The sequence below is a fragment of the Sphingobacterium sp. UT-1RO-CII-1 genome, from assembly GCF_026711005.1.
In the GTDB taxonomy this organism is placed as follows: domain Bacteria; phylum Bacteroidota; class Bacteroidia; order Sphingobacteriales; family Sphingobacteriaceae; genus Sphingobacterium.
Genome location: NZ_JAPPVJ010000001.1, coordinates 1 through 57671, shown reverse-complemented (window position 1 = coordinate 57671; position 57671 = coordinate 1). Strand labels below are relative to the sequence as shown.

Sequence of the window (57671 nt, the reverse complement as noted above, 5' to 3'; positions counted from 1 at the left end):
CAATTGTTTTTGGCCACTCTTCGGCGTCTTTAGTTAATTTGATATTCCAAGTTTGTAGATAATTGCGTTTAGTCGTTATCTGTACACCCATAGGTTCAACATTTACATGCATATTTTTATGATGAAAATCTTTTATTATACCTCGTATAATAGTTGTTTTGTTTTCTTCACTATTTTCTATTTCCCGTCCGATAGCCTCTGCATAGTTTTTTATTCCTAACTGTCGGCAGGCTGTTTCATTAAAAAATATGCTATTGGCAGTGTCCGCTAAAGTGGGGCGATTTCCAGCAAGTAGTTGTATGTCATATACATCAAAATAATCTGGATCCGTGTGCTTAACAGATAAGTTGAGTTGTACCTCACCGGTGTCCGACTTCAAGATAAAGGTATCGCCCCAATGATTATTGCTTAATGGTAAATGACCGAGGGCTATATGTTCTATCTGTGGGTATGCTGCCAAAGCTTGCTTATAAAGAAAAGGATTGGTATCTGCGTTATGGTTTGATTTATAAGGTAAAGGGATTGTTATTACTGCATTTTTGTTGAATCCTAAATCTGTATTCATTACAAAGTCCATCTGTGAAGCAATAATGCTACTACCGATAACAAAAACCTGTGCGATAATAAATTGAAAGATAATAAGTGCTTTACGTAGAGAAAGGCTTCCTAAAGAAAGTTTGCCTGTTCCTTGAGTTTTCATCACGTCAACAACATTTACTCTATTGATGAGGAATGCGGGGTATAGCCCAGCTATTAATGTTAGAAAAATAACAAGGCCGACTAAAAAAGCTAAAGCTGCTAACAAGTTACTATAGTGATCTATGTTAGGCGGCATGAAATCAGCGAACAGCCGTTGAAAGAGTTGAACGAGGGGAAAAGCAAAGATTGATGCCAACAAGCAGATGATTAATGTTTCACGAAGGAAAGTAGCTGTAAGTCGCCCCCCTTTTTCACCTAATGTTTTGCGTACACCAATTTCTTTTGCGCGGTAAGGAAGCTGTGCTGTGCTCAGATTGATGTAGTTTATGCAAGCCAAAAGCAATAGAAAGGTCCCTATACCGATTAGTCCATATAGCATTTGCTTGCTTGCGACATGGTCGCCAGTGCTGTATTGCGTACTGAAATGTTTTTTTGAAAGTGGAAGAAGTTCATACCAAGTCTGATAGTTGTATTTGGTAAAGAACTCTTTACCCATTTCTGCTACTTTCTCGTTAATTCTTGTGAGAAAAGGTGTCGTGTAGTTGCTGTTTAACTTTACAAAAAGGATATTATTTGAATTTGAACTTAGCCAGTTGTCGCTGTTTTGATCTTCAGCAGAGATGGAGACAAATTCTTGTCCCATAAAGCTACTGGGTTTTTCTAAATCAGCGATAATGCCCGAAACTTTGAAAGCATCCTCATCATAATAGATCGTTTGTCCGACGATTTCCTCAGCAGTTAATTTTGAAAAGTAAACTGCTGATCGAGACCGGGTAAGAACTACTTGATTAGGATGTTCAAGCGCCGTTTTAGGGTCGCCGGCCAACCACGTATAAGGAACCATATCGAAGTAAGCACTGTTAGTGCTTTTTACCTCTTGGGGTTCATCAAAAGTTTTTAATTCCTGATTTCTAGATTTTAAATTAACCGTTTCATAATAACGATTATATATCGGTACAACTAATTCGGCTTGTTTGATATTTTCTTTAATATAGGGAGCCAGAGCTAATTGTATACCTCCAAAATCTCCTTCTTTGCCTTCAAAGAAGTTTTTGCTTACAATTTGATAGATATTATCCTTATCAGGATGGGATCTATCAAAACTATATTCATACTGCACAATGTTGAATATAATCCAACAGGCAGAAATGCCGATGGTCAAACCTAGAATATTAAGTCCACTGAATAAGCGGTTTTTCCATAGTTTGCGGAAAGTCAATCGTAAGCCGTTCATATCATTTTTTTTACATTTGTCAGGTAGTTAGACATTTTCTGTAGCCATGATCACTTGCCCGTCCAACATGCGAATAACGCGGTCAGAAAACTTAGCATCATGTTCACTGTGTGTTACCATTACGATAGTTGTTCCTGCCTCATTAAGCTCCGTTAATAGTTGCATCACTTCATTACCATTACTAGAGTCAAGGTTACCTGTAGGCTCATCGGCTAAGATCAGTTTAGGGTTGTTTACTACCGCCCTAGCTACGGCAACACGTTGTTGTTGACCGCCAGATAGCTGCTGCGGAAAGTGATTACGGCGATGCATAATTTGTACTTTTTCCAATACTTCTTCTACACGGCGTTTACGCTCGGCTGCAGGTACATTTGTGTAGATTAGCGGCAGTTCGACGTTCTCAAAAACAGTAAGCTCGTCGATGAGATTAAAGCTTTGAAATACAAAACCTATATTATGTTTGCGGAGGTTAGAGCGGTTACTTTCTTTGAACTTAGCGACTTCTGTACCGTTAAATAAGTAGCTGCCTTCGTCCAAATCGTCCAATAAACCGATAATATTCAATAATGTAGATTTTCCACAGCCTGACGGCCCCATAACGGCTACAAACTCGCCATCCTTCACATGAATGTTGACGTTGTTTAAAGCTACTGTCTCGACTTCCTCGGTGCGGTAGTATTTCTGTAGGTTTGATATTTTAATCATCTGTATGTATGTGTTTATGAGGACCGATTCCCATTATGATAAAGGAGCTCGTTGCACTCGGTTTCTTTGTTTACTTGTTATTTACTGATCTCTTAGTGTTTTTGTTGGGTTGGCAGTAGCCGCTCGTAATGCTTGTGAACTGATTGTCAATATTGCAATAGTAATGGCAATGAATGCTGCAGCAGCAAATACAAACCAACCGATATCAATGCGATAGCTATATGATTGTAACCAATTGTGCATCCACCACCATGCAAAAGGAAACGCAATCAAACAGGAAATACTTATAAGTATAATAAATTCAAAGTTTAACATGCCCACTAAGCGTGAAACAGAAGCTCCTAACACTTTTCGTATACCAATCTCTTTAGCTCTTTGCTCGGCAGAATAGGAGGCTAACCCGAATAAACCTAAACATGAAATAATAATAGATAGAGCAGCAAATACAGAAGCTAATTTTTGTATCATTATTGCCCCAGCAAATTTACTATTGAAAGTTTCGTCTAAAAAGTGATACTCGAATGGGTAGCCTGGGTTATGCGTTTTTATAATCTGTTCAATTTGAACAATGGTTTTTGGAAGATCAATACCCGCTTTGGTTTTGATATTGATAATACCTCTGGTATCATTAAATGGCGCAAAAATAACAGGCTCAGGGCTGGAAGCATAAACGTTATTGTAGACAAAGTCTTTTACTACTCCTACGATAGTATAGGGCTCTTCTCCTCCGAAACGGATTACCTGCCCAGCTACTAAGCCATCGGGCTGTATCATTTTAGCAAAGGTTTCATTGATAACAACCGAACTGCTGTCGCCTAAAAATTGTGGACGAAAATTGCGACCATCATGCATCTGCATAGATAAGCTAGGGATTAAACCCTCATCAGTGCGTAAGATACCGATTAATATATTAGCGTTAGGATCTTTGCCTTCCCAATCAAAGCCTCCGCTGTTGGAATAAATTTCCATAACGTTCATGTCGCTCAAGCCAATTTCCTCTATATTTCCAGTTGCTTTTAATTGCTCTTTGATTACGTTAAAATGTTTTGAGATATCTCCCCTTAAGGGCGTTGTAACAACTTGACTACGATTGAACCCCATATCTCTATTTTTACCGTATTGAATCTGTTGATAGATGAGAATGGTGCAGATAATTAAAATGACAGATGCTGTGTACTGTAATATGACTAAACCTTTACGTATAAAGCCAGCTGTACCAGCTTTTTGTTTTGCACCTTTTAGTGTTTTTAAGGGATTGAATGACGAGAGGTAGAAAGCAGGATAGCTACCCGCTAACAAACCACAAAGTAATACGATGCTGATGATAAAACCGAAATGTAAAGGTTTTAACAGATCAACGGATAATTCTTTATAGGTTAAACTATTGAATGCTCCGATGGAGAGATAAATAAAAACAACGGCTAAGATTGCAGAGCAAAGCGCATAGATAAACGACTCGCCCAAAAACTGCATAATAAGTGATTGCCGACCCGCACCAACAACTTTTCGCATGCCGACTTCTTTTGCTCTCTTTTCAGAGCGAGCGGTAGCAAGATTCATAAAGTTAATGCAGGCAATTAGTAAAATAACAGAAGCAATGATACTAAATAAACGTACGTTTTTTATACCGCCATCTATTTCATTCCCATCTTTATCAAATTGGTTATACATACCCCAGCGTTCCATAGGGTAGAGGAAGTTTTTGGAAAACACAACCTGTCCATCTGTTTTGCGTTCGACAAAATTTAGTAAGGGCACATTGGCACTGCTAAGATCTATATTGGGCTCTAATTGCACCAATGTCATAACAGAATTGCTTCCCCAGTTCTCTAACCAGGTGTTTTCTAATTCGTATTTTTTAAAATTAACTAACCAATCGAAGCGAAAGTTACTGTTGGCCGGGAAGTCTTTGACCACCCCGGATACAATATAGTCTTCTTTATTGTTGATTTTGATAGATTTTCCCAGAGCCGATTCGTTTCCAAATAAACGTTGAGCTGATTTTTCATTAAGTATTATGTTATTTAAGTCTGATAAAGCTGTCTCAGGTTTTCCTGCAATAAACTCGATGGATAAGATATCTAATATATCGGGATCTGCATGGTAGCCACGTTGATAGAGATGTTTGTCATCTACAGCCATAAGAAATTGACTGCTAAAATCTAACCTTGCTGCAGCTTTTATCCCAGGAATTTCTTCTTTAATGGAATTTCTTAAAGGACTTGGAGTAGCTTCAAATACGTAAGTATTATCATCATATTTTTGTTTTGATTTGACGATATAGATATCTTTTTTGTTGGGGAAATGATCGTTTTTTGTTACTTCATTTTCCACCCAAAGGAAGATCAGCGATGCTGCAGCAATGCCTACTGCTAAGCCAAATATATTGAGAAAGCTGTAACCTTTTGTTTTCCAAAGGTTACGAAAAGCAGCTTTAAAATAGTTCTTGAACATAATAATGTATGAGTTAAGAGCTTTAGTTTTTTATACTTAATTCCTGTATTTTATCATAGGTTTCGTAGCTAGATACAATTACCTTGTCGCCAACTTCTAAACCGCCCATGACTTCATAGTATTCAGGGTTCTGACGCCCAAGTTGTATGTCTACTCGGTAGGCTGTGCTTCCGTTTTTATCCAGTTTGAATATCCAGTTTCCACCTGTCTGTTGATAAAAACCACCTTTAGCTAAAAGAAGAGCTTTCGTTTCGTCACTTAATGCTAAACGTATCTGTAAGGTTTGACCACGTCGTACACCTTCAGGCGCTTTGCCAACGAATTCCATATCCACTTGAAAACGCCCGTTAGTGACTTGTGTATAAACCTTTTTGATCTTTAATTGATACGGTTTGCCGCTTAGTGTAAATTCACCGACCTGATCCGTAAAAATGCGGTTGATGTAGTGTTCGTCAATCTCTGCACGAACTTTGAAACCCGTTAATACATCAATCTGGCCAAGGCGTTCTCCTGCATTTTTGTTTTGCCCGATCTCTGCATCGAAAGATGTTAATTGTCCATCTACAGGCGCACGTAAAACTAAGTCGCCTACTTTTTGGCGCATAAGTTCTAAAGCACTTTGTGTCCGCTGGTAGGTCTGTTGATCTTGTAAAGCTTTTTGGCTAGTAGATATAGAGTCCTGGCGAAGTATTTGTTTGGTAAGTACTACTCTTTCTTTTTGGTAATTATAGTCGTTGACAGACTTTTCATATTCCTGTGAACCTATTGCTTTTTCAGCGTAAAGTTTTTTGTTTAAATTGTAAACACGTTCTGCTTCTCGAAAAGCCAATTCTACATCGGCCATATGGTTACGGTTGTTAATGGATACCTGTTCGGCATTTGTACGTGCAATTTGCGATTGTGTTAAGAGGTTAAGGACCGAAGTCTCTTGGTTTACTAAACTTAACTCTTGATCGGTATTGGATAGTTTCATAATAGGGTCTCCCTGTTTTAATATAGCGCCATCTTCGACGAATTTTTCTTCGACACGACCACCGACGGAGGCATCCAAGTAAATACTACTGATAGGGAGAACAGTTCCGTTGATAGGAATGAACTCTTGAAAAGAACCTTCTTTGATCTCGACAATACTGATGCGGTCTGCTTCGACATTCAAACGACTGTTACCGCTAGTGAAATAGTAGCTCGCTCCAATTAATCCCAATATTCCTAGTACGCCAACGAGAGTTAATATGCGTTTGCTATTCCATTTCTTCTGTTTTATCGGTCTATCCATTTAAAATTAAGCATTAACAAGTTAAAAATTATACACTATACGGATTTGCTCCGTATTCAGATTATATACAATCTTATGCCGTTTTTTTAAAACACTGATTATCAAGGGTGTTTTTAAAGTGCGAAAGTGCTGACTGTTCATATTCGGACAGTCGTTTGTTCGTTGTTGAACGTTGTGTTGTTTTTTACTTAAATGTAAGATTAATAAAAAGCAACTAGGATGTAGGTGAGTGACTGATTATTCATGAGCTTTCTAGGATATTGTGCTTTAAATCTTGTGCATAAGCTTGGAGTAAGATATTTTTGAATGTGGAGGCTTTGAGGTTTTGTTGTGTTTGCGTGATTATTATGCAGTAAGTTAATACTACTACATAAGGAGTGGAAAAAATGTTTAAACAGATGATGCACATTTGAAAAATAGAACTAGAGAAATAAATGAGCTGATATTTAATGTTTTATAAGACTTTGATGAGCAAGTAAGGCATAAATTCAGCGGCTTATTATGGTCTCTGTAGCTGGATTGTTCGACTACGTACATCGGGTGTCCGTTTTCGAACAACTGGTTTGCTCGGTGTGTTTTACTGTGTTGTTACTTAGGTTGTTGTGATTTTGGCACGTGCTATGTAAAAGATTGTGTAATTTGAAATAGGATATCAGCTATATGTATAGAATTGTTTTTTTATTGTTTCTAAGTTGTCTTTTTTTGTCATTGTCTGCGCAGGAAAAGAAAAGTTTGTCATTGGCTGATTGTATTGCACTTTCGGTGGAAAACAATCCAGAATTAAAGTTAAATGAATTGTCACTGAAGCGGAATGAAATTCAGTATAAACAAGCTCAATACAATCGCTTACCGAGTTTGAATGCTGGAATTGGACATGGCTATAATGAAGGGCGGAGTATTAATCCTACGACAAACCAATTTGTTACGGCTGGATATTATTCGGGTAATCAATCGCTGGATATGAATTTGCCAATATTTGATGGCTTAAAAATACTGTACGATGTTCGCATGAAAGCACAGGCAAAAGAAGCGGGTAGGTTGGAATTTGATAATGCGGTAAACGAACTTAAATTGGATGTCATTGAGGCATATATTACAGTGTTGACCTCACAGGATATGTTAAAACAAGCAAAAGATGCATTGGCTGTGACGGAAGAAACAGTAAGGCGTATGGAAGTGTTGCAACGTGAAGGTGCAGTGAATCCGGGTGATTATCATGATCTGAAAGGTCAGTTGCAGTCCGATATTAACAGTATGGAAGGCAATAAACAGGTGTTGCATAATAGTAAATTACGTTTGGCCCGCTTGTTAAATATAGAGGTGAACGATTTGCTAGAGTTAGATCGTTTGGTAATGCCAGCAGAGCTGTATGTTTATAACAGTACAGAACTTCTTGAAAGAGCAAAAGAAAGCTTGCCAGGAATGGAAGCTCTGAAATGGCGGATTAAGGAAGCAGAACAAGGGGTTAAAAAAGCTAAAACAGGTTATTATCCCACACTTTCGTTGAGTGCAGGATTATGGTCGAGGTACTCCAGTGAAAGTACAGGAAGTTATTTTAGGCAGATGGATAATTTTTTATCCAAAGGAGTATCGTTAAATTTAAGGATCCCTATTTTCAATCAATTTGCAGTGCGTAGTCAGGTCCGCTTGGCTATGGTTGATGTTGAAGAAACTAAATTAAGACAAATAAGTGAAGAAAATAAATTGCGTGAAGAAACTGCTAGAACAATATTTAATTTACAGACGTTGAAAGAGAATGTGAAAAATCTGCAGCAGCAGGAACTTAGTTATCAGGAGTCTTTTCGTATAGCACAGGTGCATTTTGATGCCGGTAATAGTAATTCAGTTATGCTTTTAACAGCAAAAAATAAATTAGACAATACAAAAAACCAACTTGTAATTAAGCAATATGAGTGGATGTTGCAAAAATATATCAACGATTATTATGCGGGAACACTTGAAATCCGCTAACTTAGTACGTGTGTTGAATAAGCCGATAGCTTGTGTTGGTAGATGAATGATAGTTTGAAATCGGGCTAATACCGCTATAGGAAGGTGCTGGCTGAAAAAAGAAAAGAATGAAGAAAGCTACTGTACTTATTGTTGATGACGATCAAGATCTGCTGACAGCAGTGCGAATTTTGTTGAAACCTAAAGTAAAGCAGGTTATTGTCGATAAAAATCCGGAAAATTTACTTCGTGTATTAGAAACCAATGAGGTTGATCTCGTGCTTTTGGATATGAATTTTAAAAGTGCCATCAATACAGGTAATGAGGGGCTTTTCTGGTTAGGAAAAATTAAAGCTCATTATCCGCATATCCGCGTAGTCATGATTACAGCTTATGGGGCAGTGGATTTAGCTGTCCGTTCCCTGAAAAGTGGCGCATCTGATTTTATAGTTAAACCGTGGCAAAATGAACATTTGCTGCAGACTCTTACTGATGTAATGGAGGAAGGGAAGGCACGTGAAGGCAAGAAGACAAGAAGAGTAGGTGTAGGAAGAGAAGAAGAGTTGGTAGGTAAATCGGCTGTTATGGAAGATTTGCAGTATAAAATAGACAAAGTAGCGCCTACAGAAGCAAATATTCTGATATTGGGCGAAAATGGAACAGGAAAGGATTTGATAGCTAAGGCGTTACACGTGCGTTCATTGCGTTCTGCACAGCCTTATATTAAAGTGGATGTGGGAGCGCTGACAGAGAGTCTTTTTGAAAGTGAGCTTTTTGGTTATAAAAAGGGGGCTTTTACCGATGCAAGAGAGGATAGACAAGGACGTTTTGAGGCTGCAGATAAGGGTACATTGTTTTTGGATGAAATTGGTAATATTAGTTTGCATCAGCAAGCTAAGTTATTAAGTGTTTTGCAAAATAGACAGGTCGTACCTTTGGGGTCACATAATCCTTTACCTATAGATATTCGCTTATTGAGTGCGACGAATGTTCCTCTAAAATCTTTGGCTGATGAAAGTCGTTTTAGGAAGGATTTAATATATAGAATAAATACGGTAGAAATTCAAGTGCCTCCCTTGCGTGAACGAGGTGAGGATGTCATTTTGTTAGCTAATTATTTTCTTGATTTTTATAACCATAAGTACCATAAAAATATAGAGGGGCTTGAAGGAGATGCTTTGCGTAAGTTAAAAGCATATCATTTTCCTGGTAATGTGCGTGAATTACAGTATAGTATGGAGCGAGCTGTGATTATGACAGAAGCCGATAGTATAGGTGCTCATGATATATTATTTTCTCCGATAGAACAAGAGCAAATAAGTTCTGAAGAAGTATACCCATCTAACCAAAGTCTGGAAGAGATGGAACGTAAAGCTATACAGTCGGCTATTGAACGTTATGGTGGGAATATTAGTAAAGCTGCAAAAGAATTAGGGTTAACTCGGGCAGCTCTATATAGAAGGATGGATAAATATAATATCTGATTCATGAATCGTCCCAGTCTACTATTTTTTTTAAAAATTAGTTGTTTGCTGGTAATTACTGTTGTTACCGCTTACCTCTTGTTTGATAAACAATATGCGTATGCTGTATTATTGTTTGTAATGTTAATTGTCTTGGCATATCAATGGTTGAGAGAAGAGAGGAAATTAGTAAATCATGTCTTAGACTTTAGTGAAGCAGTACATTACCGGGATTTTACGCGAAGGTTTGTCGTGAAACATCCTAAAACGACAGAAGGACGTTTATTTGCTGCGTTTAATGAAATAAATGAAGTGTATAAGCAGATTAGTGTCGATAAAGAAATACAACATCAGTATTTAACAAAAGTGATAAATATGCTGGATTCAGCATTGCTGTTTTATAAAGTAGACACCCAGCAGGTTATTTGGATCAACGATTCGTTTAAGCAACTTTTTCAGACCCCTCATTTAGGTAATCTTCGAGGATTACTGAAGCGTCACCCAGAATTATACGAAAAAACCATTGCTATGAAAACCGGTAATCAACAGATTGAAACAGCAGGATCATCGGTAGGCAAAGTGAAATTATTGACACACAGTTCTGAGTTTGAAACTAATGATGGTGTTTTTAGGATTGTGATGTATCAAAACATTAATGAAGCTATTGATGAAACAGAAACTAAAGCCTGGCAAAAACTATTGCGGGTCTTGACACACGAGATTATGAATTCGATTGCGCCTATAAGTTCATTGGCTGAAACTTTGCACGGGCGTTTGGAACAAGGAATTGTGGACGAGGATATAGATGATCTGAAAGTAGGTATTCATACAATTAAGAAACGCAGTGAAGGTTTATTGCAGTTTGCGAAAAGCTATAGACAAATAAATAGAGTCGATCAACCTGAAAGAAAAGATATAGCTTTAAATATGCTTTTTGAAGATGTATATCAATTACTCGAGCCTACTTTGTTGCAGAAGAATATCGATTTAGATATTATTTTGAAGGATCGCCGTTTAATGGTGTATGCAGATCCGAATCTTTTAGAGCAGGTTTTAATTAATTTGCTATTGAATGCTATAGAGGCTGTGAAAGATATTGAAGTTCCTTACATCAGTATTACAGGAATGTTACGGGAAGGAAATGTAGCTATTCGGATACAAGATAATGGTAATGGAATGTCAGAAGAAATACAAGATCAGATATTCACTCCATTTTTTACAACTCGAAAAACAGGAAGTGGAGTTGGTTTAACACTTAGTAAGCAAATAATGTTGTTACATAACGGAAATCTCCTTGTTGAAAGTAAAGAAGGCGAAGGAGCTGCGTTTACATTGCAATTTTAGCAAGATGATAGGTGAATGTTTGCAAAAATTGTGTTTTACTTAGTAAGTTTTTCTATCTTAGAAACCTAGATTATATATCCGATATGTTGAAACATAAAACTTCAGTGCTTTTTGTAGGCACAGAGGGAAAAGATAAACGTACCATACAGATCCCTACCTTGATTTTGCTAAATTGGAAAAAGTATCTTTTGATCGGCACTGTAACTTTTTCCATACTCGCAGCTGTCCTTGTGTTTTTTGCTTACGAGTTTGTTAATGAACATTATTCCACTATCTATAAGGAGAAGTTGGCAAGAGCCAATCAGATTCGAAATGCTATTGATATTGATAGAGCAAAAAAATCATTTGAATCTATTGACAGTAGTTTTCGGAAAATAAATAATTATTTGAAGGATAGAGGATTGAAAGAAATGAAATTAGAAAATGCCGGTGGCCCTTTAGATATCGATGTCAGTGAGATTGATGAGATTGTAGCTTTATATGAAAGAGATTTATTGGTCGCTGAAAATATGATTAAGCACGTGCCTATGGGGAAGCCACATGACGGAGCGCAGACGTCTGGTTTTGGATATCGAAGAAATCCATTTGGTAGTGGCGGATTTGAAAACCATCAAGGGTTAGATTTTAAGGGCAAGGTGGGTAGTGAAGTGCGAAGTACGGCTCATGGTGTTGTTGTATTTGCAGGGTGGAAAGGGGGGTATGGTAATTGTATAATTATTAATCACAAGAATGGCTTTCAAACCCTTTATGGGCACTTGTCAAAAATTCATGTTAAAAATAATGAAGCTGTCAAGTTAGGACAAAAAATCGGAGGACTAGGAAATACTGGGCGGAGTACCGGACCACATTTACATTATGAAATCATCCGTAATGGACAACGAATTAATCCGATCGATTATTTAACATTTTAAGGTTTAATATGTTTAAGAAAAAAGAAAATAATAGTAGTAAAGTGACGAATTTGGATAAATTACCAATAACAACGGTTATTGCGCATGGTATCACTATACATGGTGATATTATTGGAGAAGGTGCTATACGTATCGATGGCAAGATAGAAGGTAATGTGTATTTAGATAAAGGGGTGATATTAGGAGAAAAAGCAGAGGTTACTGGAACTATAAAGAGCAACTCGGTGATTATCTTTGGCAAATTATTGGGCGATTTGGAATGTAAACAATTGCACCTAAAGAGTTCTGGGAGAATTGATGGTGATATGAAAGTCGCTACATTGGAAGTTGAAATGGGAGGGCAGTATAACGGTAGCCTGAAAATGGATACTTTAGCGCTGCAGGCAGGAGAAGAACAAAAGTTGCTTTCTGTGTAAGGGAAGGTAGTTGAAAGTTTAAGTGTTATTTAACATGTTATATTATTGGAGAATGCTTCAGCATTTCTTTGTTTCGAATAGTCGTCACGGTACGCATTCCCCTTTTGTATATAAGTTGGCTGATCAGGTAATTTACAAAAAAAAGGAAGAAATAGAGGGCTCCGTGGATCTGCCCACAAAATTTTCTAAAACGTATTGCTTTTTGCTACAAGATATACTGGCATATTTGGGTGTGCATGAGTTGCAACGAGGAAGGGAAAAGCAAGATGCCGCAGCTTTATTTTTTGAACATGATGAGCTTGATGTGTCAAAGCTAAAACTCGCAATGAAAAAGAAGCAAATTGTGATCATGGATCAACCTCATAAAAATAACAAAGTGCATACCTTGTGGAATCACTTAGTCCAAGATTCTTCTGTTACTGTATCTTTGGATTTATTTTATTTTGGATTACTATTGTATAGAGAAGGACAACGCAAAGAACATTTCTTATTACGCTATCCTTTCTGGAAATACTAAATTTATTGCATTTTATATCAGTATATCAGTGCCCGTGATGTTTAAAAAGCTTCACTGACACTGATGTAAAATCCTGATTGCCTTTGTTCGCCTTTTCTTTTTTCGCCAATGGCATAATCGAATCGTATGCTGCTATTGTGTTCTAAGCTATAAAAATAACGTAAGCCTCCTCCAAAACTATTAATCATGCGAGCTTGATGCTCTTTTGAAAAGGTACTTCCGGTGGCAGCAAAACCTGTGATACCAAAACGAGGCATGAATCTATACCGTAATTCGGATTGCAGCGTTGCGTAGTTTTTGTCCTTATATCGACCAAGATAATAACCTCTCATAGTCATGTCGCCACCTAAGTCTTCATGCATATAGAATGGTGTGTTTTTGCCATAAGTGCCTTTGTAAAGCATTTGAGCTGCTAAAGTAAATTTGTTAGAAAAAGACTTAAAACCTCTAATATCCGCCGCTAGCTGACTACCTGTGAAATTTTCCTTCCCCCATAAGTTAGGTGCGTAAGTATACTTTAATCGAGCATAGTATCCTTTTGTAGTATAGGTGGTGCGGTCTCTATTATCATATAGAGCAGAGGTGCCTATGCTTAAATATTGTCCTCCCGTCTTCCCTTTAAGCGCTGTCTGTTCAAATATACCCCCAGGTTCTATATCGGCAAATTTTAAATGCTCATAACCTAAGTTGCCTCCCACATAAAATTTTGGTGCAATCTTTTTTTCTACGTCAAGTTTTACTCTGAATAACTTTTGGTCTAAACGATCTTCATCTTTTTTCCAAGTGTGCGAGCCTAAACCATAGTAGCTAAAGGGCCAATCACGATAGCGCAATTCAGATATAATATGATAATCATTATTTTTTGTCCACAGATCTGTGATAAGTTTAATGTTTTTCTGTTGTTTAGTCGTCATCGTTCCTACTAATAAAATATTGGAGGTTCGATTATTTATATCTGTTTTATCAAGATAAAAATCGTAAGCACTTGCTAATCCATATTCAAAGCCCGTCTCTTGTGCGTAACCTGCAGCAGGAATGACCATAAAACTACCTCTTCTAGTAGAGTCTTTTTCCGTGGAAAGAAATTTATTTATAGTTCTTTTTATAATATTCTCATCTTTTTCTTGTGCTTTTAAGGAAGATTGTATGAGGCAAGTGGTCGTGAAAAGTAGCCCTATATATAGTTGAAAACTTAATTTCATATGTTTGAATCTAAATGCTGCTATTAAAAATGAGGCGCAAGATGTAAATTATTTCATTGCGTATCAAGTATATGGTTAAAATGTGTTTATTTTTTTGTGAAATATTTTTGAAATTTGGTCTGAGTGACTATCTTTGCATCATCAAAATCACCCACTACAAATGTGGATGACGCAGATAAAAAGTTCTTTAACACGGTTAAAAAAAAGTTTTAAAAAAGATTTGCAAATGTCGAAATAAAATTAGATTTTTGCACTCGCTATCTCGAAGAGATGGTTAGTTCTTAAAAGAGATTTTTTAAAATAAAAATAACGCCTCCTTAGCTCAGCTGGTAGAGCAACTGACTTGTAATCAGTAGGTCATTGGTTCGATTCCGATAGGAGGCTCCAATTGCAAATGTAAATTTGCAGGTTTGGGGGGGTTCCAGAGCGGTCAAATGGGACGGACTGTAAATCCGTTGCTTCGGCTTCGAAGGTTCGAATCCTTCTCCCCCCACATCAACTCGCTTTTTGGTTCTAGTAGGTACTAGAGCCAAAAACGAAAAGCGGAAGTAGCTCAGTTGGTAGAGCGATAGCCTTCCAAGCTATAGGTCGCGAGTTCGAACCTCGTCTTCCGCTCAATTTTTTAATATACGATTTAAGTCTCTGTCTTTATTGGTCTATAATATACTATAAAGAGGGAGGCATTTATCTATAAGTAGGCTTTTTAAAGCCGAAGTAGCTCAGGGGTAGAGCACTTCCTTGGTAAGGAAGAGGTCGTGGGTTCAAATCCCATCTTTGGCTCGTAAAACAAAAAGTTCATTTTTGTATAAAGGATTAATTAAGAAATAATTTATAATTACTAATTCGCATAAACATGGCAAAAGAGAAATTTGACCGTAGTAAACCGCACTTAAACATAGGTACAATCGGTCACGTTGACCACGGTAAAACAACCACAACAGCTGCTATCAGTAAAACATTAGCTGATAAAGGTTTTTCAGAAGCTCGTTCATTTGATTCAATTGACTCTGCTCCTGAAGAGAAAGAGCGTGGAATCACTATTAACACTTCGCATGTGGAATACGAAACTGCTAATCGTCACTATGCGCACGTTGACTGTCCAGGTCACGCTGACTACGTTAAGAACATGGTAACTGGAGCTGCACAGATGGACGGAGCTATCATCGTAGTTGCTGCTACTGATGGACCAATGCCTCAAACTCGTGAGCACATTCTATTAGCTCGTCAGGTTGGTGTTCCAGCGTTAGTTGTTTTCATGAACAAAACTGACTTAGTTGATGACCCAGAGTTGTTAGAACTAGTTGAAATGGAAATCCGTGAATTATTATCATTCTATGACTTCCCTGGAGACGATATCCCTGTAATTAAAGGTTCAGCATTAGGTGCTTTGAACGGAGAAGAGCAGTGGGTTGATAAAATTATGGAATTAATGGATGCTGTGGATAACCACATTCCAATTCCACCACGTTTGACAGATCTTCCTTTCTTGATGCCAGTTGAAGACGTATTCTCGATCACAGGTCGTGGTACTGTTGCAACAGGACGTATTGAAAGAGGAGTAATTAACTCAGGAGATCCAGTTGAGTTGTTAGGTATGGGTGCTGAGAACCTAAAATCTACAGTAACTGGTGTTGAGATGTTCCGTAAAATTTTGGATTACGGTGAAGCTGGTGATAACGTAGGACTATTGTTACGTGGTATTGAGAAAACTGATATCCGTCGTGGTATGGTTATCTGTAAACCAGGATCAGTAACTCCTCACACAGATTTCAAAGCTGAGGTTTACGTTTTATCAAAAGCAGAAGGTGGTCGTCACACTCCATTCTTTAACAAATACCGTCCTCAGTTCTATTTCAGAACAACTGACGTAACAGGAGAGATCTCGTTACCAGAAGGAACTGAAATGGTTATGCCAGGTGATAACGTAACGATTACTGTTAAATTGATTAACGCAATCGCTATGGAAAAAGGTCTACGTTTCGCTATCCGTGAAGGTGGTAGAACAGTAGGTGCTGGTCAGGTAACTGAAATCATTGCTTAATCTATCATTAGATTAACTAAGATATAAAAACAAGCTAATTAGCTGATGCTGATTAGCTTGTTTTTTTCTGTTGTAAGAATATCGGATATAAGTAAAAAAAAGATAAATAATATTTGCTCTAATAGCTTCTAAACGCTATATTTGCATCATCATAAAATCCACGGGTATAGTTCAATGGTTAGAATAGCGGTCTCCAAAACCGTAGATCAGGGTTCGAGTCCTTGTACCCGTGCAAAATAATTTAGGTAAACTAAAATGGCTAAAGTACTTAATTTTTTTAAAGACTCTTATGTAGAGGTTACAACAAAAGTAACTTGGCCTACATGGGCTCAATTACAGAGCTCGGCCGTAGTTGTGCTTGTTGCATCAGTTATTATCGCATTGTTAATCTTTGTGATGGATAAAGCTTCAAGTAATCTACTAGAGCTATTGTATGGAATAACTTCCTAAAATATCAGTATAAATTTTATGGCAGATCAAACGTTAAAATGGTATGTAGTTCGTGCCGTTAGTGGAAAAGAGAAGAAGGTAAAGCAATATATAGAATCCGAAGTTAATCGCTTGGGAATTCAACATTTGGTGCCACAGGTTTTGATACCGATGGAGAAGTATTATCAAATGCGGGATGGGAAAAAGGTCGCTAAAGAGCGTAACTATTATCCCGGCTATGTTTTGATTGAAGCTGCTTTAGATGGAGAGATAGAACACGCTATTAAAGGTTTAAATAGTGTTATCGGATTCTTAGGTGATAAATCAGGGATTGCTATTCCACTACGCCCGGCAGAAGTAAATCGTATATTAGGAAAAGTAGACGAAATGGCCGAGCAGGGAGAAAGTATGAATGTACCATACTATGTGGGGGAAACAGTAAAAGTGAATGACGGGCCTTTTAATGGATTTACTGGAGAAATTGAAGAAGTACACGAAGATAAAAAGAAACTGACGGTGATGGTTAAAGTTTTCGGACGTAAGACTCCTCTAGAACTTAACTATATGCAAGTCGAAAAAGAATAATAGATTTTTTTGAACATCTAAAAAGCCTTTCCTTATGGAGAGGCTTTTTTTTTTAGAGGATAGCCTTTCTGTGGTTTGGTTTTATTATATTTAGCAGATTGATTATAAAAACCTATGTGAGCTTGTGGTGTTTTTTACGAGTAGAGACTGGGTATTAATAAACCTAATATTTTAATAACTTATGGTAAAACCTGCTTTATATTCATTTTTTCGCTTATTTGTTTTGGGGTTTGTATTTCTTTTTACATATCCATTGAAAGGGTATGTTCAAACCGTGCAAGAGCCTATTATTGTTTCTTATGTTACCGCTAATACGAAACCATTGCCAGACGTAAGTTTGATCACACATATTAATTATGCTTTTGGATTGGTTAATGAAGCATTTGATGGAGTGGACGTATCGAATGAGGAACGACTGAAAGAGGTAGTTAAATTAAAAATAAAATCTCCTAATTTGAAAGTTTTGCTTTCAATCGGAGGTTGGGGAGCTGGTCGTTTTAGTGAGATGGCTGCAGATGATAGTTTTAGAACGAGCTTTGCTAAAGATTGTAAGCGTATTGTCGATGAATTTGCATTAGATGGGGTAGATATAGATTGGGAGTATCCGAGTAGTGCGGAGGCTGGGATATCAGCAGGAGTGGACGATGTCGCTAATTTTACTTTATTAATGCGTGATATACGGAAAGAAATAGGAAATGCCAAGCTTCTAACATTGGCTACTATTGCAGATGCTAAGTATGTTAACTTTGTAGATATTAATCCGTATATAGATTTTGTGAATGTAATGATGTATGATGTTAGTAAACCATCACTTCATCATTCGGCACTGAGACGTTCAGTACTTTCTGGACGTGTGACAGCAGAAGAGGCGGTCGAAGCGCACTTGAAAGCCGGTGTTCCTCTAAATAAATTAGTTCTAGGTGTTCCATTTTATGGCCGAGGGGATAAGAAACAAACTTCGGATTATGTTCTTTTCAGAGATATTGATAAGTTTTCAAATTTTGAAGAGCGATGGGATGACATCGCAAAAGTGCCTTATTTGGTAGATAGTAAAGGGGAGTTGGTACTAACTTTTGAAAATGTAAAATCTATAGGTATAAAAGGTGAATATATACGCAAACGTGGATTGCTAGGGGGGATGTATTGGGAGTTTTTTGCAGATAATGATAAACTTGATTTATCGAAAGCTCTGTATAATAGTTTGTACAGGAAATAAACTTATTTTTGATTAATATAGAATATTTCGGCGATAAACTTTTTTTATATAAAAAAACCTATTATCTTTGCACCTCGTTTGGTTGTATCAAATATTGAAACTACTGGCGAAAAATGTAAATGTTACGTTATAATGCTTCCAACTTACTAACAAACATTTAACAATTAAATTCAAAACAAAATGGCAAAAGAAGTCAGTGCGTTAGTAAAATTACAAGTTAAAGGCGGAGCTGCAAATCCATCGCCACCAGTAGGACCTGCTTTAGGTGCGAAAGGTGTGAATATTATGGATTTCTGTAAACAGTTCAACGCCCGTACGCAAGACAAACCAGGACAAGTATTACCTGTTGTCATTACAGTTTATGCCGATAAATCTTTTGATTTTATCATCAAGACTCCACCTGTAGCTGTTCAATTAAAAGATGCTACAAAAGTAAAAAGTGGATCTGGAGAGCCTAACCGTAAAAAAGTTGCTTCTGTTACTTGGGAGCAAGTTGAGGTTATCGCTAAAGATAAAATGCCTGATTTAAATGCATTTACTGTAGAAGCTGCTATGAAGATGGTAGCTGGTACAGCACGTAGTATGGGGATTACCGTGTCAGGTAATGCTCCTTGGAACAATTAATTAACGAAATCAGTTTAAGAAAGTGGCTAGATTAACAAAAAATCAAAAAGCGGCACTATCCAAAATTGAAGCTGGTAGATCGTATACTTTACAAGAAGCATCAGCTTTGGTGAAAGAGATTACGATGACTAAGTTTGACGCTTCCGTGGATATCGACGTTCGTTTAGGCGTAGATCCTCGTAAAGCAAATCAAATGGTTCGTGGTATTGCAACATTACCACATGGTACTGGTAAGACCGTGCGTGTTTTAGTTTTATGTACTCCTGATAAGGAAGAAGAAGCTAAGGCAGCTGGTGCAGACTATGTAGGTCTTGACGATTATATCAGCAAAATAGAAGGTGGTTGGACTGACGTTGATATCATTATTACTATGCCTAGCGTTATGGCTAAAGTTGGTAAATTAGGACGTATTTTAGGTCCTAGAAACTTGATGCCTAACCCGAAAACGGGTACAGTTACTCCTGATGTGGGTAAAGCTGTAACAGACGTTAAAGGCGGTAAGATTGATTTCAAGGTTGATAAAACAGGAATCATCCATACTTCAGTGGGTAAAGCGTCGTTCCCGGCAGAGAAGTTATATGAAAACGCATTAGAGGTATTACAAACTATCTCTCGTTTGAAACCTTCAGCAGCAAAAGGGACATACTTTAAAAGTATTTACATCTCTTCAACAATGAGTCCAGGGATTCATGTGGAGACTAAATCAGTAGCAGGAATTTAATCATGAGAAAAGAAGATAAACAAGAAATTGTTCAAGCTTTGGCCGAGCAGATTAAATCTTACGGTAACTTCTATATTACCGATACTGCTGATTTGTCTGTTGAAAAAGTAAATGGTATCCGTCGCAAATGTTTCGAAAACAATATCGAAATCAAAGTTGTTAAAAACACTTTGATCAAGAAAGCGCTTATCGAAGCAGGTGTTGATACAGAAGAATTAGCAGGAGTACTTAAAGGTGCTTCAACGCTAATGTTCGCTGAGACAGCAAATGCACCAGCGAAATTGATTAAAGAATTACGTAAAGCAGGAGATAAGCCTCTTTTAAAAGCAGCTTACATCCAAGAAACAGCATTCATAGGTGATGATCAACTTAATTCGTTAGTTAATCTTAAATCTAAAGAAGAGCTTATTGCAGACGTTATCGCTTTACTTCAATCTCCTGCGAAGAATGTTATTTCAGCACTTCAATCAGGTGGAAATACTATTTCAGGTTTAGTAAAAGCTTTAGAAGAAAGAGGTTAACGAACGACCTTGTCATTAAAAGTTCGTGTATTAATTAAAAACAATATTTAAGAACATTCAAAAATTCAAAATAAAATGGCAGATTTAAAACAACTTGCTGAACAGTTAGTTAACTTAACGGTAAAAGAAGTTAAAGAATTAGCTGATATCTTAAAAGATGAGTATGGTATCGAGCCTGCTGCTGCTGCTGTTGCAGTTGCTGCTGCTCCTGCTGAAGGTGGTGCTGGTGCTGCTGAAGAGAAAACTTCATTTGACGTTATCTTGAAAGAAGCTGGTGGATCGAAATTAGCAGTAGTTAAATTGGTTAAAGATTTAGCTGGATTAGGCTTGAAAGAAGCTAAAGATCTAGTTGACGGCGCTCCTAAAGAGTTGAAAGCTGGCGTTTCTAAAGACGAAGCTGAAGCGTTGAAAAAACAATTAGAAGAAGCTGGAGCTGTTGTTGAGATCAAGTAGTCTCACATACTAAAGCACCTAAAAGGTTTAGACTCTGTCAATATTTTGCCAGAGTCTATTCCTGTTTATATTACAACACATGTCAAATGGATGCTGACATTTGACAATAAAATGAATACAGCATAGTTGGCTCAGTTTTTTTAAACTAAAAATCTTATTCCCTTGGCAAACAATAATATTCAAAACGAAAGAGTGAATTTTGCTATAAGTAAACGGGTGATAGACTATCCCGATTTCTTAGATGTGCAATTACAATCTTTCATGGAGTTTTTTCAATTAGAAACTACTTCTGACAATCGCCATCAGGAAGGGCTGTTCAAGGTTTTCTCAGAAAACTTCCCTATTTCTGATTCAAGAAACATCTTTGTACTAGAGTTTTTGGATTATTTTATCGATCCACCACGCTATGACATCCAAGAATGTATTGAGCGTGGACTAACTTATAGTGTGCCTTTAAAGGCCAAATTGAAGTTGTCTTGTAATGATGAAGAGCACGAAGACTTCGAGACTATTGTTCAGGATGTTTATTTAGGAACAATTCCTTACATGACTCCAAAAGGTACGTTTGTTATTAACGGCGCCGAGCGTGTAATTGTTTCTCAGCTACATCGTTCTCCTGGTGTGTTTTTCGGTCAGAGTAGACACACAAATGGTACTAAACTTTATTCTGCAAGGGTCATTCCTTTTAAAGGATCTTGGATCGAATTTGCAACAGACGTTAATAACGTGATGTATGCTTATATCGACCGTAAAAAGAAATTCCCAGTTACTACTTTATTACGCGCGATCGGTTATGATTCTGATAAAGATATCTTAGAACTATTCGATCTTGCAGATGAAGTAAAAGTAAGTAAATCTGGACTTAAGAAATACGTGGGACGCCGTTTGGCTGCCAGAGTATTGAAAAAGTGGATCGAAGATTTTGTAGATGAGGACACCGGTGAAGTTGTATCTATCGATCGTAACGAAATTATCTTAGAGAGAGAAACAGTAATAGAGGAAGATCATATTGATTTGATTATCGATGCAGGCGTTAAAGTTCTTATTTTAGTAAAAGAAGAAGCTTCAAATAACGCAGACTACTCTATCATATATAATACATTACAGAAAGATACGTCTAACTCTGAGAAAGAAGCGGTGGAGCATATCTACCGTCAGTTGCGTAACGCTGAACCACCTGATGAGGAAACCGCACGTGGAATTATCGATCGCCTTTTCTTCTCAGATAAACGTTATGATTTAGGTGATGTAGGTCGTTATCGTATTAATCGCAAATTAGGCTTAGATACGACGGACGAAACAAAAGTGTTAACGAGGGCTGATATTATAGCCATTGTTAAGTATTTAATTAACCTAATCAACTCAAGAGCTGAGGTAGATGATATTGACCACCTTTCTAATCGTCGTGTACGTACAGTAGGTGAGCAATTGTATGCTCAGTTTGGTGTTGGGTTGTCCCGTATGGCACGTACAATACGTGAGCGTATGAATATTCGGGACAACGAGGTGTTTACTCCTACCGATTTAATTAATGCACGTACGTTATCGTCTGTAATTAATTCTTTCTTTGGAACAAATCAGTTGTCTCAGTTCATGGATCAAACGAATCCATTGGCAGAGATTACACATAAACGTCGTTTATCAGCTTTAGGCCCAGGTGGTCTTTCGCGTGAACGTGCAGGTTTCGAGGTGCGTGACGTTCACTATACGCACTACGGTCGTTTGTGTACAATTGAAACACCTGAGGGGCCAAATATCGGTCTAATTTCTTCGTTAGCTGTACATGCTAAAATTAATAACTTAGGCTTTATTGAAACACCATACCGTAAAGTTAAAGATGGTAAGGTTGTAGTTGATGAGCCAGTGGTGTACTTATCAGCAGAGGACGAAGATGATAAAACAATTGCTCAGGCAAATGCACAATATGATGATAAAGGAAACTTCCTTGATCCGAAAGTAAAAGCTAGATACGAAGGTGACTTCCCTATTATCGAACCTGAACGTTTGGACTTTATGGACGTTTCTCCTAATCAAATTACATCAATTGCTGCTTCTTTGATTCCTTTCTTGGAGCATGATGACGCCAACCGTGCGTTGATGGGATCGAACATGCAACGTCAGGCAGTGCCTTTGTTGCGTGCAAGTGCTCCTATTGTTGGTACAGGTTTAGAGGCGCGCGTTGCGAAAGACTCTAGAACATTAATCAATGCAGAAGGTGACGGCGTTGTTGAGTATGTAGACGCTAACGAGATTAAAATTCGTTACGAATATACAGATGACGACCGTTTAGTATCATTTGATAATGAAATCAAAACGTATCGTTTGACAAAGTTCAAGAAGACTAACCAGAATACTTGTATCAACTTACAACCAATTGTTAAGAAAGGTGAGAAAGTTGTTAAAGGACAGGTGTTGTGTGAAGGCTATGCAACTGAAAAAGGTGAATTAGCTTTAGGTCGTAACTTGAAAGTAGCATTCATGCCTTGGCAGGGATATAACTTTGAGGATGCTATTGTAATTTCTGAGCGTGTTGTTTCGCAAGACTTGTTTACTTCTTTACATATTGAAGAGTTTGAACTTGAAGTACGTGACACAAAACGCGGTGAAGAAGAATTGACTGCAGATATTCCTAACGTATCAGAAGAAGCTACAAAAGACTTAGATGAAAACGGTATTATCCGTGTTGGGGCTGAGGTAAATGGTGGCGACATTTTGATAGGTAAGATTACGCCGAAAGGTGAGTCAGATCCTTCCCCTGAAGAGAAGTTATTACGTGCAATTTTCGGAGACAAAGCAGGCGACGTAAAAGACGCTTCATTGAAAGCATCACCTTCATTAAAAGGTGTGGTTATTGATACGAAGTTGTTCTCGCGGGCGAAGAAAATGTCTAAGGATGTTGAACGTAAAGCTCTTGATAAACTTGAGGTTGGACATGATAAGGCTGTAAAACAGTTGAAAGAACGTTTGGTAGAGAAATTATTTACAATTGTAAATGGTAAAACGAGCCAAGGTGTTTTCAACGTGTACAGAGAGCTTTTAGTACCGAAAGGAGCTAAGTTCACACTGAAGATCTTAACAGATTTGGATTATGCACATATTAATCCAACAGGTTGGACAACAGATGAGGATAAAAATGAGCTAATTAAATTGACGCTTCATTATTATAATATCAAAATTAATGAAGAGCTAGGTGCTTTCAAACGTGAAAAATTTGCTATTTCAGTGGGTGATGAACTGCCTTCGGGAATTGTTCAGATGGCTAAAGTTTATGTAGCGAAAAAACGTAAGTTGAAAGTAGGAGATAAGATGGCCGGTCGTCACGGTAATAAAGGTATAGTTGCCCGTATTGTACGTGATGAGGATATGCCGTTCTTAGAAGACGGAACGCCTGTTGATATCGTTCTTAACCCACTTGGTGTTCCTTCTCGTATGAACTTGGGACAGATTTACGAAACTGTTTTAGGATGGGCAGGACAAAAGCTAGGTGTTAAATTTGCAACACCGATCTTCGATGGAGCTGAGATGGATGAGGTAGAAGAATGGGTGGCAAAAGCAGGCTTACCGATGTCTGGTAGAACATATCTATATAACGGATTAACAGGTGAGCGTTTTGACCAACCGACGACAGTAGGTGTGATTTACATGTTGAAATTAGGACACATGGTAGATGACAAAATGCACGCACGTTCTATTGGCCCGTACTCATTGATTACTCAGCAACCATTAGGTGGTAAGGCACAATTCGGTGGTCAGCGTTTTGGAGAGATGGAGGTGTGGGCATTAGAAGCATTCGGTGCATCTAATATTCTACAAGAAATCTTAACTGTGAAATCTGATGATGTTATCGGTCGTGCCAAAACTTACGAAGCAATCGTTAAAGGTAATAATCTTCCTACACCATCGGTACCTGAATCATTTAATGTATTGGTACACGAATTGCGCGGCTTAGGTTTAGATATCACATTGGATTAATCAAGCAGAAGCTTAAGAAGTGTCTTGACACTTCTTAAGCTCTTTACATACAGCTTTAACTTTTTGAAAAGTATGTCTTACAAAAAAGATCACAAAATTAAAAGTAATTTTACATCAATTACGATCAGCTTAGCTTCTCCAGAAACTATTCTTGAGCGTTCTAGCGGTGAGGTTACTAAACCAGAGACGATTAACTATCGTACATATAAACCGGAACGCGATGGCTTGTTTTGCGAGCGCATTTTTGGCCCGGTAAAAGACTACGAATGTCACTGTGGTAAATACAAACGTATCCGTTATAAGGGGATTGTTTGTGACCGTTGTGGTGTTGAGGTTACCGAGAAAAAAGTACGTCGTGAGCGTATGGGACATATCAGTTTGGTCGTTCCGGTTGCTCATATATGGTACTTCCGTTCCCTACCTAATAAAATTGGTTATTTGCTAGGTCTTCCGACTAAGCGTTTGGATATGATTATCTATTACGAAAGATATGTTGTAATTCAAGCAGGTGTTAAAGAAGATGATGGCATTAATTATATGGATTTCTTGACGGAAGAAGAGTATCTGGATATCCTTGATACTTTACCGAAAGAAAATCAATATTTAGATGACAATGACCCGCAGAAGTTCATCGCTAAGATGGGAGCTGAGGCTATGGAGGAGTTGTTAAAGCGCATCGACTTAGATCAACTTTCTTACGACCTACGTCATCAAGCTGCAAACGAAACTTCACAACAGCGTAAAAACGAAGCGTTGAAGCGTCTACATGTTGTGGAAGCTTTCCGTGGAGCAAATACACGCGTAGAGAACCGTCCGGAATGGATGATTGTGAAAATTGTTCCTATCATTCCACCTGAATTACGTCCTCTAGTACCTTTAGATGGTGGCCGTTTTGCGACATCTGATTTGAACGACCTTTATCGTCGTGTTATCATCCGTAACAACCGTTTGAAGCGTTTAATTGAGATTAAAGCTCCAGAAGTAATATTGCGTAACGAAAAACGTATGCTTCAAGAAGCGGTGGATTCGTTATTTGATAACTCACGTAAGGTGAATGCAGTGAAAACTGAAGGTAACCGTGCGTTGAAATCACTTTCTGATATCTTAAAAGGTAAGCAAGGTCGTTTCCGTCAAAACTTATTAGGTAAACGTGTTGACTACTCTGCCCGTTCGGTTATTGTAGTTGGACCTCACTTAAAATTGCATGAGTGTGGTATACCTAAGGACATGGCTGCCGAACTTTACAAGCCGTTTATCATCCGTAAGATGATCGAACGTGGTATTGTAAAAACTGTTAAGTCAGCTAAAAAGATTGTTGACCGTAAAGATCCGGTAGTTTGGGATATCTTGGAAAACGTGTTGAAAGGCCACCCGGTGTTGTTAAACCGTGCTCCTACTCTTCACCGTTTAGGTATTCAGGCATTTCAGCCTACATTGATCGAAGGTAAAGCTATTCAGTTACACCCATTAGTGTGTACAGCGTTCAACGCCGACTTTGATGGTGACCAGATGGCCGTGCATTTGCCTTTAGGTAATGCTGCAATTTTGGAAGCGCAAGTGTTAATGTTAGCGTCACACAACATTCTGAATCCGGCGAACGGATCACCAGTTACTGTTCCTTCTCAGGATATGGTTTTAGGTCTTTATTATATTACTAAAGGCCGTAAATCAACACCAGAACATCCAGTTAGAGGTGAAGGAATGACATTTTATTCTCCAGAAGAGGTAATTATTGCCTTGAATGAGAATGAAATAGATTTACATGCTTATATAAAGGTTAAAACTAGAAATAGAAGCAAAGACGGACAGTTCTCAGATTATATAATCGATACAACTGTAGGTCGTGTGATATTTAACCAAATTGTTCCGGAAGAGGTTGGGTTTATCAATGAATTGTTGACGAAGAAATCTTTACGTAATGTAATTGGTGAGATTGTGAAGAACACAGGTATGGCCCGTGCTGCACAATTCTTGGATGATATGAAAGATTTAGGATTCGAGACAGCTTTCAAAGGTGGTCTATCCTTTAACTTACAAGACTTAAATATCCCAGCTGCTAAAGCTGATCTTATTACGCAAGCTACAAATGAAGTGGAAGAAGTTATGGGTAACTATAACATGGGTTTCATTACAAACAACGAGCGTTATAATCAGATTATTGATATTTGGACACGTATCAACAATAAGTTAACATCTCACGTTATGGAGATTTTATCCAGTGATAACGAAGGATTTAACTCTGTTTATATGATGTTGGACTCTGGTGCAAGGGGATCGAAAGAGCAGATTCGTCAGTTATGCGGAATGCGTGGTTTGATGGCCAAGCCTCAGAAATCAGGAACTTCAGGTGGTGAGATTATTGAAAACCCGATTTTATCAAACTTTAAAGAAGGGTTATCCGTACTCGAATACTTTATCTCTACGCACGGTGCACGTAAAGGTCTTGCGGATACGGCTCTTAAAACAGCCGATGCAGGTTATCTAACACGTCGTCTTCATGACGTTGCTCAAGACATGATTGTAGTTGAGCAAGATTGTTCTGGTTTGAGAGGTATCTACAAAACTGCATTGAAAGAAAATGATGATATCGTTGAACCGTTGTATGATCGTATTTTAGGTCGTACACCACTTAATGATGTACATCATCCAGAAACAGGTGAACTTATTGTTGCAGCTAACGAAGATATTACTGAAGAGGTGGCAACAGCTATTGAAGAAGCAGGCATTGAAGGGGTAGATATACGTTCGGTATTGACATGTGAATCTAAGCGTGGAGTTTGTGCATGTTGTTATGGACGTAATTTAGCGTCAGGAAAACGTGTTCAATTAGGTGAAGCTGTAGGGGTAATTGCTGCACAGTCAGTCGGAGAGCCAGGAACACAGTTGACACTTCGTACGTTCCACGTGGGTGGTACAGCTTCCAATATTGCTGCAGACTCTACGGTAATTGCGAAGTATAGTGGTAAGCTTGAGTTTGAGAACATTCGTTCTGTTGCCAAAGAGGGAGAAGATGGACCTTACCAGGTTGTTATAGGACGTTCAGGCGAGCTTCGTATTGTTAACGAAGATAAAAAAGTATTGTTCCATCAAATTATACCATACGGTGCAAACTTGTATGTTAATGAAGGCGATACGGTAGAAAAAGGTAAGCTGTTAGTGGATTGGGATCCATATAATGCGGTGATTATTTCTGAGTTCTCTGGTAAAATTGAGTTTGATGCGATTATTGAAGGTGTAACCTTCCGTGATGAATCGGACGAGCAGACTGGGCACAAGGAAAAAGTTATTATCGAAACAAGAGATAAAACAAAGAACCCTGCTATCCGAATTACGGATTTAGCTGCCGATACTTTACGTACATATAACATTCCTGTGGGAGCGCACGTTTCCGTACAAGATGGACAGAAAATAAAAGAAGGTACTATTTTAGCTAAAATACCTCGTGCAACAGGTAAAACACGAGATATTACAGGTGGTCTTCCACGTGTAACAGAATTATTTGAAGCACGTAATCCTTCAAACCCAGCTGTTGTAACAGAGATTGATGGTGTAGTAACTTTAGGAGGTATTAAACGTGGTAACCGTGAAATATCTATAGAATCTAGAGATGGGCAGATTAAGAAGTACTTAGTACCATTGTCTAAGCATATTCTAGTTCAGGATAATGACTTCGTTAAAGCGGGTATGCCTTTATCTGACGGTTCTACTTCGCCAGCTGATATTCTTTCTATTAAAGGGCCAGCAGCTGTTCAAGAATATATTGTAAACGGTATTCAAGAAGTTTACCGCCTGCAAGGTGTGAAAATTAACGATAAACATTTTGAAACGATCGTTCACCAGATGATGCAGAAAGTAAATATTGAAGATCCAGGAGATACGATATTCTTAGAAAAAGAAGCCGTTAATAAATGGGACTTCATGGAGGAGAACGATTCACTATTTGATAAGAAGGTTATCGTCGAGTCCGGTGATTCTAAAGAATTACGCCCTGGGCAGATTGTTACCTTACGTAGATTACGTGAAGAGAACTCATTATTGAAACGTCAGGATTTGAAACTTGTAGAAGTTCGTGATGCAATCCCTGCTACTTCTAGTCCGTTGTTGCAAGGTATTACAAGAGCTTCTTTAGGAACGAAATCGTTTATCTCAGCAGCATCATTCCAGGAAACTACGAAAGTGTTGAACGAGGCAGCTATTGCTGGTAAACGTGACGATTTATTAGGTCTTAAAGAAAACGTAATTGTTGGTCACTTGATTCCATCAGGTACAGGTTTACGCGACTACGGTAATATTATCGTGGGGTCACGTGAAGAGTACGATCAATTATTAGCTTCGAAAGAAGAAGATTAAGTATCTTAATATTAAACTAAAACAGGGTAGTGATTTTCACTACCCTGTTTTTTTTATTCAATATTTTAAAAGCGTTATTGTTTGTTCCGTGCCCAAGCTACAAGTTTTTCGCAGCGCTCAGTTAACCACTTAAGATCAGTGGCGCCGATCGGTTCTTCAAACAATTTCGAACCTAATCCTACGGCATAAACCCCTGCGTCAAACCAGGCCTTGATATTGCTTTCTTCCACATTGACACCGCCTGTGGGCATGAAAAGTGTATGTCTAAATAAAGGTTTAATAGCTTTAAGGAATGAAGGTCCGAGTGTATCTCCAGGGAATAACTTAACCAATGGTGCATTTAATTGTTCAGCTAAGGCTATCTCTGTCGGGGTCATGCAGCCAGGAATCCATAATACATTTCTTTCTTTTGCTACCTGCGCAATACTTTCTGATACAATCGGGCTAACAAGAAACTCAGCACCAGCATCTAAAAAAGACCTTGCTTCATCAGCTGTTTTGATAGTCCCGATTCCTAATGTGAGTTCCGGAAGATATTTGTTTTTATACTCTATTAAAATCTTAAAGTTTTCAAGGGCTTTGTCGCCCCGATTAACAAACTCAAAAAGACGTATACCTCCGTCATATACAGCTTGTATAATTTGTATACATCGATTACTATCATCATGATAGAAAACAGGAATACTGGGTACTTGTCCCAGTTTTTGTAATATATTATTCATAAAAAATATTTTTTAGTTGTATTGACCATCGCCAAAGTCACCTTTAATAAATAGTTTTTGAAACCCTGCATTTGTAGCGGTTTCTATAATTTTTGCGGGCGAGAAATTATTCACTAAAGCATGGATTAAGCCGGCCATGAAAGCATCTCCACTGCCTATACGATCCACCACTTCTTGAGTTTCGTGTGTTTGTGAGCACACATCTTCTTCTGGGGTATGGTATGTTGCATAAAAAAGATTATGAGTGGGGTGATCCATAAATCGAAATGTATTTGCTACGTGTTTACATTTCGGATAAGCAGCAAAGATAGATTTGGCAGATTTTTTGGATGCTTCTATATAAACCTCTTGGGAAGTATTTCTATCAAAGTCAGGATCAACGCTGATGCCAAGCATAACATTTGCTGCCCAAATATTTCCCATGATTACGTCGCAATAATTGATTAATTCTGGCATGATTTCTATGGGTTTTTTACCGTATTGCCAGAGCTTACTTCTGTAATTTAAATCCACTGAAATGTAAATATTTCTATTCGATGCCTCTTTTAGTATACTGGCCATTATATCAGCTATGTTTTGATTTAATGCTGGTGTTAGTGCTGTCCAATGTAACCATGTTACGCCTTCAAAAAGCTTGTTCATATCTATATCCTCAGCAGTGAGTAAGCTAAAGCTCGAGTATTTACGATCATAGATGACTTCGCCTTTTGTCAGCCCGTTTGCAGATAGCAAGAGATAAGAGCCTATTCTATCTCCTGTTTGAATAACTTTTGAAGTATCTACATCTAATTTATTTAATATGGCCAGTATTTCTTCCGAAAGCGCATTTTTAGGGAAAGCACTGCAGTAATAAGTTGTATTGCCCATCTGTCCTAAAGAAGCTGCAACATTTGCTTCCGAACCGCCAGGGAATATTTCTAGTTGGTTTTTAGGAGATTCAAAAAAAGAATCCCCTAAACTTTGCTGTCTGATCAATATCTCACCAAATGAGAGGATAGCATTCATAATAGTATTTCGTTTTAAATAAGCAAAGTACTGTTATTTTTTTAAAAAAGGAACACTCCTTACGAAATCGTTATCGTTAATTCTATTAATCAATAAATTGAAAAAATGCAAGGATATCGTTATTATTGATGTTATATAATATAATCAATTATGAGTGTTATCGATCAATTTTCTTTAAAAGGAAAAATTATAGTAGTTACAGGTGGGACTGGAGTTCTAGGGAAAAACTTTGTTAAAGCTTTGGCAGAGGCTGGAGCTAAAGTGTGTATTATCGGTAGAGATAAAGCAAAAGCAGATGAGCGGGTTAAACTTGTAGAAAGTTTGGGCGGAGAAGGCTTAGCAATATCCGCAGATGTAATGGATGAGAATTCTATGCGCCAAGCTAAAGAAGATATATTAGGAAAATGGGGAACGATTGACGCTTTGGTTAATGCAGCGGGGGGAAATATACCAGGAGCAACTATAGGGCCTGATGATGATATTTTTAATAATAAGATCGGTGATACGATCAAAGCTATAGAATTGAATTTATATGGAACTATTATTCCAACTTTAATATTTGGAGAGGTTCTCGCCAATAAAGGAAAAGGAGCGATTATTAATATATCTTCGTTAGCAGCTAGCAGGCCATTAACAAGAGTGTTAGGCTATACAGTGGCTAAGCATGGTATTGACGGGTTTACTAAATGGATGGCAACCGAAATGGCATTAAGATACGGAGACAAAGTAAGGGTGAATGCCATTGCACCGGGTGTATTCTTAACAGATCAAAATCGTAATTTATTGACTGACGGTAAAGGTGGATATACGGAGCGGGCACAGCGTTTTATTTCCGGGACACCTTATTCACGACTGGGAGATCCTTCCGAGTTAGAAGGTACTTTGGTTTATTTGTTAAGTGACGCATCGGCCTTTGTAACAGGCGAAACGATATTTGTAGATGGTGGGTTTAATACTTGGTGTGGGGTATAATAGTTTCCTATCACAATTGTAATTAGCTAGTATAGTCATTGCGATCGACACTTTCAAATACAAGAAAACTATAAGTATAAAAGATATATAATTAATTATTGTGGACTATAATATGGATGTGCGTAATATTCTTTTTTATTGCATTTAATGCTCATGAAGTGTAGTCAGCACGTAGTATTTTAATAGTCGAAACCAAAATTATAGATAATGAAACATAAATTGCAAGAAGGTTGGCGTTGGTATGGACCAGATGATACAGTGTCGTTGTCTGATATTCGACAAGCAGGTGCAGAGGCTATTGTAACTGCACTGCATCATATACCGCATGGTGAAGTATGGCCTGTCGCTGATATTTTAGAAAGAAAGAATATAATTGAGCAAGCAGGCTTAGTGTGGTCTGTTGTGGAAAGTGTGCCGGTACATGAAGCAATTAAAACAGATGCTGAGGAGAGTTCCTTTTATTTAGAAAATTATAAAACAACATTGAGAAATTTGGCAGACTGTGGTATAAAAACAATCTGTTATAATTTTATGCCTGTGCTAGATTGGACTAGAACACAGCTTGATCTCGTAATGGAGGATGGCTCTAAAGCGTTAAATTTCGATTGGGTAGATCTTGCTGTTTTTGATATTTATGTTTTAAAAAGAGATGGTGCAGAATATTCTTATAGTGATAGTATCCTTGACTTAGCGCATAAAAAGGGGGCTACATTAACAGAAGTGGATAAAGAAGAGTTGCAGCGCAATATTCTTATGGGTATCCCGGGAGAAAAGGATGCTTCGTTAGAAGATCTTAAAGATAGTATTCATGTTTATAGTAAAATTGGACATGAGGGGCTTAGGAAAAATCTTCAAAAATTTTTAACAGCAATTGCTCCGGTTTGTGAAGATAAACAAGTTCATATGACAATACACCCCGATGACCCTCCGTTTCCGATTCTTGGCTTACCTCGTATAGCCAGTAATATAGATGATTTTGAATTCATTTTAAAAGCCGTCGATCGTCCATTTAATGGTGTTTGTTTCTGTACTGGATCATTAGGTGCAGGAGCGCATAATGATTTACCGAGTATGCTTGAGAAGTTAGTGGAGCGTGTTTACTTCGTTCACCTTCGGAATGTGAAACGAAATGATCTAGGAAGTTTTTATGAATCGGACCATTTGCAGGGTGAAGTAGATATGTATGCTATTGTAAAGATTCTTGTTGAAGCGAATAAAAATAGAACCATTCCTATTCCTTATAGACCCGATCATGGTCATCAGATGTTGGATGATCTTAATAAAGTTACGAACCCAGGTTATTCTGCTATAGGACGTTTACGGGGACTTGCCGAATTACGTGGGCTAGAAATGGGGATATATAAAAACAGTAACTAAAGAGAAAAACCTAAATAAAAAAACTAATTAAACCGATAGTATGATTAAAAAACCAGAAATAGGACGGTACAGATGGATTATTTGTGCTTTGCTTTTTTTTGCAACCACAATAAATTATTTAGACCGGCAAGTACTTAGCTTATTACATCCTATGCTTGAAGAGCAGTTTGGCTGGTCTAAATCTGACTACGCTAATATTACAGCTGCATTTCAGTTTTCATATGCAGTTTCTATGCTTTTTGCAGGCCGATTTGTGGATCGACTTGGTACGAAGAAGGGGTTTACCATTGCTATTATATTATGGTCTATCGGAGCTGTTTTGCATGCTTATGCTATTTATATAGGTACCGTAACTACAGGTGTACTTTCGGGTTTTGGTGTGGCTGGTCTTTCAGTTTCTGTAGTTGGGTTTATAGTGGCACGCGTTATTTTAGGAGTAGGTGAGTCCGGGAACTTTCCGGCTGCAATAAAAACAACAGCGGAATATTTCCCTAAAAAAGAACGGGCGTTAGCCACAGGTATTTTTAATTCAGGTACAACAGTTGGAGCTATATTAGCTCCAATAGCTGTTCCATTGATAGCTTATAAATGGGGGTGGCAATTTACATTTATAGCTGTAGGTGCTGTTGGGTTTATTTGGTTAATATTTTGGTGGATTTTTTATGATGCTCCTGCCAAACAGAAACGATTATCCACAGTGGAACTAGCGTATATCGAAAGCGATCAGGAACCAGAAGAGGAGAACCTAGCAGAACAAAAGAAAGTTGCCTGGTATAATTTGTTGAAATTTAGGCAGACTTGGTCTTTTGCTTTAGGTAAATTTATGACTGATGGGGTGTGGTGGTTTTTCTTGTTTTGGTTACCCTCTTTCTTAAAAGATCAATACAGTATGACAGGAACTCAGATTATGATTCCTTTAGCTGTTCTATATAGTATGACCATGTTTGGAAGTATTGGTGGTGGATGGTTCCCTGTCTATTTTATTAATAAGGGGTATAATGCCTATGAAGGGAGAATGAAAGCTATGCTGATCTTAGCGCTTTTTCCATTAGTTGTTTTGCTGGCTCAACCTTTGGGGCAATACTCATATTGGGCGCCTGTTTTATTGATTGGTGTAGGCGCTTCCGCTCATCAAGCATGGTCTGCAAATATTTTTACAACCGTATCGGATATGTTTCCTAAATATACGGTAGCTTCTGTTATTGGTATTGGAGGAATGGCGGGAGGAATGGGAGGAGTAATTATGTCTAAATTAGGAGGTTTTTTATTTGATAAATATGAAGCGTTAGGTGCTATAGAAACAGGTTATACCATCATGTTTACTATATGTGGTTTATCGTATGTCTGTGCTTGGTTAGTTATGAAGACATTAGTGCCTAAGATGAAATTAGTGAATGTTTAAAACTAACCTTTAGTTGACTTTCGCAATTGAATAGTGGTGGGAAGCTTAATATCCTGCCACTCTATTTGATTTTTGTATTTAGTATTGATAATCTCATATGCTTTTTTGAAAGATATATGACCTATATCTCGAGCAGGCTGTCTGATGGTACTTAGAGAAGGGTTAAGCGACAGCGCTAGCTCTGTATTTGCGAAACCAATAACTGCAATCTCATCAGGTACAGCAATCTCCATCTGGGCTAATACACCGAGTAGGTGAGTGGTGATGGTGTCAGAGATAGCTAAAATAGCATTTGGAGGGATAGGAAGGGCAAGGAGCCTTGTTACATTTTCCTCTAGTTCTCTATGTAATTCACCAATGCTTTTTAAACTACAATAAGCATAATAGTCATTATTCAGCGGGATCGCTTTGTCTTCATGTGCTTTTGTGTAACCAGATATACGATCTGGCGTTAGACCGAGATCCGCACCACAAAATATGGCTACTTTATCTCGTCCACTGTTAAATAAGTGCATGCATGCATTGTAAGTTCCTTCAGCATTGAGTACACCAATTTTGTGTGTGTCGACTGGGTAATTCGTGCGATCAAAAATAACGAGAGGCGTATACTTTATTATTTCACCTATTAAATCAGTATTTGATGATTCGTTCAGCGGGCAAAATAAGATAGCATCTACGCTTTTGTCAACCATAGATTCTAAAGCTAATCTTTCCATTTTCTCATCTTCTAAGCTAGAAATAACTACTGTCCTGTAGTTTTTTTCAATTGCAGCTTGTTGTATACCTTCGATAATTTGCGATTCAAAAGGGCTTGTCATTTTTGGAATAACTACTCCAATTGTTCTTGTTCTGCCCGTTTTTAAAAATTGTGCAAGTACATTAGGCTTGTAATTTAGTTTTTCTGCAAGTGCTTTAACTTTCTCTTTCGTTACTTCACTGATCTCGTAGCTATCATTTAATGCTTTTGAAACTGTAGAAACAGATAAATTGAGTTCTCTTGCTAAACTTTTTAAAGTTGTTTTTGCCATAATATTAACTTTTATCGTAGGTCTACTATTTCATAGTCTTGATACGTATTATTCTGAAAAGAAAAATAGGAAGATGGGATGATGTGATTGACGTACAATGTATTAATCTTGTAGGTATAACGCGCACCGGATTTATCAAAGATAGTTACATCATGAATATGATTGTTTTTATTGATACGTAATTTAATTTTGAAATAATTCACCTTGGTGTCAATCGGGCTTAATTCTATGACTTGCAGAACTTCTTTGTTGTCCGTTTCATTTTCCATACTGATATATTTAAACCCTTTTTTATAAAAGGTGAATAAATTTGTAGGTCCAATAGCATCGGTGTTATTTTCAGCTTCCGTAATTTGAACTTCTTTTGTTTCCTTTGAAATAGACCACACGTTTTTTCCATCACTAATTATTTCTTGATGATCTAATTGGATTTTGTATTTGTTTTCATTTTTATTTAAATACAATATCCCCTTATCAGTATAGGGATCACTATCAATGTCCTTAGCTGTAAAAGTAAAATCGGATTGTATAACTTTATAGCTGTCATATTTTTTGGAGACCTTATCTAATACATTTTTAGCATGAGTGTCTGTTTGAGCGATGCTAAACAAGCAGCTTGAAAGAACAAGTAAGAGGGATAAAAACAATTGTTTATTCATGTTTACTCTTTATTTTTCAATGTTTCTAAATATTGTTCTAGTGAATATTCGTCAGGATATAAGACTTCTCGAGCTTTACTTCCTTCGAAAGGTCCAACTATCCCAGCAGCTTCAAGCTGATCTATAATACGGCCTGCTCGGTTGTATCCCAGTTTCATTTTTCGCTGTATAAGAGATGTTGACCCTTGCTGGTGCATAACAATGAGTCGGGCTGCGTCCTCGAACAGCTGATCTCGATCATCTAAGCTGAAATCAGCAAGGCCAGATGATTCACTGTTTTCATCAATGTATTCGGGTAGTAAGAAAGCAGAAGGATAACCTCGTTGCTCTCCGATATAATCAGATATTCTATCAACTTCAGGTGTATCAACAAACGCACACTGAATTCGTGTCAGGTCACTCCCGGTAGAAAGTAACATATCACCGCGTCCGATCAGTTGATCAGCCCCACCACTGTCTAGTATTGTGCGAGAGTCTACTTTGGATAATACTCGAAATGCCAAACGAGCAGGAAAGTTTGCTTTGATAGTACCCGTAATAATATTAACAGATGGTCTCTGTGTTGCAATAACCAAGTGAATTCCCACAGCACGTGCCAACTGAGCTAGGCGAGCGATAGGGGTTTCTACTTCTTTACCAGCTGTCATCATTAGATCTGCGAATTCATCGACTACTAATACAATGAATGGTAAGAATCGATGACCTTCTTCAGGATTTAATCGTCTGTTGATAAATTTTGCATTATACTCTTTCAGATTCCTTACATGTGCATTCTTAAGGAGATCATAGCGCTGATCCATCTCGATACATAGCGAATTTAGCGTGTTGATTACTTTCTTCGTGTCGGTGATGATTGCATCTTCTTCATCTGGTAGTTTTGCTAGAAAATGTCTTTCTATTTTTTTAAATAGCGATAGCTCCACTTTCTTAGGGTCGACGAGCACAAACTTAAGTTCTGCAGGATGCTTTTTATAAAGGAGTGATGTTAGAATTGCGTTGATACCAACTGATTTACCTTGACCTGTTGCTCCAGCTACGAGTAAGTGTGGCATTTTTGCGAGGTCAGCTATAAAAACTTCATTAGAGATTGTTTTACCTAAGGCGATAGGAAGGTCCATATCTGTTTTCTGAAACTTTTCAGTAGCTAAAACAGATTTCATAGATACCATTTCAGGATTACTGTTAGGTACTTCAATTCCAATAGTACCTTTGCCAGGCATAGGGGCAATGATACGAATACCGAGGGCAGCAAGACTTAATGCTATATCGTCTTCAAGGTTTTTAATTTTCGAAATACGAACACCAGGTTTTGGTATTATTTCATAAAGTGTAACCGTAGGACCTATTGTAGCTTTGATATGTTCAATTTCAATGCTGTAATTACGTAATGTATCAACAATTTTATTTTTGTTTGCCTCTAGTTCTTGTTGATTGATAGTAATACGCCCCTGACCATAATCTTTTAATAAATCGAGTGTAGGGTATTGATAACCGGATAAATCCAGTTTAGGGTCATACTCTCCAAATTGTGCGACTAAATCGTCAGAAGTTATTGCTTTTTCTTCAACTATTTCTTCAACACGTAGTTCAAGGTCTTTATCTGGCACGAGTTCGGTTTCAAGTGTAGATTCTACAGATAGCGGAAGGTTGTTTTCTGACGGCAATACATGGCTAGTAAAGTTGATATCACCATCAGGCTCTTGATTTTCAGCTGTACTTACTTCAAAGTTGACTACAGTATCATCTGTATCTTTTAGTGTGTTGACAGCCGTGCTATGTGGTGTATTTGGAAAATCGTACTCTTTTTCTTTTTGATCCAGCTCAACTATTCTCTGAGCCAATTGTTCATTGATGCTTGGTTTTGCTGCAGCTTCAGAAGTGGGCTTTAGCTCATTTTCCTGTTGCTGTCTATTTTGAGTGAAAGAATCAAAGTTATCTTCCTGTTTGTCCTCTAATTCTTCTTCAGGAATTTCCTTTTTAGGAAACCAAGTTATTTTTAAATCAAGATTATAAATAAGGACTAAGGCAATTAGGTATACAGCAATTAGTAAGCCTGCAGTGCCTGCTGATCCAATTTGAGCTTTGAGTATCTGGTTGGTCCAATAACCAAACTTACCTTCTAAAATATGGGGGGCATCCGTAAAAAAGTCCTGAAAGAAAGCAAGTGTTACAGAAATAAATATAATACCTAAGAAGGAATATATTAAGGTTTTCCATACCGGAAAAATAGATTTTTTGTATAAAAATTTATAACCAAGAACGAAAAAGACAAAAACAAATAGAAAAGATGAGATTCCAAACCACTCGTAGATAAATTGGTTCGCAATTAAGGCTCCGAGTTTTCCCAGCTTGTTTTCTACAACGGGTATTTCGATTTGGTCATCCGTGATTTCAGAAGTTGAATTAAATAAAGTAGACCAACCTCCGTTAGTTTGTGAAATATAACTCTGATCTTGTTTCCAAGTGAATAAATAGGAAACGAATGAAACGGCAAAAATAAAAGATAAAAAAAGAAGAAATATCCCCAAAACTTTAAGCGCTTTGCGTTGACCCTCGGAAAAGTTGATTTTGTCAAACGACTTAAATGTTTCTTTCTTATTGTATGTTACAGTTCGGATATTACGTGTCGCTTTTTTTGCGGCCGTATTAGCTCCGGAACTTTTGAATGTATTTCCTTTGTTTGACATGAAATATATATAATTCTGCTAAATACAAATATAAGAAAAATGCATCATTGTATCTGTAGGATTTCTATAGACCTTTAGTGCTTTAGGAGTAAAACTACGATAAGAAAGTGCACTTATTTGAGAAGAAGTGTCGCTGAAATGCGAACTGTGTAAAATATTTAATTGGGAAAACAGCAGTTAACGAAGTGAGTTAACTGCTGTTTGCGTAGTTTTACTTGATACTAATAAGGTAGTAGTTTTTCTTACCTCGTTGGACTACTAAATATTTGTTGTTGATTAATGATGTAGTGTTAACTACTTGCTCTATATTGTGTTGTTTTTCTTTATTGATAGAAACCCCACCCCCTTGAAGCATCTTTTTAGCTTCTCCTTTCGAGCTAAATATTTGTGTGTTGACAGCTAATAAGTCTAAAATATTAATCCCTTTAGAAAGTTCATCTCGGTTAATTTCAAACTGAGGAATTCCATCAAAGACTTCCAAAACATTCTCACGTGATAAGTCTGTGAGAAACTCTAAAGAACCATTTCCGAATAAAAATTCTGATGTTTTTATGGCCGTTTCGTAATCTTTTTCCGAATGCGTCCGTATAGTAATATCTTTTGCTAAAGCTTTTTGCACGATTCTCGCATGTGGAGCTTCATCATGTTCAGCGATAATGGCTTCAATTTCATCTCTTGATTTTAAAGTGAATATTTTAATCCAATTTTTAGCATCATCATCCGTGGCATTTAACCAAAATTGATAATATTTATAAGGGGATGTTTTGCTGGCATCTAGCCAAACAGCACCGGATTCCGTTTTCCCGAATTTTTGTCCATCAGCTTTTTTGATCAGTTGTGTGGTTAAGGCAAAAGCTGAACCTTGATCAATTTTACGTATCATTTCACTGCCTGTAACAATATTACCCCACTGGTCAGAACCGCCCATCTGGATTTTACAATTGTGGTTTTTCCATAGGTAGTAAAAATCATAGCCTTGAATCAACTGGTATGTGAATTCAGTAAAAGATAGACCACTGTCTCCTTCGAGGCGTGATTTTACAGAGTCTTTGGACATCATGTAGTTTACAGTAATCAGCTTCCCGACGTCGCGTATAAAATCTAAAAAACTAAATTCTTTAAACCAATCGTAGTTATTTACCATTTTAGCATCACTCTCTCCTTCACCAAAGTTTAAAAATTTTGATAGCTGATTCTTTAATGAACTGACGTTATGCTGTAAAGTTTCTTCATCTAATAGGTTGCGTTCTGCTGATTTAAATGAAGGGTCACCAATCATTCCTGTTGCACCACCAACTAATGCTACGGGTTTATGACCGGCATTTTGAAAGTGGATTAATGTCATAATTTGTGTTAAGTGACCAACATGTAAAGAGTCACCAGTAGGGTCAAAGCCAATATATCCTGATATCTTTTCTTTAACTAATAATTCTTCTGTACCGGGCATAATATCCTGAAGCATGCCTCTCCAACGTAATTCTTCTACAAAGCTCATCTTTCTGTAACTAAGATTTTATTCAATGATTGTGTTTGGATAGATTGTAGTAGGTGGTTTTTTGATCTAAATGTACCAGCAAAACAATTTTTCCAGCTTAATAACTTGCAAATATAAGAGAATAAGACGTATCTTACGGTAAATAAAATGAGAACTTAAGGGATTTGAATTTTTTATCGCATTATTATTATGAGCGTTACTCTCCGCATGCGGAGTGTGTATTGGGAGCATTATTGCCAGACTTACTAAAAAATGTAGATAAGCGCTTCAACTTTCATCCGCAACGTTTTGAAGAAATATTATTTGCTCATTTTAAGACAATGCATATTTCGGAAGGATGGTATAGGCATGTACAGGTGGATAAGGTTTTTCACGGATCGGATTTTTTTCTTAAACATTGTCATGTGCTAAGGAAAGAGTTAGTTCCTTTATTAACAAACTATCCTATACGGCCTTCATTTATGGCTCATATTGCAGTTGAACTTCTTCTAGATCATTTATTGATTGACGACAATGTGGTAAATCCACTTCGCCTTTATGAACAGCTTGAACAAGTCAACAGTGCAACAATTAATCGCTATCTAAATACATTAGGGATTACAGATACAAGTTCTTTTTTTTCTTTTTACGATCGATTCTTATCATCCCGCTATATTCTTGATTACGCAGATATAAATGTTATTCCATATGCTTTATTCAATATATGTAAACGTTTATGGAGCTTTGACATTCGTGAAAATGACGTTAAAAATATAGCTGAACTACTCTCTGAATATAAGAATAATAATCTTAGTGACTTTCGAGGTGTCTTTATTGACATTAACAACCAACTGGATTAATACTTTTAAGTGTACACACAGTATTTTCTAAATTATTAGCAGTGTTTTTCTCTTTTTTTTATTAAAAGCAATTAAGCAATCGATTGCGTAAGTCTTTTTTTTATATTTGTCCTGTTGTTTTAACATTTTATTAGTTAGGTGCCAAGAGTTATATTCCTCTTAGTAAAGTAGGTGTTGTAGCAAGTGTATTGAAAAAGAAAACGATTATAATATTAATATGTCGGTAATTAAAAAAGGAAGAATAGAGTTATTGGGCTATAATTTTATCCCTACTAAGTACTTGTCAGATAATGATGAATATACGCAGAGAAATAAGCGATTTTTCTCTACAAGCCAATTCAGAAAACTTAATGATTCTGAAATTTCTGTCTTGAAGGATAATCAAAACACTAGTAGCAGTTGGGATGATATTTTAGTAACAGATAAATTCATACCCGAACAAATTCAAAACACAAAGTTTTATGGATTTGTCCGTATAGGTGATATGGAAAACGTATTTCTGGATTACCGAGATTTGAAATTACCTACGGGAATTTATAATAGTACGGTTGTAAGTTGTGATTTGGGGAATACAGTTGCTATACATAATGTTCGTTATTTAGCTCATTTCATCATTGGCAATGATGTGATGTTGGTAAACATTAACGAAATGGAGACCAATAGTGGTGCAAAATTTGGTAATGGTATATTGAAGGATGGGGATGTAGAGGAGAGACGAATAAGACTGGAACTTTGTAATGAAAATGGAGGACGTTCGGTATTGCCATTTGACGGCATGCAGGCGAGTGACGTTTATTTGTGGTCAAGAAATCGACATGATAACTTGCTGCAAGAAAGATTTGTAGAAATGATGGAGTCTCAGTTTTCTAAAAGACATGGATATTATAGTGAGGTAGGCGATCGTTGTGTGATTAAGAACACCCATATTATTAAAGATGTCAAGATTGGTACTGATGCTTATATTAAGGGTGTTAACAAGTTAAAGAACTTGACTATCAATTCATCTAGTGCCATGCATACGCAAATAGGAGAAGGCTGTGAGTTGGTTAATGGGATTATAGGTTATGGGTGTCGAATATTTTATGGTGTCAAAGCAGTTCGGTTTGTACTGTCTTCTAATTCGCAGTTGAAGTACGGCGCTCGATTAATTAATTCTTTTTTAGGAGATAATTCGACAATATCGTGTTGTGAAGTTTTGAACTCTCTGATCTTTCCTGCTCATGAGCAACATCATAATAATTCGTTTCTTTGTGCGTCTTTAATAAAGGGGCAGAGTAATATGGCTGCCGGTGCTACCGTGGGTTCCAATCATAGTTCTCGAGCTGCAGACGGTGAGATTGTTGCAGGTAGAGGTTTTTGGCCAGGGCTTTGTGTTAGTTTAAAGCATAATTCACGCTTTGCTTCTTATACTCTTATCGTGAAAGGAAACTTTATGCACGAAATGGATATACGTTTACCTTTTTCTTTGGTAAGTAATGATATTGCAAACGATAAACTGGTTATTATACCGGCATATTGGTTTTTGTATAATATGTATGCCTTAATTCGAAATGTTTCAAAGTTTGAGCAGCGTGATAAGAGACTCTTTAAAAATCAGCGGATTGAGTATGAGGTATTAGCTCCTGATACAATTAATGAAATGTTTGCTGCTCGTTCTGAGCTTGAAGAAGCCGCAGGTCGCAGTTGTAAAGATGTGGATGCCAAAAAGGAAGAGTTACAGAATTATGGGAAAGAAATGTTGAAGGCAGACAGAGGGCTTCAAGAAAATGAATTAATGCTTACTGGTGTTGAATATTCGAAACGTAAGGTCGTTGTCTTGAAACCAAAAAAAGCTTATGATGTTTATGAGCGAATGATTAAGTTTTATGCTGCTGAGCAAATTATAGCGTTTTTAAAGGATGTTACATGGATGGAGTTTCAGCAGCAACTAAAAGGTGTGAAAAGAAATAGAGCTGAATTTGAAAATGTAGGAGGGCAATTAATTCCTACTTTTAAAGTAGATGAATTGTTAAAAGATATTCGGATAGGCAAGGTGAAATCATGGTCAGAAGCACATGAGTATTATAAGAAGTGGAGTAAAGAGTATACGGGTGACAAGCTGCATCATGCTTTAGCATCTTTAGCGGAGATTACGGATAGAACTATCGATAAATGGGATAAAGATTTTATAGGTAATATAATTAAAGAATCAGTACTGACGAAAAGATGGATGTTCTCAGAAATTGTAAACTCCCGCTTGAAAGATTATGAAAATCCTTTCAAGCAGATGGTTTACGAAAACCCGAATGAGATGCAGGCAGTTATAGGAAACTTGGAAAACAACAGTTTTATTAAAGATGAAAAAAGAAGATTAGAAATCTTTGAGCTTTTGACTGCTAGTATTCTCGCCAAGATTAAGGGTTGTTAAAATTTTAGTGTAGATACTTTGTAAGGTTTTTTAATTGCAGCATGTGCTGCAGATTTTGCGATTTTTGCTTCTATAGGGGAAATATCTTCTGGTATGTAAGTGTTATTGCGGACGTCTGTATTGAATAGTTTTTCAAACCAAGTACAGGCTGCTGTGAACCGGCCGTATGAAAGTTGTAGATGGTAACCATCTCTTGTGAAGTTATCGCCGATAGAGCTGGTTCTGGCATTTTGTATAGCTGTGCCCGCAGGGATTAAATGTTTAAAGTAACCTAGTTTATAGGTTTTTTGAGAAGCTTTTGCAATAGCTTGATACATCTTTTTCTGACTGTTTTCGTAGTTCTGAAAACCTGTATGTGTAGAGTTTTGCTGATAGGCCCAAGTTTGATGGTACAGTAAATTCGTCTGCTCCGAAACTTGTTTTTTTACATAGGATACTAAATCCGGTAAACTCTTATGGATACTTGGATAATCTCCCGATAATGGACTCGCTTGCTGAAAACTAATGTAATCCCAATCTTCATCATGAAGAGCATCATATAAACTAGTTTTTTCTCTCGTAGTTTTCTTTCCATCTACTGTTATTTTTCTGTAACTATAAGATGCTTTATTGTTTTGGCTGTTTTCAAGATGTAAGGAGAGCGGAGCACCACCTATATAAAGGTTGGCGATAATTGTTCTTTCACCAGCATAGTTGGCTAATTCATATAAATAGTTTTCGATCGCATCTTCCGAAAAACTGTTTCCGATTGCTAAAATTTTAATTGGTTTTGCTTTTGTCTCTTGTGCTGTTGTCCATAAAGGAATTAGTAGAGTAAATAATAGAAAAAGTACTATAGGATTGTTTTTTGAAGGTTTTATTCTTTTAAAAAAATTCATGTGGTTTATGGTTTTTAGGATAATATCTGTATCGTGTTGTTTGTTTTATATGTGAAATATCTATCTAGCACAGACTGCCCAAACACGAATGACCGTCAAGCAGTATGCCTACTAAATAGTAGTAAAATTGTGCATAATATAGTTTGGATATTTTATATGTCAACTGAAAATTAAACCGAGTTTGCACGCTTACGGAGAAATTATATCCATATGAAATATATGTCATGGCAAAATAGTGAAATTATAATTAGTATATCAGGTTGAGCTTAAACAATTTGCCTTTTGATGTCATAAATATGATTTAACAATGGTACTTTTGAGGTACAATGGCGTATAAATTTGTAGATAATTACCGAGAAAAAGGGGCTCGCAAGCGGCTGGTGAAGCATCTTGAAGGACGAGGAATAGAAGATAAAAGAGTGTTGCAGGCTATTGGGAAAGTGCCACGTCATTTTTTCTTCGACGAAACATTTTGGAACCAAGCATATCGGGATATTGCTTTCCCTATCGGTGATGGACAGACTATCTCGCAACCGTATACAGTTGCTTATCAGTCGGAGTTACTACATGTGAAAAAAGGAGATAAAGTGCTGGAAATCGGGACAGGATCTGGATATCAAACCTGTGTCTTGATGGAGTTGGGGGCTGAAGTATTTACGATAGAACGACAGGAAAATCTTTATCACCGCACTATTCAAGTTTTACCGTATATGGGCTATAAACCACATTTCTTTTTGGGTGACGGCTCTAAGGGAATCCCAGAACATGCTCCTTATGATAAAATTATAGTGACAGCAGGAGCACCATTTGTTCCAGAAATTATGCTCAAGCAATTGAAATATGGAGGGCTATTGGTCATCCCAGTTGGAGATGAGGAATCGCAAAAAATGGTTACGATTTTACGTGTGGGTGAGAATGAGTTTGAAAGAATAGAACTGGATACTTTTAGGTTTGTTCCTTTAGTGGGAGATCAAGCTTGGTAGTATTATTAAAATATTATACAAAATAAAGCTCGCTACTGCCGAGCTTTTGTTATTTTTAGACCATGATATATCAACATTATCAAGAACGTATAAAAGATTCGAGCCAAGAGGTGCAACGATTAAACCGTTTAATTAATCAGAATAGTTTAGGAAGACTGTTGGTTATTTTAGGAGGAGGTGCCGCTCTTTTTTACAGTTTTCAAACCAATAGTATTTTGTTGGTATTGGGGATCACTTTTTTTATTGTGCTTTTATTTGCCTTTTTAATAAATAGGCAAAGTCAGTTGGAGGCTAAACGGGATGCAAAGTTGGCTTTTCTACAAGTTAATGAAAACGAAATTATGCTACAAGAAAGACGGGAAACCGTTTATTCTGTAGGTGAGTCTTTTGATGATGAAAGGCACCCTTATGTTTCCGATTTGGATATTTTTGGTGAGAAATCACTGTTTGCTTTAGTCAATAGATGCGCAACTTCGCTGGGCATTCAAACTTTAGCAAATTGGCTTAAAGAAGGAGTCTCTAAAAAAGAGATAGAAGAGCGGCAGGAAGCGGTTACAGAAATTGCAAATGATTTGGGGTGGGGACAACAATTTCAATCAACAATGATTTTTAATCTATCTGAAAAAATAGATGCGAAGTCTTTTTTAAGTCGTTATCTTCAAGATAGTTCTTTAACGTTCGGGAATAAACTGATGCGTTTGTATGTTCCTATTGCACCTATCGTATTATTGTTAGCCGTTGCCTTCTCTGTCTTTATCTCTCCAATATGGAATATTGTTGTAGGTATAGGTGTATTGCACTTGTGTTGGACAATAGCCCTAGCAGGAAAGGTAGGTGTATTTTCAAATAAGATAGATCGAGTGGGACGTATTCTAGCAAGATACGCAGAAGGATTACTACTTATTGAGCAGCAGAACTTTAAGTCGGTAAAAAATAAAGCTCTTCAAGAGCAACTGTCGATTGCTGATAAATCACTTTCTAAAGTAGTGAAAGAACTAGCTAATTTAATAGATAAACTTGATACCCGAAACAATATTTTAGTCGGTGCATTGCTTAATATTTTAATGTTATGGGATTTTAGATATGTCACCAAACTGGTTCGTTGGAAAAACAGCTATGCTGATAAAGTACTGTTGGCATTTGATGTTATCGCCGAGCTGGAAGCATTGAACTCTTTAGCAACTTTAAAGCGCAACCACCCTCAATGGGTAATGCCTGTCATTTTAAATGATCCGCTGACCGATAAGATAATAGCTAAAGGTATTGGACATCCTTTATTGGCAGAGACGAAGTCTGTTGTAAATGATTACACAAATGACCAGCACCTGATCGCTTTAATAACGGGCTCGAATATGGCCGGAAAAAGTACTTTTTTAAGAACCTTCGGCATTAATGCAGTTTTGGCTTATGCTGGTGCTGTAGTATGTGCAGATGATTTTAAGCTGCCGATTTATCACTTAATTACCTATATGCGTATCAAAGACTCTCTGAATGAGAGCACCTCAACATTTAAAGCAGAACTGGATCGTATGAAATTTATTTTAGATACTGTTTCTAAAGATCAGCATAGTTATTTTCTAATTGATGAAATGTTGCGAGGTACTAACTCTGTAGACAAGTATTTGGGGTCGAGAGCTATTATTAGAAAGCTTGTGTCAAATGAAGGCAAAGGAATGCTAGCAACGCACGATTTACAATTAGCTAGTTTAGAAAAGGAAAATCCGGGTAAAGTGCAAAATTATCATTTTGATATCCAGGTGATAGAAGGAGAAATGTTGTTTGACTACAAACTGAAAAATGGGGAATGTACTGTCTTTAATGCATCTATGTTATTGAAGGGGATAGGAATTGATGTAGATCAGGTGTAAAAGTTTAACTTTGTGACAAAATATTGAAAAATGACATTAGAGGAGAAGATAGCGCAGTCTGAAACAAGAGTAACAACTACAGTGTTCCCATTTTTAACAAACCATCACGATACTTTGTTTGGTGGTAAGGCTATGGCTATAATGGATGAAGTTTCATTTATGGCAGGTACACGTTTTTGTAGAAAGCCTTTAGTTACTGTTTCGACAGACCGTATTGATTTTGAGAAAGCAATACCTTCGGGATCGATTATAGAAGCGATAGCAAGAGTGCATTCGGTCGGACGAACTAGTCTTAAAGTGAAGGTTCAGATTTATTTAGAGCAAATGTATGAAGAGGGCAGAGTGTTGGCTATTCAGGGCATGTTTACATTTGTTGCCTTAGATGAAAATAAAAAACCTGTTCCTGTATTGGAAGGTCTAGGTATAGAATAGTTCACAGGTAATTTAATAACACTGCTTTTTTAGTTATTTCTTATGACGGGACTAATGTTTTGCAGTTCTTCTTCGGAAAACAATCGATAATGTATTTTGAAAGTTTTCCCTAAGGGTGATTCTAGTGAAAAACCGCCTGGCCCAAATCCGTCAAGCACATCCAAAGTAAAGTGGGCATGTTGCCAATATTCAAATAGGTCTCGATCTACCCAAAATTCAAAACCTGCTACATGCCCAATCAAGACATCATTCATTCGAGGGTAAAAAGTGCCTTTTTCGAAACACTGAGGCTGTGTACCCTCGCAGCATCCTCCTGCTTGATAGAACATAAGCTCTCCATGTTTGGTGCGTAATTCTTCGATTAATTCCAAAGCTTTGTCAGTAACATCTAAGCGTTTAATCATTTTGTGTGTGGTTTTAAAGCAACTTTATAATATGTTGAAATTGCTCGGTCTAAAAAATATGTATTTAATGATTTTGATAGATTTTAATGAGCTACTTTATACGTAGCTAAGTTTTGTCGTTTTGCAAAACAAATATGTTTAATCTAATTAAGTATATAAGGTGCTCATATTTTTGAGCACCTTGTTAGTAACGTATTTTAGAAAAAACCAAGTTTTTCCTTATTATAGGAAACAAGCATGTTTTTGGTTTGACGGTAATAGTCGAGCATCATTTTATGGTTTTCTCGACCAATTCCTGATTGTTTATATCCGCCAAAAGGCGCTCCTGCTGGGTATGAGTGATATTGGTTTACCCATACGCGTCCCGCTTGTATAGCACGTGGTATTTGATAAAGTTGATGTGCATCGCGCGTCCATAAACCTGCACCTAGGCCGTAAATAGTATCGTTGGCAATTTTGATAGCCTCCTCTTCATCTTTAAAAGTAGTTACGGCTAAGACAGGACCAAAAATTTCTTCCTGGAAAATACGCATCTTATTATGTCCTTTGAAAAGTGTAGGTTTAATGTAGTAACCGTCTTCGAACCCCTGGCCAATTTGATTCTCATCTCCACCGGTTAATAACTCAGCACCTTCTTCCTTGCCTAGCTTGATATAAGACATTATTTTATCCTTTTGGATTTTTGAAGCTTGTGCTCCCATCATCGTGTTTGGATCTAGCGGATCACCGACCTTAATTTGATTGACACGGTCGATGACTTTTTCAATAAATTTATCATAAATATCTTCTTGTATCAAAAGGCGTGACGGACAAGTACAAATTTCTCCTTGGTTTAACGCAAATAGTACAGCTCCTTCTATCGCTTTGTCTAAAAATGCATCATCATGATCCATTACTGAATTGAAGAAAATGTTAGGAGATTTTCCTCCAAGCTCTAATGTGACAGGAATTATATTCTCTGTAGCATATTGCATAACCATTCTTCCTGTTGCCGTAGATCCCGTAAAAGCGGCTTTAGATACTTTCGGGTTTGCAACTAGAGCACGACCTAATTCTGAACCAAAGCCATTAACTACGTTAACGACACCTTCCGGTATTAAGTCGCCAATAAGTTCCATAAGCACCATGATAGAGGTTGGGGTGCTTTCGGCTGGTTTCAGGACTACACAGTTACCTGCCGCCAATGCTGGAGCAAGTTTCCAAACGGCCATTAATATAGGGAAGTTCCAAGGGATAATTTGTGCAACTACACCGATTGGTTCATGTACAATAATGGAAACGGTATCTTTATCCAGCTCAGTAATAGAACCTTCCTCTGCTCTAATAACGCCAGCGAAGTAACGGAAGTGATCAATGGCTAATGGGATATCAGCGTTTAGAGTTTCTCGAACAGCTTTACCGTTGTCTACTGTTTCTACTGCAGCTATATACTCTAGATTCTCTTGGATTCTGTCGGCTATTTTGTTTAGCATAATACTTCTTTCCGTTGCCGATGTTTTGCTAAATGATTCAAAAGCTTTGCTTGCTGTATCAACAGCTAAATCGATATCCTCTTTAGTGGAATGGGCTACCTTTGTAAAAACTTTTCCGTCTAACGGAGAGATATTGTCAAAATACTTTCCTGAAATCGGAGCAACAAATTTGCCTCCAATATAGTTGTCATAGCGCTCTTTAAAAGCTGGTCTTTTAATTATACTCATGTTATTTGTTTTTAGTGGTTTATGTTAGTTTAACAAATATACTTGTCACAAGTTTTTTTTAATAGCATTTTAAATTCAAAGAGTAGCATTTTTCGTTCATGCTCTTTTCATATGTATACAACTATTTCCTTTATAGAAGAAAGTCAATGGCTTCATTGAAACCGAAGAATTCTGTATCTATACGACGACTTTATTGTATATAAAAAGGAATTTAGTTAAGTTTGAGTATGGTCTAACGGTAAAAGCAATACGATGATGAACAATAAAAAGTGTTTAAATCTACTTCCCTTTTCAACAGAAAGTGCGTTAGATAGTCTAGTTGAAAATAGAAGAGCTTATACATTAAGTAATTTTGAGCTTAATATTTTTGAAACATATCAACCCGCTGATATGGTGCCTTTGCAGTTTAGTGATTTTTCGATCATTAATATGATAAAAGGAAAAAAAGTTATGCACTTAAAAGATAAAGTTTCTTTTGACTATTATCCTGGAGAGACTCTTTTGCTTCCTGAGCGAAGTCTTATGAGAATTGATTTTCCAGAAGCTAGACTGGATGAACCTACGCAGTGTACAGCAATAACAATAAGTGATGATAAGATAAAAGAGGTTTTAAATTACCTGAATGAATTTTATCCTAAAAAAGATATACATACTCAATGGTCATTTCAGTTAGATAAGTTTCACCTTACAAATAGTGATGAACTGGTTCAGTTGACAAATCGTTTATTTCAAGTTACTCTGAGTGGAGATCAACAAAAAGAAATTATATCAGACCTTGTCTTGAAGGAGTTAATGATACGTATTATGCAAACTCAAGACCTACTGGTGTTACAAGATCCCACAGAAACAGACACTCTGTTCTTTAAAGATATTAAACAGTATATAAAGGAAAATATAGAGGAAAGGATCTACATAGAGAATCTATGTGATTTGGTAGGCATGAGTAAGAGTGCCCTCTATAGAACTTTTAAAGCAGAGCTTGGAATAAGCCCATTAGAGTTTGTTTTGCAAGAAAAATTAATACACGCTAAGAAAATACTGAAGGAAACAAGAAGTGTTAAGGATGCTTGTTTTTCTTCAGGCTTTTCAGATGTTAATTATTTTATTCGATTGTTTAAACAGCGAGAAGGCACTACGCCAGGTGTATTTGCTAAACTCTCTTAAAGAGAAGAAGTTTATCTTTTCATGATGCGGTCTAATTCGCGTTTGCTTTCCCTTTCTTTAATCGTTTCACGCTTGTCAAAATCTTTTTTACCCTGAGCCAACGCAATTTCGACTTTAGCAAATCCTCGTTCGCTAATAAAAATGCGTAAAGGCACAATTGTGAATCCTTTTTCTTCTCCTTTTTCTTTTAATTTTTTTAATTCTTTTTTTGTTAATAATAGTTGACGATCGCGTTTTGCTTCGTGATTGTAAAAAGAACCGAAAGAGTATTCTGCAATGTGCATATTGCGAATGTATAATCCATCATCAAAAAAAGAGCAAAAGCTATCGTTAATATTTGCTTTTCCCTGCCTAATCGATTTTATTTCAGTACCCAAAAGTCTTATACCAGCTGTGTATTTATCTAGTAAATGATATTCAAAAGTAGCCCTTTTATTCTTTATATTTATTTTAGATGAGATGCTCATTTTATATTATTTGAACGACAAATTTAACCATTTTGTGCTTTCAACGAACTTTTAATTATAAACTGTTGCTAATATCTTAACAATAATTTAATTTTATAATATTCTTATGATTTTAGATGATGTTAAATCAATTGAAGTTTTGTATGTTTGCAGTCGGTTTTTTTTAGACTACAAGTGTACAGTATTTAGCTTTAATATTTTGTGGATTCATTAGCGTAATGTTTATCATAGGAGTTGAAGAGAGGTAATTGTGCTTTTGTTATTACTTTATTTTGACGATTGGTTTCTGTTGGTCAAATAGTAAGCTGTCTTATGTTAAAAAATTATATCATAGTAAAATTGAAACACCAACAACATGAGTAAGGGAAAGTTAAGTGAAAGAACGGCTAGATTCCTGCAGAGTGAGCTAGAGCCAATTAAGGCTAATAATCTTTATGCTTTTTTTCGACCGATTCAGTCGAAACAAGATACTGAAGTTTATATTGATGGCAAGCGGGTTTTGATGTTTGGTTCAAACTCTTATTTGGGTTTAACGACAGATCAAAGAATTATCGAAGCATCTCAGGATGCTTTAGCCAAGTACGGGACAGGTTGTGCCGGTTCACGTTTTTTAAATGGTACTCTTGATATTCATGTCGAATTAGAAGAAAAGCTGGCTAGGTATGTTGGGAAAGAGTCTGCTATATTGTTTAGTACTGGTTTTCAGGCTAATTTAGGACCTTTATCTTGTTTGACAGGGCGAAATGATTATATTTTACTCGATGATAGAAATCACGCATCTATAATTGATGGTAGTAGATTGTCTTTCTCTAAAGTTATAAAGTATGCGCATAACGATATGGATGATTTGCGTGCAAAAATGTCCAGACTTCCTGAGGATAGTTTAAAGCTTATAGCAACTGATGGTATATTTAGCATGGAAGGCGATATCGTTAAACTTCCTGAATTGGTGGAAATCGCAGATGAATTTGATGCACCAATTTTGTGCGACGATGCGCATAGTTTAGGTGTTATAGGTGAAAAAGGAGCAGGAACGGCTTCGCATTTTGGATTAACGGATAAAGTTGATCTTATTATGGGAACTTTTAGTAAATCATTTGCTTCTTTAGGTGGTTTTGTAGCCGCAGATACACAAACTATAGAGTATTTAAAACATAGAGCGCGCTCCTTAATGTTTAGTGCGAGTATGACGCCAGCGTCTGTAGCATCAACATTAAAAGCGTTGGAAATAATTGAAACCGAGCCAGAGCATATTGAAAAATTGTGGAAAAACACTTTTTATGCTAAAAAGTTACTTTTAGAAAGTGGTTTTGATTTAGGGCAAACGGAAAGTCCAATCTTGCCAATTTTTGTGCGTAATAATGATAAAACTTATATCGTTACTAAAATGCTACAAGATAACGGTGTGTTTGTTAACCCCGTTGTTGCTCCGGCTGTACCTACAGAAGAATCGTTAATTAGATTCTCATTAATGGCGACACACACATTTGATCAAATTGAAGAAGCGGTTGAAAAAATGTCTAAAGTATTTAAAACTTTAGAGGTTGAGTCATTCATGAATTAAAAATTATTATGATAGAGATTGTTTCTGTCCATAGTAAAAAACAGCTGACAGCATTTATTGATTTTCCTCATGATTTATATCGTGAGGATCCTCATTATGTGCCTGAGTTGTTTTTAGGACAGAAAGATTTGTTGTCTCCATCTATACACCCTTTTTACAAACATTCACAAGCTCAAGGTTTTTTAGCGTATAAGAACGGAAAGATAGTCGGTCGTGTTTTGGCCATCTGGAACACCAATCACAATCAATTTAATAATTTATCGGAAGGACAGTTCGGTTTTTTTGATACTGTTAATGATCAAGAGGTAGCCAGTAAGCTACTAGATGCAGCTTGTGAGTGGGTGAAATCTAAAGGTGGAAATAATATAGTTGGGCCTATTAACCTGACAACAAATGACACGGTTGGACTTTTAGTAGATGGTTTTGATCGTCCACCGATGGTAATGATGCCCTATAATGCCCCATATTATATAGATATGGTTACTGGAGCTGGTTTTAATAAAAAAGTTGATTTAAGAGCATATTTAGTTACGACAGGTCAGGCAAACCAGCGTTCCGTTTTATTGTTGGACAGATTAGAAGAGCGGCTAAAACGTTCAGGGATAATCCTGCGTGAAATAAATGTGAAAGACTTTGATAATGAAGCGAAGAAGATTAGAGATGTTTATAACAAAGCTTGGGATAAAAATTTAGGTTTTGTCCCTATGACCGACGAGGAGTTTAAGTATACGGCGAAGGAACTTAAGATGATTCTCGATCCGAGATTCTGTGTTGTTGCCGAAAAAGACAACGAAATCGTGGGTTTTGTTTTAGGTGTACCTAATATTAATGAGATTTTAATAAAGAACAAACGAGGGCGTTTGTTCCCTTTTGGTATTTTTCGTCTTCTATTCGGGCTTAAGAAGGTTAAATCACTTCGAGTACTCATGTTAGGTGTCATTTCTGGTTATAGAAAGCTTGGTATTGAAGCTTGTCTGTATGGAAGGATTATTAGAACAGCTACACCATTAGGTATTAGGGAGGCAGAGTGTTCTTGGATGTTAGATGATAATTATATGATGAATAATGCCATCGAACAGATAAATGCCGCTTTTTATAAGCGATATAGGCTCTATGAAAAAACCTTATAAAAAAAAGATACTAATTACAGGCGCTAGTGGTTTTGTGGGTGGGCACCTTATAGAAGAGGCTTGTAATAAGGGTTATGAAGTTCATGCAGCTCTTCGTGCAACTAGTAAAACCGAGCATATTGAGCCATATGTAGATAAATTTGTATACCCTGACTTCATGAAAATTGATCAACTTATTGATCTTTTCAATCAAGAAACTTATGATTATATAATTCATGGAGCGGCTTTAACAAAAGCTAAAGATGAAAAAAGTATGTTTGATGTTAACGTTGGTGTAACACAAAATATACTAGAGGCTGCTTTTTCTTGCGACTTGCCGCCAAAGCGTGTTGTTTTTGTGAGTAGTTTGGCCGCCATTGGGCCGATAAGCTATAATGAAGGCTTAATAAAAGAAGATAGTCGCTATAATCCAGTTACATTGTACGGTAGAAGTAAAAGAATGGCTGAAGAGCTGGTTGTTAAGCATTATGCAGATAAGCCAGTAACTATTATCCGGCCTACAGCTGTATATGGCCCAAGGGAGAAAGATTTGTTTCTTTTGTTTGAAACTATGTATAAAGGGTTGGATATTTATATAGGTAGAGAACCGCAGAAGCTGACTTTTGTTTATGTTGCTGATTTAGTTGACGCTTTATTGAAGGCTTTAGAGGTTTCGGAACATGAGAAACTTGCTATTTATAACATAACGGATGGTGAAGTTTATTCACGGTATGCTATGGCTGATGTGTTTAGTGATGTGATGCGAAAGAAAATGCTGCGAATGCATATTCCTTCTGGGATTGTAAAGGGAGTGGCATGTTTTTCGCAGGGCTTATATAAGTATTCTGAAAAAACGCCAGTGCTCTATCCAGAGCGGTTAAATGAATTAACTGCAGCTAATTGGTCTTGTGATATCTCAAAGTCTGTGAATGAATTAGATTATTCGCCGAGATATAAGTTAGCGCGTGGTTTGAAGGAAACTTTAAATTGGTACAAAGAAAATAAATGGTTTTAGACCAAAATAATGAGTTTGAAAATTAATAAAAAGCTTTTTCAAGATAGAAAAAGGACAAATATTTTAAGTTCGCCCGAACAGAAATTTATATCATACCTAGTGCCGAAAATTCCTGATTGGCTATCATCTGATGGCTTAACGGCTATTGGCTTTGTGGGATCAGGTATTGTGTTAGCTAGTTTTTTATTAGGTGAATATGTCGCACATGCATGGCTTTTGCTCGGTATTTTGGGCTTTTTTATACAATGGTTCGGCGATTCTTTAGATGGACGTATCGCCTATTACCGTAACAAATCTCGTAAGTGGTATGGTTTCGCTTTGGATATTGTTATGGATTGGGTCGGAACTGTTACTATAGGGTTGGGGTATGTGTTTTATGCACCTGGGGATTTTAAATATTCAGGTTTTGCACTAGTGGCATTATATGGATGGGCGATGATCATATCTCAGTTACGGTATCGTATAACAGATAAATATACTATAGATGCAGGTTTGTTGGGGCCAACAGAGATTCGTGTAGTAATTTGTGCTATACTGTTAATTGAAGTTCTTTTTTATGGTAGTATAAATTATCTAGTAATAGCGATCTGTGTCGCTTTGTTTTTTATTAATTGGTTTGACACTAAGAAGCTTTTGATATTAGGCGATTTGAAGGATAAAGAAGAGAAGCTATTAAAAGAAAAAGATGAAGGAAGATAAGAAGAGTTTTTTTCTATCTTTTGGTAAAGCTCAGGTCTCGGCTTTTATAGGCGGAATGTCTGACTTTGCTATCTATACTCTTTGTTTGCAGTGGCTAGGGTTACCTGCTCATATTTCAAATATTATTAGCGGGTCTTTAGGTGCTGTAGTCAATTTTACAATTAATAGATATTGGGCATTTGATAGTGCAACCACGCCTGTGGGGCAACAGTTATGGAAGTTTGTAATTGTTGTCTCTGGAAGTATTGGTCTTAAATCTCTAGGAATTTACTTATTGATAGATTTTTTGGAATTAAATCCTTTTTATGCCAAAATAATTGTAGAGATATTGGTGTCATTAGGCTTTAATTTCGTCCTACAGAAATACTGGGTTTTTAAGAAGTAACCTCTATTTTATTATCGGAATGGGCTTTTAGAAGCTGTGTTTTTTATTGTGTACAGTTATCTTAGGTGCGATAGGGGATGTGGGGTTATTTAATGAATACCGCCGAATTATTTTTGTGATTTTAATAAATTATTTTGGCTTTCTCCACTTGACTTAATCTGCTTTTTGTTGGAAAACGTTGCTTTTAGTGATCTGTTTTTCACTTTCAGTGTTCCCTTTTTCGCTTTTAGTGACTCCTATTTGTGTTTTAGTGATTGGTTTTTATTGAGTAGTGATCGGTATTTTGGTTTTAGTGATCACTATTTAGCTCGAGGTGAATCCTTTGCAGCTCCATGTGATCGGTAGTTTCGAATTAGTGATTGCTTTATGTTAAGAAGTGATCACCTTTTCTTACAAAGTGATTCCTTTTTGCTACAAAGTGTTCACTTGTTGGCTTATCGTGGTTACTTGTTGTGTAAATGTGATTCCTTTTTGCCAAGAAGTGATCACTATGCGTGATGAAGTGGTCGCATTTTAGTGCAAAGTGAACACATATTCCTGTAAAGTGATCCCTTCTTGCTACAAAGTGATCACTTGTTGGCTCATTGTGATCCCTTGTTGTGTAAATGTGATTGCTTTTTGTTAACAGGTGATCACTCGATCGTACAAAGAAGTCACTGAACGTGACAAAGTGATCCCTTTTAGCGGCGTTTTGCCGGTAATGTCCGATAAAGTGTGGTCGCCAGCCGGCAGTATCCCATAAAGTGTGTTTTTTCTTTTTAATTGCCTATCTTATGGATTACTTCTTATAAGGGCGTATCTTTTGTTCTTTTCTTTTATATAACTCCGGTTTCCTTTTAAAGTGCGTTAAAGTCCGTTAATATGCGTGGAAGTCCGCTAGAGTCCGTTGTTTTTTCGTTGTAGCCGGGGCTTAGATCTTGCTTAGACAGGGCTATTCCTGTGCGGGGCTGCTCTTTTTTTGTTATAGTAGTATCTAATAGTAATTCTTTCAGCCTTACTTTTCTGAATCATCTACACGGTCTAATAAACATTTCCCTAAAATCTGTATATATAGAACTTCATTTTCTTTTGTTTTTATCCGATCGGTAAATATAGTCTTGTGTCCGACTGTCTATGGCTCTGTGCTTTCTTTTTTCTTCTTTTTTTATACTAAAGTGCGTGTTTTGTTCGTTCTTATTACCGGGTTGTTGTTTCGCGGGGATTATTTAATTAAATTATTGTTCACAGGACCAGCGTTTTGCGGGCATTGTTTTTATTAAATCAATATTTATTTTGGAAGTGATGTGTTAATTTCTCTATCTTTGCACCACTCCGCAAGGGAGGGACG

45 protein-coding genes and 5 tRNA genes (1 of these 50 running past the window's edge) are annotated in these 57671 nt (G+C 37.0%); 35 read left to right on the top strand and 15 right to left on the bottom strand.

Features of this window, described 5'->3' with window-relative positions:
- The 4 genes from ORI89_RS00250 to ORI89_RS00235 form a co-directional block, all read right to left on the bottom strand.
- A protein-coding gene (locus tag ORI89_RS00250; RefSeq protein ID WP_268228410.1) for an ABC transporter permease crosses the window boundary here: on the bottom strand, positions 1 to 1933 show its 5' portion. The gene continues 485 nt to the left of window position 1, outside the view; the window shows 1933 of its 2418 coding nt (coding positions 1-1933); its start codon is at positions 1931 to 1933; its stop codon lies beyond the left edge, outside the window.
- A gap of 27 nt (positions 1934 to 1960) precedes the next feature.
- A complete protein-coding gene (locus ORI89_RS00245; RefSeq protein WP_268228409.1) occupies positions 1961 to 2638 on the bottom strand; it encodes an ABC transporter ATP-binding protein in 678 nt (225 codons plus the stop codon).
- An 81-nt stretch (positions 2639 to 2719) separates the two neighbouring features.
- Positions 2720 to 5092 carry an ABC transporter permease gene (locus tag ORI89_RS00240; RefSeq protein ID WP_268228408.1) on the bottom strand — a complete coding sequence of 791 codons (2373 nt, stop codon included), beginning with the start codon at positions 5090 to 5092 and terminating at the stop codon, positions 2720 to 2722.
- 22 nt (positions 5093 to 5114) lie between these two features.
- On the bottom strand, positions 5115 to 6368 hold the full coding sequence (locus ORI89_RS00235) for an efflux RND transporter periplasmic adaptor subunit (protein ID WP_268228407.1): 1254 nt from the start codon (positions 6366 to 6368) through the stop codon (positions 5115 to 5117).
- Positions 6369 to 7028: 660 nt separating this feature from the next.
- Here ORI89_RS00235 and ORI89_RS00230 point away from each other — a divergent pair.
- The 6 genes from ORI89_RS00230 (at position 7029) to ORI89_RS00205 (ending at position 12969) form a co-directional block, all read left to right on the top strand.
- Positions 7029 to 8339, top strand: a complete 1311-nt coding sequence (locus ORI89_RS00230) for a TolC family protein (protein WP_268228406.1) — start codon at positions 7029 to 7031, stop codon at positions 8337 to 8339.
- A gap of 107 nt (positions 8340 to 8446) precedes the next feature.
- Positions 8447 to 9802: a sigma-54-dependent transcriptional regulator gene (locus tag ORI89_RS00225; protein ID WP_268228405.1), complete on the top strand. Its 1356-nt coding sequence runs from the start codon at positions 8447 to 8449 to the stop codon at positions 9800 to 9802.
- A gap of 3 nt (positions 9803 to 9805) precedes the next feature.
- Entirely contained in the window at positions 9806 to 11125 is a 1320-nt protein-coding gene (locus tag ORI89_RS00220; RefSeq protein WP_268228404.1) for a sensor histidine kinase, read from the top strand.
- Between the two features lie 83 nt (positions 11126 to 11208).
- Entirely contained in the window at positions 11209 to 12036 is an 828-nt protein-coding gene (locus ORI89_RS00215) for a M23 family metallopeptidase (protein WP_268228403.1), read from the top strand.
- 8 nt (positions 12037 to 12044) lie between these two features.
- The gene (locus ORI89_RS00210; RefSeq protein WP_268228402.1) at positions 12045 to 12452 is read left to right on the top strand and encodes a bactofilin family protein; all 408 of its coding nucleotides are present in this window, start codon (positions 12045 to 12047) and stop codon (positions 12450 to 12452) included.
- A 34-nt stretch (positions 12453 to 12486) separates the two neighbouring features.
- On the top strand, positions 12487 to 12969 hold the full coding sequence (locus ORI89_RS00205; RefSeq protein WP_268228401.1) for a hypothetical protein: 483 nt from the start codon (positions 12487 to 12489) through the stop codon (positions 12967 to 12969).
- A 41-nt stretch (positions 12970 to 13010) separates the two neighbouring features.
- Here the strand turns inward: ORI89_RS00205 and ORI89_RS00200 are convergent, their stop codons facing one another.
- Positions 13011 to 14171 carry a BamA/TamA family outer membrane protein gene (locus ORI89_RS00200; RefSeq protein WP_268228400.1) on the bottom strand — a complete coding sequence of 387 codons (1161 nt, stop codon included), beginning with the start codon at positions 14169 to 14171 and terminating at the stop codon, positions 13011 to 13013.
- A 311-nt stretch (positions 14172 to 14482) separates the two neighbouring features.
- Here ORI89_RS00200 and ORI89_RS00195 point away from each other — a divergent pair.
- The 15 genes from ORI89_RS00195 (at position 14483) to rpoC (ending at position 29083) form a co-directional block, all read left to right on the top strand.
- Positions 14483 to 14558 (top strand) — tRNA-Thr (locus ORI89_RS00195).
- Between the two features lie 25 nt (positions 14559 to 14583).
- A tRNA-Tyr gene (locus ORI89_RS00190) sits at positions 14584 to 14664 on the top strand.
- Positions 14665 to 14713: 49 nt separating this feature from the next.
- A tRNA-Gly gene (locus ORI89_RS00185) sits at positions 14714 to 14786 on the top strand.
- A 93-nt stretch (positions 14787 to 14879) separates the two neighbouring features.
- Positions 14880 to 14951 (top strand) — tRNA-Thr (locus ORI89_RS00180).
- Positions 14952 to 15024: 73 nt separating this feature from the next.
- The gene (tuf, locus tag ORI89_RS00175; RefSeq protein WP_268228399.1) at positions 15025 to 16212 is read left to right on the top strand and encodes an elongation factor Tu; all 1188 of its coding nucleotides are present in this window, start codon (positions 15025 to 15027) and stop codon (positions 16210 to 16212) included.
- A 160-nt stretch (positions 16213 to 16372) separates the two neighbouring features.
- A tRNA-Trp gene (locus tag ORI89_RS00170) sits at positions 16373 to 16444 on the top strand.
- A gap of 23 nt (positions 16445 to 16467) precedes the next feature.
- Positions 16468 to 16662: a preprotein translocase subunit SecE gene (gene secE, locus ORI89_RS00165; protein WP_268228398.1), complete on the top strand. Its 195-nt coding sequence runs from the start codon at positions 16468 to 16470 to the stop codon at positions 16660 to 16662.
- A gap of 18 nt (positions 16663 to 16680) precedes the next feature.
- On the top strand, positions 16681 to 17226 hold the full coding sequence (gene nusG / locus ORI89_RS00160; RefSeq protein ID WP_268228397.1) for a transcription termination/antitermination protein NusG: 546 nt from the start codon (positions 16681 to 16683) through the stop codon (positions 17224 to 17226).
- Between the two features lie 181 nt (positions 17227 to 17407).
- The gene (locus tag ORI89_RS00155; RefSeq protein WP_268228396.1) at positions 17408 to 18442 is read left to right on the top strand and encodes a glycoside hydrolase family 18 protein; all 1035 of its coding nucleotides are present in this window, start codon (positions 17408 to 17410) and stop codon (positions 18440 to 18442) included.
- 180 nt (positions 18443 to 18622) lie between these two features.
- Entirely contained in the window at positions 18623 to 19066 is a 444-nt protein-coding gene (gene rplK, locus ORI89_RS00150; protein WP_268228395.1) for a 50S ribosomal protein L11, read from the top strand.
- Between the two features lie 22 nt (positions 19067 to 19088).
- Entirely contained in the window at positions 19089 to 19787 is a 699-nt protein-coding gene (gene rplA / locus ORI89_RS00145; RefSeq protein ID WP_268228394.1) for a 50S ribosomal protein L1, read from the top strand.
- Positions 19788 to 19789: 2 nt separating this feature from the next.
- The gene (gene rplJ, locus ORI89_RS00140) at positions 19790 to 20308 is read left to right on the top strand and encodes a 50S ribosomal protein L10 (RefSeq protein ID WP_268228393.1); all 519 of its coding nucleotides are present in this window, start codon (positions 19790 to 19792) and stop codon (positions 20306 to 20308) included.
- Positions 20309 to 20383: 75 nt separating this feature from the next.
- Positions 20384 to 20761 (top strand): 50S ribosomal protein L7/L12, encoded by a 378-nt coding sequence (gene rplL / locus ORI89_RS00135; protein ID WP_268228392.1) that lies wholly within the window; start codon positions 20384 to 20386, stop codon positions 20759 to 20761.
- Between the two features lie 162 nt (positions 20762 to 20923).
- The gene (rpoB, locus tag ORI89_RS00130; protein WP_268228391.1) at positions 20924 to 24733 is read left to right on the top strand and encodes a DNA-directed RNA polymerase subunit beta; all 3810 of its coding nucleotides are present in this window, start codon (positions 20924 to 20926) and stop codon (positions 24731 to 24733) included.
- A gap of 72 nt (positions 24734 to 24805) precedes the next feature.
- Complete coding sequence (gene rpoC, locus ORI89_RS00125; protein ID WP_268228390.1) at positions 24806 to 29083, top strand: DNA-directed RNA polymerase subunit beta'; 4278 nt, start codon at positions 24806 to 24808, stop codon at positions 29081 to 29083.
- A 74-nt stretch (positions 29084 to 29157) separates the two neighbouring features.
- On the opposite strand, the gene ORI89_RS00120 is transcribed toward rpoC, so the two are convergent.
- Positions 29158 to 29805, bottom strand: coding sequence for a bifunctional 4-hydroxy-2-oxoglutarate aldolase/2-dehydro-3-deoxy-phosphogluconate aldolase (locus ORI89_RS00120; protein ID WP_268228389.1), 648 nt, complete (start codon positions 29803 to 29805; stop codon positions 29158 to 29160).
- Positions 29806 to 29817: 12 nt separating this feature from the next.
- Entirely contained in the window at positions 29818 to 30810 is a 993-nt protein-coding gene (locus tag ORI89_RS00115; RefSeq protein WP_268228388.1) for a sugar kinase, read from the bottom strand.
- Positions 30811 to 30960: 150 nt separating this feature from the next.
- On the opposite strand from ORI89_RS00115, the gene ORI89_RS00110 reads away from it, so the two are divergent.
- From ORI89_RS00110 to ORI89_RS00100, 3 genes are all read left to right on the top strand, one after another.
- The gene (locus tag ORI89_RS00110) at positions 30961 to 31782 is read left to right on the top strand and encodes an SDR family oxidoreductase (RefSeq protein ID WP_268228387.1); all 822 of its coding nucleotides are present in this window, start codon (positions 30961 to 30963) and stop codon (positions 31780 to 31782) included.
- A 207-nt stretch (positions 31783 to 31989) separates the two neighbouring features.
- Positions 31990 to 33159: a mannonate dehydratase gene (gene uxuA / locus ORI89_RS00105; RefSeq protein WP_268228386.1), complete on the top strand. Its 1170-nt coding sequence runs from the start codon at positions 31990 to 31992 to the stop codon at positions 33157 to 33159.
- 40 nt (positions 33160 to 33199) lie between these two features.
- Positions 33200 to 34561, top strand: coding sequence for an MFS transporter (locus tag ORI89_RS00100; RefSeq protein ID WP_268228385.1), 1362 nt, complete (start codon positions 33200 to 33202; stop codon positions 34559 to 34561).
- Positions 34562 to 34563: 2 nt separating this feature from the next.
- Here ORI89_RS00100 and ORI89_RS00095 read toward each other — a convergent pair whose 3' ends face one another.
- From ORI89_RS00095 to tyrS, 4 genes are all read right to left on the bottom strand, one after another.
- Positions 34564 to 35589, bottom strand: a complete 1026-nt coding sequence (locus ORI89_RS00095) for a LacI family DNA-binding transcriptional regulator (protein WP_268228384.1) — start codon at positions 35587 to 35589, stop codon at positions 34564 to 34566.
- Between the two features lie 11 nt (positions 35590 to 35600).
- Complete coding sequence (locus ORI89_RS00090) at positions 35601 to 36248, bottom strand: LolA family protein (protein ID WP_268228383.1); 648 nt, start codon at positions 36246 to 36248, stop codon at positions 35601 to 35603.
- A 2-nt stretch (positions 36249 to 36250) separates the two neighbouring features.
- On the bottom strand, positions 36251 to 38935 hold the full coding sequence (locus tag ORI89_RS00085) for an FtsK/SpoIIIE family DNA translocase (protein ID WP_268228382.1): 2685 nt from the start codon (positions 38933 to 38935) through the stop codon (positions 36251 to 36253).
- Positions 38936 to 39146: 211 nt separating this feature from the next.
- A complete protein-coding gene (tyrS, locus tag ORI89_RS00080) occupies positions 39147 to 40430 on the bottom strand; it encodes a tyrosine--tRNA ligase (RefSeq protein ID WP_268228381.1) in 1284 nt (427 codons plus the stop codon).
- 164 nt (positions 40431 to 40594) lie between these two features.
- Between tyrS and ORI89_RS00075 the strand changes: the two genes are divergently transcribed.
- Together ORI89_RS00075 and ORI89_RS00070 are read left to right on the top strand one after the other, a co-directional pair.
- A complete protein-coding gene (locus ORI89_RS00075) occupies positions 40595 to 41269 on the top strand; it encodes a hypothetical protein (protein ID WP_268228380.1) in 675 nt (224 codons plus the stop codon).
- Between the two features lie 217 nt (positions 41270 to 41486).
- On the top strand, positions 41487 to 43676 hold the full coding sequence (locus ORI89_RS00070) for a DUF4954 family protein (RefSeq protein WP_268228379.1): 2190 nt from the start codon (positions 41487 to 41489) through the stop codon (positions 43674 to 43676).
- Here ORI89_RS00070 and ORI89_RS00065 read toward each other — a convergent pair.
- Entirely contained in the window at positions 43673 to 44554 is an 882-nt protein-coding gene (locus tag ORI89_RS00065; RefSeq protein ID WP_268228378.1) for a DUF4886 domain-containing protein, read from the bottom strand. The genes ORI89_RS00070 and ORI89_RS00065 overlap by 4 nt on opposite strands.
- 326 nt (positions 44555 to 44880) lie before the next feature.
- Here ORI89_RS00065 and ORI89_RS00060 point away from each other — a divergent pair, with 326 nt between their 5' ends.
- From ORI89_RS00060 to ORI89_RS00050, 3 genes are all read left to right on the top strand, one after another.
- The gene (locus tag ORI89_RS00060; protein WP_268228377.1) at positions 44881 to 45537 is read left to right on the top strand and encodes a protein-L-isoaspartate(D-aspartate) O-methyltransferase; all 657 of its coding nucleotides are present in this window, start codon (positions 44881 to 44883) and stop codon (positions 45535 to 45537) included.
- A gap of 62 nt (positions 45538 to 45599) precedes the next feature.
- Positions 45600 to 47405 (top strand): MutS-related protein, encoded by a 1806-nt coding sequence (locus ORI89_RS00055; protein WP_268228376.1) that lies wholly within the window; start codon positions 45600 to 45602, stop codon positions 47403 to 47405.
- 30 nt (positions 47406 to 47435) lie between these two features.
- Entirely contained in the window at positions 47436 to 47837 is a 402-nt protein-coding gene (locus tag ORI89_RS00050; protein WP_268228375.1) for an acyl-CoA thioesterase, read from the top strand.
- A 29-nt stretch (positions 47838 to 47866) separates the two neighbouring features.
- On the opposite strand, the gene ORI89_RS00045 is transcribed toward ORI89_RS00050, so the two are convergent.
- Together ORI89_RS00045 and ORI89_RS00040 are read right to left on the bottom strand one after the other, a co-directional pair.
- Positions 47867 to 48241, bottom strand: a complete 375-nt coding sequence (locus tag ORI89_RS00045) for a DUF779 domain-containing protein (RefSeq protein WP_268228374.1) — start codon at positions 48239 to 48241, stop codon at positions 47867 to 47869.
- A gap of 197 nt (positions 48242 to 48438) precedes the next feature.
- The gene (locus ORI89_RS00040) at positions 48439 to 49941 is read right to left on the bottom strand and encodes an aldehyde dehydrogenase family protein (protein ID WP_268228373.1); all 1503 of its coding nucleotides are present in this window, start codon (positions 49939 to 49941) and stop codon (positions 48439 to 48441) included.
- Positions 49942 to 50193: 252 nt separating this feature from the next.
- On the opposite strand from ORI89_RS00040, the gene ORI89_RS00035 reads away from it, so the two are divergent.
- Positions 50194 to 51105 (top strand): AraC family transcriptional regulator, encoded by a 912-nt coding sequence (locus tag ORI89_RS00035; protein WP_268228372.1) that lies wholly within the window; start codon positions 50194 to 50196, stop codon positions 51103 to 51105.
- 11 nt (positions 51106 to 51116) lie between these two features.
- On the opposite strand, the gene smpB is transcribed toward ORI89_RS00035, so the two are convergent.
- The gene (smpB, locus tag ORI89_RS00030) at positions 51117 to 51572 is read right to left on the bottom strand and encodes an SsrA-binding protein SmpB (protein WP_268228371.1); all 456 of its coding nucleotides are present in this window, start codon (positions 51570 to 51572) and stop codon (positions 51117 to 51119) included.
- Between the two features lie 355 nt (positions 51573 to 51927).
- On the opposite strand from smpB, the gene spt reads away from it, so the two are divergent.
- The 5 genes from spt to ORI89_RS00005 are packed head-to-tail and all read left to right on the top strand — an operon-like array spanning position 51928 to position 56344.
- Positions 51928 to 53136, top strand: coding sequence for a serine palmitoyltransferase (spt, locus tag ORI89_RS00025; protein ID WP_268228370.1), 1209 nt, complete (start codon positions 51928 to 51930; stop codon positions 53134 to 53136).
- A gap of 8 nt (positions 53137 to 53144) precedes the next feature.
- Positions 53145 to 54266 carry a hypothetical protein gene (locus tag ORI89_RS00020; RefSeq protein WP_268228369.1) on the top strand — a complete coding sequence of 374 codons (1122 nt, stop codon included), beginning with the start codon at positions 53145 to 53147 and terminating at the stop codon, positions 54264 to 54266.
- Positions 54250 to 55260, top strand: coding sequence for an NAD-dependent epimerase/dehydratase family protein (locus ORI89_RS00015; protein ID WP_268228368.1), 1011 nt, complete (start codon positions 54250 to 54252; stop codon positions 55258 to 55260). Before ORI89_RS00020 ends, ORI89_RS00015 begins: the two co-directional genes overlap by 17 nt.
- A 9-nt stretch (positions 55261 to 55269) precedes the next feature.
- Complete coding sequence (locus ORI89_RS00010) at positions 55270 to 55959, top strand: CDP-alcohol phosphatidyltransferase family protein (RefSeq protein ID WP_326494296.1); 690 nt, start codon at positions 55270 to 55272, stop codon at positions 55957 to 55959.
- Positions 55946 to 56344 carry a GtrA family protein gene (locus ORI89_RS00005; protein WP_268228367.1) on the top strand — a complete coding sequence of 133 codons (399 nt, stop codon included), beginning with the start codon at positions 55946 to 55948 and terminating at the stop codon, positions 56342 to 56344. The genes ORI89_RS00010 and ORI89_RS00005 overlap by 14 nt, the downstream gene beginning before the upstream one ends.
- Positions 56345 to 57671: the final 1327 nt, after the last annotated feature.

What these genes read in the sequence shown, in the direction of transcription:
- rplJ (WP_268228393.1), top strand. Translation starts at nt 19,790, where the DNA reads ATGAGAAAAGAAGATAAACAAGAAATTGTTCAAGCTTTGGCCGAGCAG.
- ORI89_RS00220 (WP_268228404.1), top strand. Translation starts at nt 9,806, where the DNA reads ATGAATCGTCCCAGTCTACTATTTTTTTTAAAAATTAGTTGTTTGCTG.
- secE (WP_268228398.1), top strand. Translation starts at nt 16,468, where the DNA reads ATGGCTAAAGTACTTAATTTTTTTAAAGACTCTTATGTAGAGGTTACA.
- ORI89_RS00235 (WP_268228407.1), bottom strand. Translation starts at nt 6,368, where the DNA reads ATGGATAGACCGATAAAACAGAAGAAATGGAATAGCAAACGCATATTA.
- rplL (WP_268228392.1), top strand. Translation starts at nt 20,384, where the DNA reads ATGGCAGATTTAAAACAACTTGCTGAACAGTTAGTTAACTTAACGGTA.
- ORI89_RS00040 (WP_268228373.1), bottom strand. Translation starts at nt 49,941, where the DNA reads ATGAGTATAATTAAAAGACCAGCTTTTAAAGAGCGCTATGACAACTAT.
- ORI89_RS00090 (WP_268228383.1), bottom strand. Translation starts at nt 36,248, where the DNA reads ATGAATAAACAATTGTTTTTATCCCTCTTACTTGTTCTTTCAAGCTGC.
- ORI89_RS00240 (WP_268228408.1), bottom strand. Translation starts at nt 5,092, where the DNA reads ATGTTCAAGAACTATTTTAAAGCTGCTTTTCGTAACCTTTGGAAAACA.
- ORI89_RS00155 (WP_268228396.1), top strand. Translation starts at nt 17,408, where the DNA reads ATGGTAAAACCTGCTTTATATTCATTTTTTCGCTTATTTGTTTTGGGG.
- ORI89_RS00070 (WP_268228379.1), top strand. Translation starts at nt 41,487, where the DNA reads ATGTCGGTAATTAAAAAAGGAAGAATAGAGTTATTGGGCTATAATTTT.
- ORI89_RS00225 (WP_268228405.1), top strand. Translation starts at nt 8,447, where the DNA reads ATGAAGAAAGCTACTGTACTTATTGTTGATGACGATCAAGATCTGCTG.
- ORI89_RS00015 (WP_268228368.1), top strand. Translation starts at nt 54,250, where the DNA reads ATGAAAAAACCTTATAAAAAAAAGATACTAATTACAGGCGCTAGTGGT.
- ORI89_RS00210 (WP_268228402.1), top strand. Translation starts at nt 12,045, where the DNA reads ATGTTTAAGAAAAAAGAAAATAATAGTAGTAAAGTGACGAATTTGGAT.
- ORI89_RS00245 (WP_268228409.1), bottom strand. Translation starts at nt 2,638, where the DNA reads ATGATTAAAATATCAAACCTACAGAAATACTACCGCACCGAGGAAGTC.
- ORI89_RS00060 (WP_268228377.1), top strand. Translation starts at nt 44,881, where the DNA reads ATGGCGTATAAATTTGTAGATAATTACCGAGAAAAAGGGGCTCGCAAG.
- ORI89_RS00110 (WP_268228387.1), top strand. Translation starts at nt 30,961, where the DNA reads ATGAGTGTTATCGATCAATTTTCTTTAAAAGGAAAAATTATAGTAGTT.
- ORI89_RS00055 (WP_268228376.1), top strand. Translation starts at nt 45,600, where the DNA reads ATGATATATCAACATTATCAAGAACGTATAAAAGATTCGAGCCAAGAG.
- smpB (WP_268228371.1), bottom strand. Translation starts at nt 51,572, where the DNA reads ATGAGCATCTCATCTAAAATAAATATAAAGAATAAAAGGGCTACTTTT.
- ORI89_RS00095 (WP_268228384.1), bottom strand. Translation starts at nt 35,589, where the DNA reads ATGGCAAAAACAACTTTAAAAAGTTTAGCAAGAGAACTCAATTTATCT.
- ORI89_RS00005 (WP_268228367.1), top strand. Translation starts at nt 55,946, where the DNA reads ATGAAGGAAGATAAGAAGAGTTTTTTTCTATCTTTTGGTAAAGCTCAG.
- ORI89_RS00035 (WP_268228372.1), top strand. Translation starts at nt 50,194, where the DNA reads ATGATGAACAATAAAAAGTGTTTAAATCTACTTCCCTTTTCAACAGAA.
- ORI89_RS00085 (WP_268228382.1), bottom strand. Translation starts at nt 38,935, where the DNA reads ATGTCAAACAAAGGAAATACATTCAAAAGTTCCGGAGCTAATACGGCC.
- ORI89_RS00100 (WP_268228385.1), top strand. Translation starts at nt 33,200, where the DNA reads ATGATTAAAAAACCAGAAATAGGACGGTACAGATGGATTATTTGTGCT.
- ORI89_RS00020 (WP_268228369.1), top strand. Translation starts at nt 53,145, where the DNA reads ATGATAGAGATTGTTTCTGTCCATAGTAAAAAACAGCTGACAGCATTT.
- ORI89_RS00215 (WP_268228403.1), top strand. Translation starts at nt 11,209, where the DNA reads ATGTTGAAACATAAAACTTCAGTGCTTTTTGTAGGCACAGAGGGAAAA.
- ORI89_RS00230 (WP_268228406.1), top strand. Translation starts at nt 7,029, where the DNA reads ATGTATAGAATTGTTTTTTTATTGTTTCTAAGTTGTCTTTTTTTGTCA.
- uxuA (WP_268228386.1), top strand. Translation starts at nt 31,990, where the DNA reads ATGAAACATAAATTGCAAGAAGGTTGGCGTTGGTATGGACCAGATGAT.
- ORI89_RS00200 (WP_268228400.1), bottom strand. Translation starts at nt 14,171, where the DNA reads ATGAAATTAAGTTTTCAACTATATATAGGGCTACTTTTCACGACCACT.
- ORI89_RS00010 (WP_326494296.1), top strand. Translation starts at nt 55,270, where the DNA reads ATGAGTTTGAAAATTAATAAAAAGCTTTTTCAAGATAGAAAAAGGACA.
- ORI89_RS00205 (WP_268228401.1), top strand. Translation starts at nt 12,487, where the DNA reads ATGTTATATTATTGGAGAATGCTTCAGCATTTCTTTGTTTCGAATAGT.
- rplK (WP_268228395.1), top strand. Translation starts at nt 18,623, where the DNA reads ATGGCAAAAGAAGTCAGTGCGTTAGTAAAATTACAAGTTAAAGGCGGA.
- nusG (WP_268228397.1), top strand. Translation starts at nt 16,681, where the DNA reads ATGGCAGATCAAACGTTAAAATGGTATGTAGTTCGTGCCGTTAGTGGA.
- tuf (WP_268228399.1), top strand. Translation starts at nt 15,025, where the DNA reads ATGGCAAAAGAGAAATTTGACCGTAGTAAACCGCACTTAAACATAGGT.
- ORI89_RS00050 (WP_268228375.1), top strand. Translation starts at nt 47,436, where the DNA reads ATGACATTAGAGGAGAAGATAGCGCAGTCTGAAACAAGAGTAACAACT.
- tyrS (WP_268228381.1), bottom strand. Translation starts at nt 40,430, where the DNA reads ATGAGCTTTGTAGAAGAATTACGTTGGAGAGGCATGCTTCAGGATATT.
- ORI89_RS00115 (WP_268228388.1), bottom strand. Translation starts at nt 30,810, where the DNA reads ATGAATGCTATCCTCTCATTTGGTGAGATATTGATCAGACAGCAAAGT.
- ORI89_RS00120 (WP_268228389.1), bottom strand. Translation starts at nt 29,805, where the DNA reads ATGAATAATATATTACAAAAACTGGGACAAGTACCCAGTATTCCTGTT.
- spt (WP_268228370.1), top strand. Translation starts at nt 51,928, where the DNA reads ATGAGTAAGGGAAAGTTAAGTGAAAGAACGGCTAGATTCCTGCAGAGT.
- ORI89_RS00045 (WP_268228374.1), bottom strand. Translation starts at nt 48,241, where the DNA reads ATGATTAAACGCTTAGATGTTACTGACAAAGCTTTGGAATTAATCGAA.
- rpoC (WP_268228390.1), top strand. Translation starts at nt 24,806, where the DNA reads ATGTCTTACAAAAAAGATCACAAAATTAAAAGTAATTTTACATCAATT.
- ORI89_RS00065 (WP_268228378.1), bottom strand. Translation starts at nt 44,554, where the DNA reads ATGAATTTTTTTAAAAGAATAAAACCTTCAAAAAACAATCCTATAGTA.